Annotated in this window: 58 protein-coding genes and 8 pseudogenes (1 of these 66 cut by a window edge); 13 read left to right on the forward strand and 53 right to left on the reverse strand. The window is 55.9% G+C overall.

Annotated features, from left to right (window positions below; all coding sequences use genetic code 11):
• Positions 1 to 211: 211 nt before the first annotated feature.
• The 21 genes and pseudogenes from ACR3EJ_RS00005 to ACR3EJ_RS00105 form a co-directional block, all read right to left on the reverse strand.
• The gene (locus ACR3EJ_RS00005) at positions 212 to 337 is read right to left on the reverse strand and encodes a hypothetical protein (RefSeq protein WP_480422369.1); all 126 of its coding nucleotides are present in this window, start codon (positions 335 to 337) and stop codon (positions 212 to 214) included.
• 959 nt (positions 338 to 1,296) lie between these two features.
• The gene (locus ACR3EJ_RS00010; RefSeq protein WP_480422371.1) at positions 1,297 to 1,776 is read right to left on the reverse strand and encodes a hypothetical protein; all 480 of its coding nucleotides are present in this window, start codon (positions 1,774 to 1,776) and stop codon (positions 1,297 to 1,299) included.
• A 47-nt stretch (positions 1,777 to 1,823) separates the two neighbouring features.
• Entirely contained in the window at positions 1,824 to 2,255 is a 432-nt protein-coding gene (locus tag ACR3EJ_RS00015; RefSeq protein WP_480422373.1) for an ankyrin repeat domain-containing protein, read from the reverse strand.
• On the reverse strand, positions 2,179 to 2,829 hold the full coding sequence (locus tag ACR3EJ_RS00020; RefSeq protein ID WP_480422375.1) for a hypothetical protein: 651 nt from the start codon (positions 2,827 to 2,829) through the stop codon (positions 2,179 to 2,181). Before ACR3EJ_RS00020 ends, ACR3EJ_RS00015 begins: the two co-directional genes overlap by 77 nt.
• Positions 2,830 to 3,219: 390 nt before the next feature.
• Positions 3,220 to 3,459 (reverse strand): hypothetical protein, encoded by a 240-nt coding sequence (locus ACR3EJ_RS00025; RefSeq protein ID WP_480422377.1) that lies wholly within the window; start codon positions 3,457 to 3,459, stop codon positions 3,220 to 3,222.
• The gene (locus ACR3EJ_RS00030) at positions 3,425 to 4,135 is read right to left on the reverse strand and encodes a haloalkane dehalogenase (protein ID WP_480422379.1); all 711 of its coding nucleotides are present in this window, start codon (positions 4,133 to 4,135) and stop codon (positions 3,425 to 3,427) included. Before ACR3EJ_RS00030 ends, ACR3EJ_RS00025 begins: the two co-directional genes overlap by 35 nt.
• Before the next feature lie 595 nt (positions 4,136 to 4,730).
• Positions 4,731 to 4,829 (reverse strand): annotated as a pseudogene (locus ACR3EJ_RS00035) (hypothetical protein); the annotation flags it as partial.
• Positions 4,799 to 5,170, reverse strand: a complete 372-nt coding sequence (locus ACR3EJ_RS00040; protein ID WP_480422381.1) for a hypothetical protein — start codon at positions 5,168 to 5,170, stop codon at positions 4,799 to 4,801. The pseudogene ACR3EJ_RS00035 and the gene ACR3EJ_RS00040, both read right to left, overlap by 31 nt.
• A gap of 124 nt (positions 5,171 to 5,294) precedes the next feature.
• Complete coding sequence (locus ACR3EJ_RS00045; protein ID WP_480423302.1) at positions 5,295 to 5,696, reverse strand: cytochrome c peroxidase; 402 nt, start codon at positions 5,694 to 5,696, stop codon at positions 5,295 to 5,297.
• A 150-nt stretch (positions 5,697 to 5,846) separates the two neighbouring features.
• Positions 5,847 to 6,020 carry a hypothetical protein gene (locus tag ACR3EJ_RS00050; protein ID WP_480422383.1) on the reverse strand — a complete coding sequence of 58 codons (174 nt, stop codon included), beginning with the start codon at positions 6,018 to 6,020 and terminating at the stop codon, positions 5,847 to 5,849.
• Between the two features lie 196 nt (positions 6,021 to 6,216).
• Positions 6,217 to 7,023 carry an amidohydrolase family protein gene (locus tag ACR3EJ_RS00055; protein ID WP_170542708.1) on the reverse strand — a complete coding sequence of 269 codons (807 nt, stop codon included), beginning with the start codon at positions 7,021 to 7,023 and terminating at the stop codon, positions 6,217 to 6,219.
• Positions 7,024 to 7,044: 21 nt separating this feature from the next.
• Positions 7,045 to 7,236, reverse strand: a complete 192-nt coding sequence (locus ACR3EJ_RS00060) for a hypothetical protein (RefSeq protein WP_480422386.1) — start codon at positions 7,234 to 7,236, stop codon at positions 7,045 to 7,047.
• Entirely contained in the window at positions 7,226 to 7,453 is a 228-nt protein-coding gene (locus ACR3EJ_RS00065; protein ID WP_480422388.1) for a dioxygenase family protein, read from the reverse strand. Before ACR3EJ_RS00065 ends, ACR3EJ_RS00060 begins: the two co-directional genes overlap by 11 nt.
• Positions 7,377 to 7,907 carry a dioxygenase gene (locus ACR3EJ_RS00070; protein WP_480422390.1) on the reverse strand — a complete coding sequence of 177 codons (531 nt, stop codon included), beginning with the start codon at positions 7,905 to 7,907 and terminating at the stop codon, positions 7,377 to 7,379. The genes ACR3EJ_RS00065 and ACR3EJ_RS00070 overlap by 77 nt, the downstream gene beginning before the upstream one ends.
• Before the next feature lie 10 nt (positions 7,908 to 7,917).
• Positions 7,918 to 8,594 (reverse strand): annotated as a pseudogene (locus ACR3EJ_RS00075) (TRAP transporter large permease subunit).
• A pseudogene (locus tag ACR3EJ_RS00080) lies at positions 8,512 to 9,215 on the reverse strand (TRAP transporter large permease subunit). Before ACR3EJ_RS00080 ends, ACR3EJ_RS00075 begins: the two co-directional pseudogenes overlap by 83 nt.
• Positions 9,212 to 9,763, reverse strand: coding sequence for a TRAP transporter small permease subunit (locus tag ACR3EJ_RS00085; RefSeq protein ID WP_170542706.1), 552 nt, complete (start codon positions 9,761 to 9,763; stop codon positions 9,212 to 9,214). Before ACR3EJ_RS00085 ends, ACR3EJ_RS00080 begins: the two are co-directional and overlap by 4 nt.
• A gap of 30 nt (positions 9,764 to 9,793) precedes the next feature.
• A complete protein-coding gene (locus ACR3EJ_RS00090; protein ID WP_170542704.1) occupies positions 9,794 to 10,867 on the reverse strand; it encodes a C4-dicarboxylate TRAP transporter substrate-binding protein in 1,074 nt (357 codons plus the stop codon).
• 33 nt (positions 10,868 to 10,900) lie between these two features.
• Complete coding sequence (locus ACR3EJ_RS00095) at positions 10,901 to 11,356, reverse strand: OsmC family protein (protein ID WP_170542702.1); 456 nt, start codon at positions 11,354 to 11,356, stop codon at positions 10,901 to 10,903.
• Positions 11,292 to 12,038 carry a malonic semialdehyde reductase gene (locus ACR3EJ_RS00100; RefSeq protein WP_480422393.1) on the reverse strand — a complete coding sequence of 249 codons (747 nt, stop codon included), beginning with the start codon at positions 12,036 to 12,038 and terminating at the stop codon, positions 11,292 to 11,294. The genes ACR3EJ_RS00095 and ACR3EJ_RS00100 overlap by 65 nt, the downstream gene beginning before the upstream one ends.
• Before the next feature lie 153 nt (positions 12,039 to 12,191).
• Positions 12,192 to 12,914, reverse strand: coding sequence for a fumarylacetoacetate hydrolase family protein (locus ACR3EJ_RS00105; RefSeq protein ID WP_480422395.1), 723 nt, complete (start codon positions 12,912 to 12,914; stop codon positions 12,192 to 12,194).
• A gap of 263 nt (positions 12,915 to 13,177) precedes the next feature.
• On the opposite strand from ACR3EJ_RS00105, the gene ACR3EJ_RS00110 reads away from it, so the two are divergent.
• From ACR3EJ_RS00110 to yghX, 5 genes and pseudogenes are all read left to right on the forward strand, one after another.
• Complete coding sequence (locus tag ACR3EJ_RS00110; protein ID WP_480422397.1) at positions 13,178 to 13,384, forward strand: YciI family protein; 207 nt, start codon at positions 13,178 to 13,180, stop codon at positions 13,382 to 13,384.
• 51 nt (positions 13,385 to 13,435) lie between these two features.
• Entirely contained in the window at positions 13,436 to 14,092 is a 657-nt protein-coding gene (locus ACR3EJ_RS00115) for a GntR family transcriptional regulator (protein WP_480422399.1), read from the forward strand.
• Position 14,093: 1 nt separating this feature from the next.
• Positions 14,094 to 15,387: pseudogene (locus ACR3EJ_RS00120) on the forward strand (malonyl-CoA decarboxylase domain-containing protein).
• A pseudogene (locus tag ACR3EJ_RS00125) lies at positions 15,384 to 16,900 on the forward strand (malonate--CoA ligase). The pseudogenes ACR3EJ_RS00120 and ACR3EJ_RS00125 overlap by 4 nt, the downstream one beginning before the upstream one ends.
• Before the next feature lie 89 nt (positions 16,901 to 16,989).
• Positions 16,990 to 17,871, forward strand: coding sequence for a YghX family hydrolase (gene yghX / locus ACR3EJ_RS00130; protein WP_480422401.1), 882 nt, complete (start codon positions 16,990 to 16,992; stop codon positions 17,869 to 17,871).
• 620 nt (positions 17,872 to 18,491) lie between these two features.
• Here yghX and ACR3EJ_RS00135 read toward each other — a convergent pair.
• A complete protein-coding gene (locus tag ACR3EJ_RS00135) occupies positions 18,492 to 19,031 on the reverse strand; it encodes a TniQ family protein (protein ID WP_170542690.1) in 540 nt (179 codons plus the stop codon).
• 314 nt (positions 19,032 to 19,345) lie between these two features.
• Entirely contained in the window at positions 19,346 to 19,966 is a 621-nt protein-coding gene (locus tag ACR3EJ_RS00140) for a glutathione S-transferase (RefSeq protein WP_170543304.1), read from the reverse strand.
• Between the two features lie 68 nt (positions 19,967 to 20,034).
• On the opposite strand from ACR3EJ_RS00140, the gene ACR3EJ_RS00145 reads away from it, so the two are divergent.
• The 5 genes and pseudogenes from ACR3EJ_RS00145 (at position 20,035) to ACR3EJ_RS00165 (ending at position 23,582) form a co-directional block, all read left to right on the forward strand.
• A complete protein-coding gene (locus ACR3EJ_RS00145; protein ID WP_170703282.1) occupies positions 20,035 to 20,322 on the forward strand; it encodes a transposase in 288 nt (95 codons plus the stop codon).
• A 26-nt stretch (positions 20,323 to 20,348) separates the two neighbouring features.
• Complete coding sequence (locus ACR3EJ_RS00150) at positions 20,349 to 21,164, forward strand: IS3 family transposase (RefSeq protein ID WP_480423303.1); 816 nt, start codon at positions 20,349 to 20,351, stop codon at positions 21,162 to 21,164.
• A 3-nt stretch (positions 21,165 to 21,167) separates the two neighbouring features.
• Positions 21,168 to 22,254: pseudogene (locus ACR3EJ_RS00155) on the forward strand (IS91 family transposase); the annotation flags it as partial.
• A gap of 435 nt (positions 22,255 to 22,689) precedes the next feature.
• Positions 22,690 to 22,995, forward strand: coding sequence for a LysR family transcriptional regulator (locus ACR3EJ_RS00160; protein ID WP_480422404.1), 306 nt, complete (start codon positions 22,690 to 22,692; stop codon positions 22,993 to 22,995).
• On the forward strand, positions 22,995 to 23,582 hold the full coding sequence (locus ACR3EJ_RS00165) for a LysR substrate-binding domain-containing protein (RefSeq protein ID WP_480422406.1): 588 nt from the start codon (positions 22,995 to 22,997) through the stop codon (positions 23,580 to 23,582). The genes ACR3EJ_RS00160 and ACR3EJ_RS00165 overlap by 1 nt, the downstream gene beginning before the upstream one ends.
• A gap of 23 nt (positions 23,583 to 23,605) precedes the next feature.
• On the opposite strand, the gene ACR3EJ_RS00170 is transcribed toward ACR3EJ_RS00165, so the two are convergent.
• The 13 genes and pseudogenes from ACR3EJ_RS00170 to ACR3EJ_RS00230 form a co-directional block, all read right to left on the reverse strand.
• Positions 23,606 to 23,755, reverse strand: a complete 150-nt coding sequence (locus ACR3EJ_RS00170; protein ID WP_480422408.1) for a DUF2798 domain-containing protein — start codon at positions 23,753 to 23,755, stop codon at positions 23,606 to 23,608.
• Positions 23,730 to 23,921 (reverse strand): annotated as a pseudogene (locus ACR3EJ_RS00175) (DUF2798 domain-containing protein); the annotation flags it as partial. The pseudogene ACR3EJ_RS00175 and the gene ACR3EJ_RS00170, both read right to left, overlap by 26 nt.
• A 9-nt stretch (positions 23,922 to 23,930) precedes the next feature.
• Positions 23,931 to 24,539 carry a short chain dehydrogenase gene (locus ACR3EJ_RS00180; RefSeq protein WP_480422410.1) on the reverse strand — a complete coding sequence of 203 codons (609 nt, stop codon included), beginning with the start codon at positions 24,537 to 24,539 and terminating at the stop codon, positions 23,931 to 23,933.
• 509 nt (positions 24,540 to 25,048) lie between these two features.
• Positions 25,049 to 25,672 carry a hypothetical protein gene (locus ACR3EJ_RS00185; RefSeq protein WP_480422412.1) on the reverse strand — a complete coding sequence of 208 codons (624 nt, stop codon included), beginning with the start codon at positions 25,670 to 25,672 and terminating at the stop codon, positions 25,049 to 25,051.
• A 31-nt stretch (positions 25,673 to 25,703) separates the two neighbouring features.
• Entirely contained in the window at positions 25,704 to 26,120 is a 417-nt protein-coding gene (locus tag ACR3EJ_RS00190; protein WP_480422414.1) for a MarR family transcriptional regulator, read from the reverse strand.
• Positions 26,121 to 26,747: 627 nt separating this feature from the next.
• Positions 26,748 to 26,957, reverse strand: a complete 210-nt coding sequence (locus tag ACR3EJ_RS00195) for a MerR family transcriptional regulator (protein WP_170544215.1) — start codon at positions 26,955 to 26,957, stop codon at positions 26,748 to 26,750.
• Between the two features lie 330 nt (positions 26,958 to 27,287).
• Positions 27,288 to 28,031, reverse strand: coding sequence for a hypothetical protein (locus ACR3EJ_RS00200; RefSeq protein ID WP_480422417.1), 744 nt, complete (start codon positions 28,029 to 28,031; stop codon positions 27,288 to 27,290).
• Positions 28,031 to 29,227, reverse strand: a complete 1,197-nt coding sequence (locus tag ACR3EJ_RS00205; RefSeq protein WP_170544225.1) for a site-specific integrase — start codon at positions 29,225 to 29,227, stop codon at positions 28,031 to 28,033. Before ACR3EJ_RS00205 ends, ACR3EJ_RS00200 begins: the two co-directional genes overlap by 1 nt.
• Positions 29,228 to 29,576: 349 nt before the next feature.
• Positions 29,577 to 30,863, reverse strand: a complete 1,287-nt coding sequence (locus ACR3EJ_RS00210) for a TRAP transporter large permease (RefSeq protein WP_170544226.1) — start codon at positions 30,861 to 30,863, stop codon at positions 29,577 to 29,579.
• Positions 30,860 to 31,390: a TRAP transporter small permease gene (locus ACR3EJ_RS00215; protein WP_037320495.1), complete on the reverse strand. Its 531-nt coding sequence runs from the start codon at positions 31,388 to 31,390 to the stop codon at positions 30,860 to 30,862. Before ACR3EJ_RS00215 ends, ACR3EJ_RS00210 begins: the two co-directional genes overlap by 4 nt.
• Before the next feature lies 1 nt (position 31,391).
• Positions 31,392 to 32,390, reverse strand: coding sequence for a TRAP transporter substrate-binding protein DctP (gene dctP / locus ACR3EJ_RS00220; RefSeq protein WP_170544228.1), 999 nt, complete (start codon positions 32,388 to 32,390; stop codon positions 31,392 to 31,394).
• A 28-nt stretch (positions 32,391 to 32,418) separates the two neighbouring features.
• Positions 32,419 to 33,363, reverse strand: a complete 945-nt coding sequence (locus tag ACR3EJ_RS00225; RefSeq protein WP_170544230.1) for a hydroxymethylglutaryl-CoA lyase — start codon at positions 33,361 to 33,363, stop codon at positions 32,419 to 32,421.
• Positions 33,360 to 34,553, reverse strand: a complete 1,194-nt coding sequence (locus tag ACR3EJ_RS00230; protein WP_170544231.1) for a CaiB/BaiF CoA transferase family protein — start codon at positions 34,551 to 34,553, stop codon at positions 33,360 to 33,362. Before ACR3EJ_RS00230 ends, ACR3EJ_RS00225 begins: the two co-directional genes overlap by 4 nt.
• A gap of 98 nt (positions 34,554 to 34,651) precedes the next feature.
• Here ACR3EJ_RS00230 and ACR3EJ_RS00235 point away from each other — a divergent pair, with 98 nt between their 5' ends.
• A complete protein-coding gene (locus ACR3EJ_RS00235; RefSeq protein ID WP_010437212.1) occupies positions 34,652 to 35,575 on the forward strand; it encodes a LysR family transcriptional regulator in 924 nt (307 codons plus the stop codon).
• 93 nt (positions 35,576 to 35,668) lie between these two features.
• On the opposite strand, the pseudogene ACR3EJ_RS00240 reads toward ACR3EJ_RS00235, so the two are convergent.
• From ACR3EJ_RS00240 to ACR3EJ_RS00260, 5 genes and pseudogenes are all read right to left on the reverse strand, one after another.
• Positions 35,669 to 36,082, reverse strand: a pseudogene (locus ACR3EJ_RS00240) (integrase core domain-containing protein); the annotation flags it as partial.
• A gap of 393 nt (positions 36,083 to 36,475) precedes the next feature.
• Positions 36,476 to 38,581 (reverse strand): acetate--CoA ligase family protein, encoded by a 2,106-nt coding sequence (locus ACR3EJ_RS00245; protein ID WP_170544233.1) that lies wholly within the window; start codon positions 38,579 to 38,581, stop codon positions 36,476 to 36,478.
• A complete protein-coding gene (locus tag ACR3EJ_RS00250) occupies positions 38,578 to 39,720 on the reverse strand; it encodes an aminomethyl transferase family protein (RefSeq protein WP_170544234.1) in 1,143 nt (380 codons plus the stop codon). Before ACR3EJ_RS00250 ends, ACR3EJ_RS00245 begins: the two co-directional genes overlap by 4 nt.
• Before the next feature lie 106 nt (positions 39,721 to 39,826).
• A complete protein-coding gene (locus ACR3EJ_RS00255) occupies positions 39,827 to 40,444 on the reverse strand; it encodes an NAD(P)H-binding protein (protein ID WP_170544236.1) in 618 nt (205 codons plus the stop codon).
• 29 nt (positions 40,445 to 40,473) lie between these two features.
• Positions 40,474 to 42,123 carry an acyl-CoA dehydrogenase family protein gene (locus ACR3EJ_RS00260; RefSeq protein WP_170544238.1) on the reverse strand — a complete coding sequence of 550 codons (1,650 nt, stop codon included), beginning with the start codon at positions 42,121 to 42,123 and terminating at the stop codon, positions 40,474 to 40,476.
• Between the two features lie 93 nt (positions 42,124 to 42,216).
• On the opposite strand from ACR3EJ_RS00260, the gene ACR3EJ_RS00265 reads away from it, so the two are divergent.
• Positions 42,217 to 43,086, forward strand: coding sequence for a LysR family transcriptional regulator (locus tag ACR3EJ_RS00265; protein ID WP_170544240.1), 870 nt, complete (start codon positions 42,217 to 42,219; stop codon positions 43,084 to 43,086).
• A 111-nt stretch (positions 43,087 to 43,197) separates the two neighbouring features.
• On the opposite strand, the gene ACR3EJ_RS00270 is transcribed toward ACR3EJ_RS00265, so the two are convergent.
• From ACR3EJ_RS00270 to ACR3EJ_RS00315, 10 genes are all read right to left on the reverse strand, one after another.
• Positions 43,198 to 43,845, reverse strand: a complete 648-nt coding sequence (locus ACR3EJ_RS00270) for a GntR family transcriptional regulator (RefSeq protein WP_170544242.1) — start codon at positions 43,843 to 43,845, stop codon at positions 43,198 to 43,200.
• A 65-nt stretch (positions 43,846 to 43,910) separates the two neighbouring features.
• Positions 43,911 to 45,014, reverse strand: a complete 1,104-nt coding sequence (locus tag ACR3EJ_RS00275; protein WP_170544244.1) for a glycine cleavage T C-terminal barrel domain-containing protein — start codon at positions 45,012 to 45,014, stop codon at positions 43,911 to 43,913.
• A 22-nt stretch (positions 45,015 to 45,036) separates the two neighbouring features.
• Positions 45,037 to 46,581: an AMP-binding protein gene (locus tag ACR3EJ_RS00280; RefSeq protein WP_170544246.1), complete on the reverse strand. Its 1,545-nt coding sequence runs from the start codon at positions 46,579 to 46,581 to the stop codon at positions 45,037 to 45,039.
• Between the two features lie 21 nt (positions 46,582 to 46,602).
• Positions 46,603 to 47,349 (reverse strand): enoyl-CoA hydratase/isomerase family protein, encoded by a 747-nt coding sequence (locus tag ACR3EJ_RS00285; RefSeq protein WP_170544248.1) that lies wholly within the window; start codon positions 47,347 to 47,349, stop codon positions 46,603 to 46,605.
• Complete coding sequence (locus ACR3EJ_RS00290) at positions 47,349 to 48,089, reverse strand: enoyl-CoA hydratase/isomerase family protein (protein WP_170544250.1); 741 nt, start codon at positions 48,087 to 48,089, stop codon at positions 47,349 to 47,351. The genes ACR3EJ_RS00285 and ACR3EJ_RS00290 overlap by 1 nt, the downstream gene beginning before the upstream one ends.
• A gap of 12 nt (positions 48,090 to 48,101) precedes the next feature.
• Entirely contained in the window at positions 48,102 to 49,667 is a 1,566-nt protein-coding gene (locus ACR3EJ_RS00295; protein ID WP_170544252.1) for a CoA-transferase, read from the reverse strand.
• 7 nt (positions 49,668 to 49,674) lie between these two features.
• Complete coding sequence (locus ACR3EJ_RS00300) at positions 49,675 to 50,988, reverse strand: TRAP transporter large permease subunit (protein WP_170544254.1); 1,314 nt, start codon at positions 50,986 to 50,988, stop codon at positions 49,675 to 49,677.
• Positions 50,989 to 50,992: 4 nt separating this feature from the next.
• Positions 50,993 to 51,496: a TRAP transporter small permease gene (locus tag ACR3EJ_RS00305; RefSeq protein WP_170544256.1), complete on the reverse strand. Its 504-nt coding sequence runs from the start codon at positions 51,494 to 51,496 to the stop codon at positions 50,993 to 50,995.
• 56 nt (positions 51,497 to 51,552) lie between these two features.
• Positions 51,553 to 52,569 carry a TRAP transporter substrate-binding protein gene (locus ACR3EJ_RS00310; RefSeq protein ID WP_170544257.1) on the reverse strand — a complete coding sequence of 339 codons (1,017 nt, stop codon included), beginning with the start codon at positions 52,567 to 52,569 and terminating at the stop codon, positions 51,553 to 51,555.
• Between the two features lie 50 nt (positions 52,570 to 52,619).
• Positions 52,620 to 53,981, reverse strand: a complete 1,362-nt coding sequence (locus tag ACR3EJ_RS00315; RefSeq protein ID WP_170544259.1) for an FAD-dependent oxidoreductase — start codon at positions 53,979 to 53,981, stop codon at positions 52,620 to 52,622.
• 831 nt (positions 53,982 to 54,812) lie between these two features.
• Between ACR3EJ_RS00315 and ACR3EJ_RS00320 the strand changes: the two genes are divergently transcribed.
• Positions 54,813 to 55,070, forward strand: a complete 258-nt coding sequence (locus tag ACR3EJ_RS00320) for a hypothetical protein (protein WP_170544261.1) — start codon at positions 54,813 to 54,815, stop codon at positions 55,068 to 55,070.
• 43 nt (positions 55,071 to 55,113) lie between these two features.
• Here ACR3EJ_RS00320 and ACR3EJ_RS00325 read toward each other — a convergent pair whose 3' ends face one another.
• Together ACR3EJ_RS00325 and ACR3EJ_RS00330 are read right to left on the reverse strand one after the other, a co-directional pair.
• Entirely contained in the window at positions 55,114 to 55,407 is a 294-nt protein-coding gene (locus ACR3EJ_RS00325) for a hypothetical protein (protein ID WP_170544262.1), read from the reverse strand.
• Positions 55,400 to 55,933, reverse strand: partial view of a TniQ family protein gene (locus tag ACR3EJ_RS00330; protein WP_170544264.1) — the final stretch only. The gene runs 1,272 nt beyond the window's last position; only the last 534 of its 1,806 coding nucleotides appear in the window; its start codon lies off the right edge, out of view — the gene reads right to left on this strand; it ends in the stop codon at positions 55,400 to 55,402. The genes ACR3EJ_RS00325 and ACR3EJ_RS00330 overlap by 8 nt, the downstream gene beginning before the upstream one ends.

The following is a 55,933-nucleotide window of genomic DNA, read 5'->3' on the forward strand; positions in this document are numbered from 1 at the left end:
GAAGTGAATTTTGATTTTTCGATGTTAGCTTACCATTGCAACAAAACTGCACTGTTATCTAGTCACCTGATCTCCACCTCTGACACATAGCCGAAGTCGAAATAGATTTGCTGGCTGATAACTTTCTTTCATATTTAGGTGACCGCTTGGTCCGCAATGTGGACATCCGTTGCGATTTGCCGAATGACCACTTCGAGCCCGGAGCAGCGGTTCAATTGCCAGTTTCAGTGGCTGGTGCTTCTACCTCTTCGTCGCCGCTGGTGCCGGAAAGGTAAGATATGCCGACGACCACAACTACCAAGACTACAATTGCGGTTATGATATTTTTCGAGTTCATTTCCATTTCAATACTCCGAGGTTAAGGAGCGGCGGGCAGTCTTCTAGAGCCGCAGGGAAACGCCCTAACGAAACATATCGCAAAATGCCGAATTTGTCAGTGACCCGACACTTCGTAGGGGTGAGCGCGAGAGGCCACTTGCGGGTGGCTGCTGTCGGCTACGGAATGGGCAACTAGGCAGCCAGTCGGCGTCGCGCCCGCATTGGGCGGTTGTGCCCGCGAAATGTGAGTTTGAATAATCCCAAAGATGACGCTTGCAGCGAATGTCCGCAAAGCAGGCTGCTGGCGTAGCATTGAGAATGCAGGGCGAAGTTCGGCTATGGGCCGGAGCAACGCCAAAACAAACCATTGATCCTAAGAAGGGCATATCGCCACGTCCCAAGGGGCCGTCAGATGCTCTTAAACATTCGCCACATGTTTGCTATCTTTTGCCATGCACTAACCGACCGATATGCCTTATGCAAGATGACGTCGGCTGATCTTGCGATGATCTCGCAATTGCAATCGCACCCACATGTTCGCGAATGGTGGGATTCAATGAGCCAAACGAACAAAGAACTGGAAGACGTGCGTCCGAAGATGGATCGCTTCGCTTGCGTAACGCCCGTTTGCATATATCCAGGATTAGACTGTTCACGGTTGGGAGGATCTCCATTTCTAGTCCCTTCCGCAGGGATCTCGGGGCATCGACCAGTTCATTGGTGAGCCAGATATGATCGGGCGCGGGCACGGCCCGCCTTTATCTCTGAGCATCTTAAACGGGTGTTTTCCGCAGGAGGCCCGGTTGTCGCAACAGATCCGCACCCGGAAAATGCGCGGGCGATCGCGGCCTATCACAACGCGGGATTCTCTGCCTTTGGTGAAGCGCGGCAAACGCCCAGGGGCCGATCCTGCCGATGAAGGTCAGCCGTTAAACAATCTGGCTACGGCAGCCTGTATCTGGCACAAGAACTTCAACCTTAGACGACTCCGTGTTCCGAGACTTGCAGGGGATGCGCTTCCGCCCAGTCAGCAAGATAGGCGGACATCTCGGGAACCGTTGCAAATTGCGAGGCCTTTCGCGGAAGCGCCACACCGGTCTCCAGCGCCAGACGCGCGCATTCGATGTGATGGCGATGCGCCTTTTGTGGGCAGTTTTCGGACCCGTGAACAATCGTTGACAGCAGTGTCCCTCCGTAGGCATTTGTGTGGTTCAGGTCCGGGTTTTGGTTCAGGAAATACGACATGACGTCGGGCATTCCTTCCCAACCGGCAAGGTACAGGGGCGGCATTCCCATTTCGTCCGGCAGATTTGGGTCAAAGCCAATTTCGACCAGTCGATGCATGTGAGGCAGGGTTCCTTCGCGCCAGACGAGGCGGCGAAGAAACCTCATCTCTTGCGACAGGCTATTCATGTCGATCTGGTCGTCCTCCTTAGACGTCGCGTCCGCTGCCCGCACGAGTTGCTCTTCGGTCGACGTCAACTGCGTGGATACACCAGCGCGTTCTAGAACCGACGCGACATCCCTGTTTCCGAAGACGCGGGCAAAGGCATAGGAGAGTGACCGCGGCTAATAGCACTGGTTCGCGCCGTGCTCCAACAAAGCCGAGCGATTTCGCCCGAAGCCAAACGCCGGGCCGCCTGATGCAAGGCTGGGATCACCAAGGAAGGTTCACCCGACGGATGAGGATTGATGCCTTCATTGGGATCAGCGTCGTGGTCCAGCAACAGCCGGACTGCATCGGTGCTGTTGAAGTCAATCGCCCTCGGCAACGCATTTGTTCCTTTCGGATTTGCCCCATGTTCCAGCAACAAACGAAGACCTTTGGTATGGCCCAGTTCAGTGGAATGGTAGAGGGATTCATTGTCGTCGGGATTTGCCCTGCTCCAACAGCCACTTGGCCAAAGGCATGTTGTCTGCATGGCCGATGGCGCCATAGAGCGCGGACAGGCGGTGGTCTGTCTCGGAATCGAATGCAAAACTGTCATTTACGTCAGCGCCGTGTTCGACAAGCAATTCCGCCATGGCGAGCATCTCGGGTTCTTTCTCAGGCGCAGTCTTGATGTATTTCGAAAACGCCAGATGGCACATTGGCCGCCGTGACGGGTATTCGCGTGTCGCAACACTGGCATCCTGAACAAGGATCTTGCGCATCGCGGCTACGTCATAGAGAGCGACGAGAAGAGGCACCTGATCGTCTGCAAGATCCGGCTCATCTGCAAGCAGATGCACGATCGTCTCTTTTGAGCCGTTGTAAAGCGCCCAACGCAGCCGTCCCTGCTTTTGTGCGCGATCCATCCCTTGTGTTTCAACCGCGAGTTTCAATGCTGGCCACGAAGCGTATCCGGTCTCTCGCGCTATGACATGCAGACAATCCGCGTGTTTGTAGACCCCGTCTTTGGGCATGGTAACAATGCCATGGATGCGCAGCATTGCACCTTTGTCGCCCTCAGCAAGAGCATTACCCAAGGCCTTTGCGTCACGGCGCAGTTGGTCGAGCGATTTGGTCATCGGTCTTCCCTCCGTTGCCCGAAGGTCCGCTAAACCGGGCAGAGAAACCGATGTGGTTTTCACACATTCGTTGAGAGGTGCCGATGACAGCTTTCCGCGGACCGGGTGGCCGCCTCAAACGGCCTAGAGGTAGATTATCGCGTGCCATCGCGTGTCGCAAGCAGGATGCGATACTCCAGGCGCCCTAGCAGCTATAGCGCAGCGAATGGTTGTAATGTGGCTTGCGACCGCAGCAATTCGGTTAGCTAGTAGACGTCGGCATTGGGCTGTCCTGCGGGCAGTAGCAATGCTCCGAACTGAGTTGCTGCAACCAACCCCAGCGGCGGCAATGAGCCCCGAAGTAACTGATGCTGTGGTCTGCAGGAAGGTCCGATTTCTAAACCATTAAGGCTAACTGGGATGCCCTACATCTTCCCATGCAGACAAGCCCGCGCGAGCAACTTGTTCGCCGTTGGTCTCCTGAACGAAGTGTCCTGCGTCTGGCAACATCAGAGGTGGGCGAACTACGCCCAATATTTCGTGCATGCGTTTCATCAGCCTTGGCGGGATCAGAACATCTGCTTCTCCTATCGCCATGAAGCTGTCGCCAGACCAGTCAGTTTTCCACCATGCCGCTGCGCGTCGACACATCAACGCCCTCCATGTCGGGTTCGGTCATCACCAGCGACGGGAACTTCCGCACCCCGCCCCGATAACGCGCGTCCGGGAAAGGTGCGGCGTAAGCGGCCGCGACTTCATCGCTCATGCCGGGCACGTACTTTTGGAACAATGCAGCCACGTCATAGTCCGGGTGGGTTCGGTGGAAATCCCTCCATGCATCGAACCCTTCGCTGCTACCGCCACCCAAGCCAAGAACCGTGTTCATAACCAATAGCCTATTGAAGCGATCAGGCATGTTTGGTGGAATGGTAAGACCAAGCCCACCCCAATCCTGTACAACGAGTGTAATTCCTTTGAGATCGAGCGTTTCAATCAACTCGATCAAGCTCTGTCTGTGAAATGTGAAAGTGTAGCAATTGTCTTGGATAGGTTTGTCAGACCGGCCGAAACCGAACAGGTCAGGAACGACAACTCGGGCGCCAGTCTCGAGAAAGACCGGGATCATATGCCGATACAAAAAACCCCATGAAGGCTGTCCATGAAGGCACAAGAACACCCGCTCTGCGTCCTGTGGACCTTCGTCTATTCTTGCCATCCGCAGGCCTTCATACCCGGCCAACTGATCTTCGAACAGAGGATGCCATGCGAAATCGGGCAGGTTCAGAAAACGGTCGTCAGGCGTACGTACAGCGTCAATAGGTGACAATCCTGCCCCCTGCATTTCTGTTTCTATTGGCTAAATTTGCATCTTTCAGAGTTTTCTCACAAGCGGACATTCGCAATTCACGACTGAATGGCAACTTCGTCTGCGAACTTCCGGTTCGCAGAGTGCTCTACTTCGCGCTTGCGGCGAATGTCTCCTCTGACGGGCCGCACCACAGCGACAGCTACCGTAGTCGGGAGACCGCTTCGGGCCGAGTTGTCACGACTGAGTTCTAGCTAAAAAGAGGCACAAATTCCTCTTTCAGCAACTGATTTGCAGCTCTGGGTCTACTTCGTGCTCAACGAGTTATTGATTTGGGGGTGCCATCCGATGTCGATCGTTCACCTCGTTTCTGGTCCAACTGTGACGGTTGGGTCAGGTTCGTGTGACGTTCAACAAGTAATGTGGAACTTCACTGATACTTGACTCAATCGACATCCAAAACCTCAACAAATCGGCCGATCACGTCATCCATTTCTGATCTAACGTCAAGCAATTCTGAACCAGAGCGAGCAGAACCCCCTCATCGGCACCGCTAACGATAGTCGCCGAACCAGCTTGCCAAATAGCCCATTCCCGGGCTTTAAACACAAACGCTTTAGTAAGGCGCCTTGGACAGCGTCCTCAAAAACGCAACTAAGTCTGCAATCTCTTGCTCAGACAAATTCAATTGCGAGAAATGGCTTCGCCGTCGGCGTGCAGCCTTTCCGTATTGATTTTGCTGTAATGCCGGATCACAGCGTTCAGATCCCCTAGGCTGCCGTCATGCATGTACGGTGCGGTTTCAGCCACCCCGCGCAGGCTGGGCGTCCGGAAGGTTCCAAAATCAGAGTGGCTCCGGCGTACATTTCGAACGGCCCAAGCACCTTGCTTGTCCGGATCGTCATTCCAGACGCCGTCCAGTGTATAGGGGCTTGAGAGCAAAAAGTTCAATCCACCAAACCGACCTTCGTCAACCTCGGTTTCATTCAGAAAATATGGTACACCGGCATCGTGGAACTCATTGTTGGAAAACCTCGGGCCGTTGTGGCAAAACACGCAATTCCCGCGCCCTAAAAACAGCTGAAAACCTCGCTGGGCTGCTTCGGGGTAGTACGCGGCCGCTGCAAAATCTTGATCCTCAAGGCATCGCGAAAATCGTCGAACTGAGTCCGGTCGGTAACTAAAGTTTCCAAGTAAGCCGAAAGGACTTTGCAGTGTTTACCAGAACATGTTCTGGACCTTGATCCTGGATATCGCCAAATATTGCTTCAAAGTCATCAATGTAAGCACTTTCTGAGATTGCTGTTTTCAGACTTTCGGGACTATGCGCCATCTCATGCTCTTCGATGATCGGATGCAGGCTTGCCGCCCAAAAATTGTCGCTCTTTCCACCCCACCCATACCAACGGAGTCCGGCAAGATTCCGTAGTGATGGTGTGTTTCGATCTAACAGAACACGGCCGAGCGCTCGGGCTTCCGGCGTTGTAAAGGCCTGTTCAGGATCATGACAACTGGCGCACGAATATGCACCGTCGACCGACAACACCGGATCGTTGAAAAAGCCTGTCCGAGCTGGATCGATCGGTGTCTTTGAAACCTATTGCTTGGGTCCGACTGGAAGGATGGCGGCCACGGTCCAAAGTCAGCGTTTGTTCAATTTCGTCAGCAGACAGCAAGACTTCGGCACGCACTGCGCCGGTCAGGACCATTAGCGCCGCTGTCATCCACAGCTTCATTTCAACGCAATTTTTGACGTGTAGAAAATTGATTGATCATTGATGTCGACATCAACCTGCAGCTCCCACAAACCCGGCATGTGAAACAGCATATCATCAACGCGGAACGTTCTACCGTCCAACGCGGTAACATTGGGGGTATAGTTCATACCGTGTTGATGAGCGGGCATGATTGCATCCACACGCAATTGGCCCACGTTTCACTACAAACTGAAACCAGCACGGAAAACGGTTGAGCCAACGGAATTTCATCGATGGACAGATAAACCTCGGGTGCGTTTTGAACTTCCGACTTCATACGTTGCCCAGTTACGTCACAAGCAAAAGCCGCGCTGGACCAAATCAGAAACCAGACAGCGCAGCGGATCATTCTGATGCCAGCAAACGTTCGGCATTGGCATAGGCGATGTTGTCCGCAATCTGGTCCGGCAGCAAATCCAACCATTCACGCGAAAAATCGGCATGAGGTCCTACGTAATACCAACGTTCCGGCGCAAATGTATCCGTACCGACCATGAAACGATCCGGATGGGCTTCGAAAGCCGCCTTCCAATCCGGGTCAATACGGCCTCGTGAGGCCATGTCCGAACGAAATGCCAAGTCGGCCCAAAGCCTTGGATAGGTGTCCAGCGCGTCAACAACACTCGCCGGATCATCAAAGCCAGAGTGCGCCCACAAGACCCGAGCCTCCGGCCAGGTTTCGAAGATCAGGTCAACTGCCTCTCGATCACCATGGTGATGCAGGATGAGGTTCCGCTCTTTGGCTAGTGCGATCATACGTTGGATGACCGGCGTTTTGATATCGTCGCCGTAAGCGTGAAACTCACCGATGGCTTCGTACTTGTTCATTGCCAGATTTGCTTCCAGATACTCGATTACGGTTTCATCGTGCATCCAGGTGTTGATTTCACCGCGACGCCGGTAAGGGCGCAGTGCCGGAACAACAATGTCCGGTGCCGCGGCCAACAACAGCTGAGTACCATTGTCATCAGAGCTGGAGACCAGGGCTTTACGAACGCCCGCATCTCGAAGGATTTTGGCCACCTGTTCGGGAGGAACCAGTTTGACGGCATCGTGGCTGTAATGAATATGCGCGTCAAAGATCGGGCGCTCTTCTGCGATAGCACTACTGCAAATCAGCGCGGCACCTAATATGAAGATATGTTTCAGCACCTCAAGCCTCCTCAATATCGTTCAGACTTTGGCAAGCTTCACATCGAACTTCACGTGCAAGAAAGGTTCAGTGATCTTACCAGAAAGCTCCATGCCATCAGGAAATTCTGAAACTGGCCTTTCAACATAGGTCATCACCAGATCATCCCGAACACCAAACACTGTATCCTGATCCAAATAAGGATCGTCGTCGGGGAATATCTCAGTGACCAAAGAACGATAGCCAGAGCTTTGACGATATAGTGCAGGTGCGAAGGTCGCCAGGATGGCGGCCGCAGGCGCGCAGGATATCCCCGACAGGCCCATCTGACGGCACCGTGTATTCAACTGGCTTGACGGTCGTGAATGCATACTTACCGTCGTCGCCGGTAGTCATCAGGCCGTGAAAAGAATAGGTGTCCTGTTCTTCGTCCCATTGCATACATTCCATTCGGTGCGGTTTGCCAGATATCCAGCTCTGCACCGGAAATCGGATTACCATCTGTATCCCGGATCACGCCTTCAGCAAGCAGCACAGGTCCACCGTAGTGGCGCTTCATATCCCCGCCGAATGGCAAAGGCGGCGCGCCAGAGACATGGAAAGGGCCAAGCACGGATGAGCTTGTTGCATCAGAACTTGAATGCAACATGTCCACCAATGACGAAAGGCCCAGCACATCCGAGGCGAGCACGAATTCATGCCTGTCCTCAGTTTCCACCGCAGCGCAGCCCTCCAGAAACGCAATCCCAGCGCGCCATTCGTCATGCGTCAGGTTGGTTTCTCGGGCGAAATCGTGGAGGTGTTTGACCAAAGACCCCATGATTTCTCTCATCCGCGGATCGGTGTCCTTGGACAGGTATCCCATGAACACGTCGGTGATATTGTCTTTGGTGACAGAGCGCATCTGGGCCTCCTTAAATCAGGGCAAGGCTGAGGATCGGGAATTCGATCAGAATGAACAGAACGATCAGCATCACGAACGCAAATGGAAGTGCGCCCATGAACACATCCTTGAGCGATATGCGGTCATCGTTGATCGTGGATTTGATGACGAAGCAAGATATGCCCAAAGGCGGGGTCAAAAGTCCAATTTCGGCGCCGACAACAGTGATAATGCCAAACCAGATCAACGACATATCCAGTGCTTCGGCCATGGGCAGAAACAGCGGGACAACGATCAGAATGATGGACGCTGTATCGAGTAATGTGCCCAGAAAAAGCATCAAGAGGACGTAGAGCAGCATGATCGACCAAAAGGACGCTGAATTCCCGCAAGCAAGTCCTGCAACTGATTGGGCAGCCCGGCCAGTCCCAGCATGCGGCTGTAAATCGAAGCTGCCGTAATCAGGAACAAAATCGCCGCTGTAATGTGACCGGTTTCCAGCAACGCGTCCCAGAACGCTCTTGGTGTCATGGACTTGCGCACGACTGCTATCACGAGCGCAACCAGTGCCCCGGCGGCACCCGCCTCGACAGCGGTTAGCCATCCTGTGTAAATGCCCCGAGCACTACCGTGATAATGAACAATGTGGGCAGGGTCTTGGATGCGATCTCGCGGACATCCATTCAGTGTCTTCGACGACCCGGCCACCCACAAATGCAGGTGTGAAGCGGCCCATCAACCAGATCGCGCCCACATAAGCTATCGCCAGCATGATACCGGGTATTACTCCCGCCAGAAACATGTCCCCTACGGACTGTTCGGCGACAAAGGAATAGATGATCAGCATCGCCGAGGGCGGAATAATCATCCCAAAACCGACGACCCGGCCACAACCCCAACCGCAAACCGTGGATTATATGCCTGCGCCATCATCTGCGGGACCGAGACCTTGGTGAACACTGATGCGGACGCAATGGACGACCCGGTAACGGCCGCAAACACGGCATTGGCTCCGACGGTCGCCATTCCGATACCGCCTTTGACCTTGCGGAACCGCATGGTCATGACTTCGTAAATGTCCCTGCCTAGTCCCGCTTTTGAAACGATGAGCCCCATAAAGGTAAACAACGGGATGGTCGCGAAACTGTATTCCATCGCGCTGTCGCCCACCGCAACCTTCAGCAGATTGAGCGCAAGCGTGAAGTTATCCCGCATCAGCCAGATCGACACGAAGGAGACCACGCCCAAAGCAATCGGAATGTAGACGCCTGCGTAGATCAAAAAGACGATGGCAACGACCGAGATCAGGCCAATCTCAATCGGCGTCATTCTGCGGCCTCGTCATGTTCAGGGGTGCGGACAAGCTGCGGGCGGTCCTGCGCCGTGATGACCTTAAGCAGGAAGATCACGCAGGCAAGCGCAGTACCGCACGCGATGACCAGTTTGACCGGCCACCATGGCAATGTGAAAAGACCGGGTACTCCGAAGTAGTCCTGTGTCTCCCACATATGAAGAAATTCTGGGAAGGTTACATACGCAATCAAAGCCATAAAGATGGCAGATATGGCGTTGATGATGCGCCTCAGGCTGGCTGTCAGACCCGGGCGGCGATGGTGCAGCAGGTTCAGGAACCCGTCTGAGCGCGTCAGCCGATCCACTCTGACGACGTCGGCCAACTGCAAGAAAACGATCATCACGACCGAAAACTGGACCATCTCGTAGGTCCCGCGCAGAGGGGCTGAAAACAGGCCACGCGCGATGACGTCAATATTCAGAATGACCACCAACGCAAGGACAACGATAGTACCCAAAGCGTTGGCAGCGATTGCAAGCGAATTGGCGACCCGAGACAAGCCAGCAACTGCGGTCTTCAGCATGAAAGGCCCCTTTCGTGGATCGCCAGACAGTTATTCAGCCGTCCAGTCACGCACGCCGGTGAATCCGGCATCCTGAAGCTTGCCGAGATAAGCGGCCAGCATCTCTGTGCCCTGCTCGCCGTTATCGTTCAGCGTCGCGGCCCATTCCTGCGCGACATTCGGCATGGCGTTTGCCCAAGCGGCACGGTCTTCGTCCGAAACCTCAACGATTGTTCCACCCGCTTCTACATACGCATCCCGCGAAGCAGCGGCGCGGTCCATCGCGATGCCGGCGACATGGTCACGGTAGTCGATGGCGACGGCCTTTAACACTTCTTTGACTTCGTCCGGGAGGCTAGCCCAGTAGTCGGCATTGACGGTGATGGTCTTGGAATTCACTGCTCCCAGATCAGCCTTGAGCATGTACGGCGCTACTTCCGCGATCTTAAACGTCTTTGCGGCTTCGGGCCAAAGCATGCCGCAATCGACGAGGCCGGTTTGAAGCATGTTGTAGAAATCGGTTAGTCCCCCGCGTACACCGGCGGCATCCTTGATCCCTTCAAGATAACGCAGGTTCAGGCCTGCTCCCGCGATTTTGCGGCCTTCAAGATCGGCAACCGAAGAAACAGGTTCCGTACAGAAGATTTGATAGGTGTCGAGCACAACGCCGGTAGCAAGATAAACTTGGTTCTGTGCGGCGAACTCGTTTTGCATCGCCGGGTATTCACGAGCGATTTCATCAACAGCCTTGGCGACGGCGCGGGAATCCGATGCCACAAAAGGTGTCGAGCCCGATATTCCTTGGCTGGGGAGCTTCGAAGAATGGAAGATTGTGGTAACGATGCCAATGTCCCCTAAGCCCAGCTGAATACCTTCCAGAACGCCCTTGGGCTTGACGATCGAACCGCCGTAGTTCTCTTGCCAGCTCATCTTGTAGTTGCCGGAATCGGCCAACCGCTTGTCCACTTCTGGAATGAAGAAGTTGGTGAATTCTTTCACCCACAACGCGCGGTCGGGATAGCCATCAATTACGACAGCAGAGATGGTCTCTTCTGCCGCGAGGGGCATCGCCATGGCGCCCGCCAGAGCAGCGCCCACTAGGCTGCGTTTGGTCCAGTTTTTCATTTCTCTCCTCCCAGAAAGTTAGGTCTTTTGTCTTTATTTGTTTGTTTTGACCCAGTTGACGGTCAGGTCAGTGCCTGCCGCTTCGAACAGTTTTGCAATGGCGCAATACTTGGCTGTCTCCTCGCCCACGAGTGTCAACTCCTCCTGACTGGCGGGTGTCTCACAATTCACGGTGAGTTCGATTTCCGGAAACGGAACATCAATCTCCTCTTCCATCAGGACACCGCGCCGATCCAGCCTGCATTTCGCGTCGATTGTCACAGTGCCGAGGTCAACCCCCAACCGATGTGCGTTCTTGTGCCCGATGACATTCGTACAGGCGATCAGGGCTGCCATTGCGGTTTCGGTCGGAGACGGACCAAGATTTGTCCCGCCGCGTTCGACGGGTTCATCGACAACAATATCAAGATCGCGAATTGGTATCTCAGTCCGCGCATGAGTGGGGCATTGAGCTGTCGTGCGGTAAGTCACGACGGGTTTCACTTTCATAGCCACAGCGCCACCTTCTCATGCATAAGAGCAAACCTTTCGAATGGAAAACGTGGAAGCTTCTGGAACAATCCGGTCTCGTCCGCGTAGCCCAGATTGCAAAGAAAATTGGACTTGAGCGTCGTGCCGGCGAAGAACTCCTCATCGACGATCTTGTTCGAAAACCTGACATGGCGCCGACGTCCAACCCGACAGCCCGGGCCGCAATCATGAAGTAAGCGCCCTGAAGCGTGCCATTTCGAAAGGCCGTGTCTGCCACGTAGTCGGGCTTGTTTTCGAACAATGGCCGACGGTCTTCGTGCGGGAAAAGAAAGGGCAGTTCCTTCCAGAAGTCCATGTCATAGGCAATGATCGCCGTGACCGGCGCATCCATCATCTTTGGCACATTCTTCGGCTTCAAAGACTTTGCAAGCCGCTCTTTCCCTTCGGGACTTTTCACGAAAATGAAGCGCGCGGGCAACGTATTCATGCTGGTCGCGCCGTTGATCGTGATGTCATAGATCTCTTCAAGTATGTCGTCAGAAACAGGCTTGTTGGTCCACGCGTAGTGCGATCTGGATTCGCGCAGGATCAAGGCGATCGCGTCATCCGACAAGCGTGGAATGCGCTTGCGCAGATCGCGGTGATCTTGCTGCGCCTTGGCGCGAAGTGCCTCCAGCTCTACTCCGGTTGGTGCGCTCATGCTGCAGCCACCTTGGACTTGGCGTCTTTTCGTCAATGATTGGGCTGGCGCAGATCCGATGCCTTCAATCTCGACCTCAACGGTTTCGCCGGGCTTCAACCAACGGGGATTGGGCTTTTGGCGTGTCCGACACCGGCGGCGTACCTAGCGCAATCAGATCCCCGGCTCCAGAGTGGTATATTCCGAAATCGTCGCGATGACCTGACGGACACCCCAGATCATATTGGCCGTGTTCGAGCTTTGCAGGATTTCGTCACCCACACGGCTTTCGATCTTCAGACCTGATGCCCCTTCGGGCAACTCATCCGGCGTTACGGTAAATGGACCAATCGCGCCCGTATCATCAAAGTTTTTGCCGGGCGTCCACTGAACGGTTTTACGCTGATAGTCCCGCAGCGAACCATCGTTGAATACAGTGTAGCCAAAGACATAGCCCAGTGCGTCCTGCTCCGAGATATGGCGGCCGCGTTTTCCAACGATCAGCATAAGTTCGGCTTCGTAGTCGAGCTTCTGGGAACAGGCAGGCCGTACCATAGGTTGCCCTGCCGCCATGATCGAATTCTTCCCGCGCATGAACAGCGTCGGATATTCCGGGATGTCATACCCGCCTTCCTTGATGTGGTCCGTGTAGTTCAACCCCATGCAAATGATCGTTCCGGGAGCAGCAACGGGCAATGCCGGAGTGATGGAAGACACGGGCACACTGTCTGCCGCGTCAATTTTGCTGGCAAGTGAGTCGGCCAGTTCAGGCTTGGCTATCAAACCCATCAAATCCGAACCGACGGCAGGGTCCAAAGCCGTTAGATTCACTGCGTTTTCACCGTCTACAGCAAAAACCGCTGTGCCTTCCGAAGTCTCTCCCACCAGGTATTTCATTTTCACCATCCATGTCAGTTCGCTTGATTTTTGCCGACTATTTTGCCATATGTCAAATAATATCGATATTTTAGGAGGCAGCAAATGGTTGCTTGGGCAGACTACAAATCAGAAGCAAAAAGCCGCGGTGCGCTTGCTTTGGAGCTTTACGTCGCGCTGAGCACGCCAGCCAAAGCGCCGGGTGATGTAAAGGCGTCACTGCCTGATCACTTGGCGTATCAGACGCAGCTGGAACGTTTGGGGCAGCTGGCTTTGCAGGCCCCATGTCGGATGAAACCGGCGAGCATATGCAGGGGATGGGACTGATCATCTATCGCGCCGACAGCCTTGAATCCGCCCGGAAGCTGGCCGAAGACGATCCGATGCACAAAAGTGGGGCACGTAGTTTTGTACTTCGGCGCTGGTTGATCAACGAAGGCTCGCTGAACCTTTCAGTTGGTCTATCGACTGGAACGAGTGCCTTCAGTTAAGTGCACTCAAGAGTATTTGCCGCGAAATAGGAACAGTCGGATATGGACGCCATGCTTGATACTGAGGGCAAAGAGACATCAGCCACTCATGGAGCGTATCGAAAGCTGCGCGAATTAATCCTGACCGGCGAATTACCCCCGGGTCAAAAACTCAAGATCGAACAGCTTCGCGGGCTTTTGGACACTGGCGCTAGTCCAGTTCGAGAAGCGCTTAGCCTTTTGACTTCGGACATGTTGGTCGAGCGGATTGATCAGCGCGGATTTCGGGCAGCGCCAGTCAGCAAGTGTAACTTTGAGGAAATACTTCTGTTGCGCTGCAACCTTGAGGAAACCGCATTGCGCGCTTCCATCGCCAATGCGGATGCGGCCTGGGAAGACCGGCTTGTCTTGCGTCACCATCATATGAAAAAGGCCAGCCAGAACGGGGCACAAGACTTTGAGGACGCTCACAAGGCGTTTCATATGGCCTTGTTGGACAATTCGAAACTGCCGTTGCTACTGCGGTATTGCTCGCAGCTTTACGACCTGAACATTCGCTACCGCTATCTGGCGGCCGGCGGAGCGAGTTACAAAAAACGAGACATCGCCGCCGAACATCAGCAAATCTTGGACGCCGCATTAAATCACGACGCAGACGGCGCAACTCGGCACCTAATCGATCACTACCGCCGAACAGGTGAGTACCTTAGCAGCCAGATGGAGCCCTGAAATGCAGCAGAATTGGTTTCTGGGTGATCTACTAAACCAATTGCTGGACCGTCCCGACAAAAGGCGTGGCAAGGATGACAAACGGTCCATTTCTGAACTATGTGAGGCGCTTTTATCTGCGGAAGGTGAAGTTTCAGGATTCACGCTCGCGTCTACGATCCTTGAGCGCTACCACACTCTGAATGATGCGGAGAAACTAGACTTTTTTGTCTATTTGAATGACCAACTTGAGTTGGACCCAAATCAGCTTTCTGAAGCAGCCCGCCTCTACGCCAGCGACCAAAGTGTCAAACTTTATCAAAGGCTTAGTGAAGTTTCAGAGCCACGGCGGCAAGAGTTATTGCGACGGCTGAACCAGCCGTCTGGTGCGACACAGGAACTTGTAGCCATGCGCGTTGATCTGCTGCGCTTTCTCAAATCCAAACCGGAACTCAAGCGAACGGATATCGATTTCGTCCATTTATTGCGCAGCTGGTTCAACCGAGGCTTTCTTGTCCTCAAGCAAATCAGCTGGGACACCTGCCCGCGTTCTGGATAAGATCGTCGCCTATGAAGCGGTGCACCAGATCAACGATCTGGACGACTTACGGCGACGGCTCTTCCCACCGGACCGTCGATGTTTTGCGTTCTTCCACCCCTCGATGCCAGATGAGCCACTGATTTTTGTTGAGGTCGCTCTGACCGCTGAAATCCCGAATGCAATAGATACGCTTCTATCCGAAGCACGAGAACCGATCGAAACCGAGCAGGCAAAGGTCGCGGCGTTCTATTCCATTTCAAACTGCCAAAAGGGTTTGGCGGGCATCAGCTTTGGGAATCTATTGATAAAGCAGGTTGTGACCGAGCTTTCGCGGGAGCTTGGGCTTGATACCTTTGTGACATTGTCGCCGATACCTGGGTTAAACCGGTGGCTGTCTGGTGAAACAAACAACCCGGAACACGGGCATGCCGCCGAGGCCGTGCTTGCAGAAACAGCAACACCGCAGGACGTGCGCGCGATGGCCGCCCGGTACTTGATGTTCGCCAAGCGCGAAGATGGAATGCCGCTTGACCCTGTGGCGCGCTTTCACTTGGGAAATGGTGCCGAGCTTCATGAACTGCATGCCCAGGCAGATCAGTCGCCAAACGGACGCGCCCAGTCCGGAGGTGCGATGGCCAACTACCTTTACGATTTGAACAAAACAGAACGTTACCACGAAGAATTCGCGACACGTGCCACGATCCAAGCCTCGCGTTCAATTCGCGCGGCTTCAACTGCGACGCTTGCGGTAAAGCCTAGGGAAAATACAGCGTGACTAATACACTTTACGACAGTTTGTTTGCCCGCCACGAGGGCAACACGGCTCCATTCCTGCAACTCGATAATGGCCAGGTGGTCGCTTATGATGCGTTTCTGCAGCGCACCGCGCAAATCGCGCATGTCTTGCAGAACAGCGGAGTTTCCCCCGGCGGTCGCATCGTTGTGCAAGCGCCCAAGCAGGCCGACACGATTGCGCTGTATGCCGCTTCGGTTCAGGCAGGTGCTGTCTACCTGCCACTAAACACTGCCTATACCAGGGCAGAGTTGGACTATTTCATCTCTGATGCGCAACCTGCGTTAATCGTTTGCGACAGCCACGACAAAGTTGAATTCGAACAATTGGCGACCCGGTCTGGTGCAAAGCTGCTGACCTTGGGTGGCGAAAATCCAAGCTTGAGCCGCGAAGCGGACGCACAGCCTTGTGTATTCGAAACCGTAGATCGCGCGCCGGACGACCTCGCGGCGCTTCTTTACACATCAGGTACCACGGGCCGGTCCAAGGGCGCGATGCTCAGCCACCGAAACCTGCTGTCCAATGCCCAAGCGCTTGTGGATTTGTGGGGTATCACTGACGCTGATCGCTTGATTCACGCGTTGCCCATATTTCACACGCACGGGCTTTTCGTGGCGATGAACACATCACTACTCGCCGGTTCCAAAGTGCGGCTGATGAAAAAATTCGACACTGGTATGATCTTGGAGGAATTGCCCCACTCGACCCTTCTAATGGGGTCCCCACTTTCTATACCCGATTGCTGGCGGATGACGGTTTCACCGATGAGATCACAGAGAACATGCGTCTGTTTGTTTCCGGCTCAGCCCCGTTGCTGGCAGAAACCCATGTGGCGTTCGAAACGCGCACCGGCCACCGCATCCTTGAGCGCTACGGTATGACCGAGACGAACATGAACACCTCTAACCCTTATAGCGGTGAGCGGCGCGCGGGAACTGTTGGTATGCCTCTACCCGGCACCGAGGTGATCGTAACCAACCCTGAAACTGGAGAACCTCTGCCCCAGGCGAGGTCGGAATGATCGAAGTGCGTGGCCCCAATGTTTTTCAGGGCTATTGGCAAATGCCCAAAAAACGGCTGAAGAGCTTCGAGAAAATGGATTTTCATCACCGGAGATCTGGGCCAATACAGCGAGGATGGCTACCTGTCGATTGTAGGTCGGTCAAAGACCTGATCATCACTGGTGGTTACAACGTCTACCCCAAAGAAATTGAAGACGTTTTGAACGATGTCGATGGCGTTCAGGAATCGGCGGTCTTCGGGGTTCCCGACAACGAATTTGGAGAAGCAATTATTGCTGCTTTGGTTGCCGAGCCTGGCACAGCTTCAGGTGGAACAGATCGAGTCGATCATCAGAAACAAACTGTCGCGATTCAAACATCCTCGCCGCTACGAACTCGTCCAGGAGTTGCCGCGCAACACTATGGGAAAAGTTCAAAAGAACGTGCTGCGCGAACGGTACGCGAACAAGGAACTTTCACCGGCGGTATCTTAGGAAGCCCATCCAGACGCTCAATCAAATCAAGACCTTCAGATCGGATACTACCCACCCTTCAGACTGCCAAACTCATCAGGAGATCCACAATGACTCGCATGACGGCAAAAGACTTCGATAGGAACTTCTGGACCTGTATGACTTTACGCGCACGGCAAGATCACCAAGCGCCAATTCTGGACCGCGCAGGCAAGTTCACGGTCGGCGGCGTGACAGCGGTCGCGCTGCTAAACATGCTCAGCCCGAACTACGCGATGGCTCAGCAAGTGTCGTTCAACGATCCCGATATCCACGCGGACTACATCACCTACCCTTCACCGAATGGAACCGGTGATGTTCGCGGCTACCTTGTCCGACCCGCCGGCGTTGAAGAGCCCCTGCCCGCGGTATTGGTAATCCACGAAAACCGCGGCCTTAACCCCTACATCGAAGATGTGGCGCGCCGATTGGCGAAGGCCGGGTTTATGGCACTGGCCCCCGACGGTCTGACGTCAGTGGGAGGGTACCCAGGCAACGACGCGGATGGGCGCGAGCTGCAAAAGACAGTGGACCGGGTCGAATTGATGAACGATTTCTTCAATGGATTTGAATATCTATTGAACCGAGATGATTGCACTGGAAAGGTCGGCGCTGTTGGTTTCTGCTACGGCGGCGGTGTGGTCAGCGCAATTGCTGTGGCCTATCCCGAACTGGCCGCTGGTGTCCCGTTCTACGGGCGCCAGCCAGCAGTTGAGGATGTGGCCAAAATTCAGGCGCCGTTGCTTGTTCAGATGGGTGAGCTTGACGATCGCATCAACGCGGGCTGGCCAGATTTTGAGGCCGCCCTGCAGGCCAACGACAAGGTTTACGAGGCCTACATCTACGAAAACGCCAACCACGGTTTTCATAATGACAGCACGCCACGCTATGACGAGGAGATGGCAAACCTACGGGACCGCACAATTGAATGGTTCAAAACCTATCTCGAGTAATTGGGGTGTGCTGCGAAGCTATTCTTGCGTTGATATCGCTTTGCCGACGCACACAATGCTCCGAGTATTTCCAGGAAGTCCAAGCATTCTAACTTACTTATTAAGATAGACCGCTATGAGCCCTTGGCCCTTAGAAGGCGCAGCGCCAATGAAGGCATCCAGTACCCATAGATGCATTCTTTGGCAGTTTCACAACCATTGAGTGTTTGTCGGCGTCGCAAAAAAACCGCGAACGTCGCAGTAAGGGTTTTATATTAGCGCTCGAGAATGAAGCTGCGCAATATTGTTCGAAACACTTCCAAGCCTTCACAATAGTCAAGATTGCGATGAAGTAGATCCTGAAGTTCTCCGAAATGCGGCCACAACACGTAAGCGCTTCTGCGAGCAGGTGTCTGGACTGCCTGAGCCAATGCTTCGAATATTGCGTCTTCGCCAATCTGTAGTAGTTCAAATCCTTTCAGAACCGCTTTACGCTTTTCTATGAAGCTAAGATTAGATCGCCTTTGCGACCTCCCATAGACTGCAGTAATACCGAGCGCCTCAGATATTCTCCAAAGCAATGGAATACTGAACTGATCACTCAAGGAATTCACTTTGCTTCCAAGAAATCTATTGGAAAGTTAGTTGTCGAAACTATCAGCTGTTAGTGGACTGTCTGCATTTCTGATTTCATTCCAAGCACTTCTAATTGCCGAACTCGAATCAAAGCGCAGGATGTGATGGCTTTTGGCTGTTATCGTTAGCAGTTTTTCGTTGTGTAGATAGCAAGAATGGATCTGGGGAACTTGCCAGTGCATTTTATGGACTTTAGCCCATAGATCCGACGACAACTGATGCTGCTCCAACTGACACTTTGGACAGACTCGAATTTCTACACGATTCAGCGTTAGGTTCTCGAAAAGCTCTTGGCCAACGCGGCAACTCATCTTCGTCGTTTTGATTACAGCCGTTTTGGCAAACGCATCGTTCGGCAGACCCGCGAAGTGACAAAGGTCCTCTATGGCACTCCGTTCTCCATTTGAGATTGCGATGAGATCCAACCCGAGATCGTAACAAAAGGAAACCTTATCCGGACATCCGTTGCGCGCGGCCAATCGTGACAGAAAGGATGTGGGAGTTTCCAGCGCGGCCGGGCGCAAAGTGAGTGCCAGCCTGTTCATTTGCCATCTCCTGCGCCTGTAATCAGTGGCGGATTTGGAATGCCAATTTCCATCCGGCAATACGGCCTCCCTGTCATAGACACGCACCAGACTGCCATCACAAAAAATGGGCGAAACCTCCGCGCGATCGAGTTGCCGTGCCAAGTGGATCGGGGCGACATTGCGATGCACCGCTATCTGGCCCAACGTGGCATACTGAGCCTGGAATGCGCGAATGCTTGCTTAAGCGCTGAATGTCCGCTTTGCGTGCCGCAACCGCAGCATCAAGAAGTAAGGCCGAGTGTCTGCAATGGGCCGCACGCGCCATGCTGGGCTCAGCTGTTGAACCAAGTCGGAGCATCGCCTTCTGACCACGGTGAGTACTTGTTCATAACCTGCAAAAAGGCTTCGCATTCTAAAAAGCGATTTAGCCACGATGTTAAATTCAGCCACTCCTGCCCGTCAAACCACATCCGATCTATATGGGCAAATTGCCGAACAAATGGCAGAAGCGCCAGATCGGCAATGGTGGGACGACTTCCGAACAGCCATGACCGTCCGGCTAACCGTTCGTCGAGGTTGTGTAAGTAGCTTGCAGCTTTATTTCGCTCCACTTTGGGGTCCAGATCTGGGTATCTCGTAGCGTATTTTGTGTGATCCAATGCTGCCTTGAATGGTCCATCATTTACCTCGATCAGGTGCCAACCTGCCTGAGGCATTTCCAATAGCCGCTGCGGATCATTTTGTTGGAGCGCCCAGATCATGATTTCCAGGCTTTCGTCTAAAACTCGGTCTGGCAGGCGAAGCGCCGGCACTGTTCCGGAAGGGGAAGTCTGCAAGAAAGTCGCTGGTTTGTCCCGTAAGAGAATTTCACGCAATTCGACTCTGACACCTGAACTCAACAGCGCAAGGCGAGCCCTTATCGCATAAGGGCAGCGGCGGAACGTCCAAAAAATCGGGTGGTGAGCCTGTCTTTGCCCCCTAAACTTGGGCCACTACTTTGGCCGAGAAGGGGGAACAAGGGATGGCTCGGAAGCGATACTCGGACGAAGATATTCTGAAGCTGCTGCGTGAGATTGAACTGAAGCTGGCAGATGGCGACGATGTTCGGACAGCCTGTCGTGGTGTCGGTGTCAGCGATGCGACCTACTACAATTGGCGGCGTCGGTTCGGTGGCATGGGCAAGTCGCAACTGTCGGAGTTGCGCAGCCTGGAGAAAGAAAATACCCGGCTGAAGAAGATCGTGGCCGAACTGGAACTGGACAAGCTGATCCTCAAAGAAAGTCTGAACTACCTAAAACCGAGGGCCTGACGACGAGCCAACTTCGTCAGGCCGTCATTCATGCTCGCCAGAAGCTCGGCACATCAGAGCGTCGCACCTGCAAGGTGGTCGGCCTTGCACGCAGCTCCATGCAATACTGGGCCGTAGAGAAGAACGATGATGCTCTTCGACTGGCCATGATCCGTCTGGCCAAGAGCTATGGCCGGTATGGCTACCGTAAGGTGGCGCAGCTACTTCGGGTCGAGGGCTGGCGTGTCAATCACAAGAAGGTAGAACGGCTGTGGCGGGAGGAAGGTCTGCAACTCCCGCAGCGGCACAAGAAGAAGCGTCGCCTGTACCACAAGGACAGCTCGATCATTCGACTCCGACCGACGCATCCTAACCATGTCTGGAGCGTCGATTTCGTTCACGACAAGCTGAGCAATGGGCGGAGCTACAAGATGCTCACGGTTTTGGATGAATACACCCGCCAGGCGCTCGCAGTGGAAGTTCGGACCCGCATGGGTTCTGAAGATGTGCTGGAGGTTCTCTACGGGCTGTTCCTGCGCCACAGAAAGCCTGATTTCGTTCGAAGCGATAACGGCCCAGAGTTCTCTTCACGGGCAACCCAGAGTTGGCTCGAGAAGGTCGGTGTGAACCCGATCCGGATCTACCCGGGCTCTCCCTGGGAGAACGGATACAACGAGAGGTTCAATGGAACGCTCCGCCGCGAGGTTCTCAATTCCGAATGGTTCACAACGACCAAGCAGGCACAGATCGTGATCAATTGCTGGCTCAGGCAATACAACCACACCCGACCGCATCAGGCCCTCAACATGCGCCCACCAGTCCCCGAAACTCTAGTCCGAGATGGCCCAGAACACGGGGGCTAGACAATGTCTGCCATCGAGAATTGCCGGACCGCCGCGCTCGGCGGGCACGTTGCGGCCTGCACAAAGTGTGATCATCACCACATCGCCTATAACTCCTGTCGCAATCGACACTGTCCGAAGTGTCAGGGCAACGCAGCACAGGACTGGATGCAGGCACGGATGGAAGATCTGCTACCGGCCGAGTACTTCCACGTGGTCTTCACCCTGCCATCCCAGATCGCCGACATCGCATATCAGAACAAGGCAGCGGTCTACGGTCTGCTGTTCAAGACATCCGCGCAGACGCTCCTGACCATCGCTGCTGACACCAAACATCTGGGCGCTCGGATCGGCATGACATCGGTGCTGCACACATGGGGATCAGCGATGACCCATCATCCGCACGTGCATGTCATCGTGCCGGGGCGGGCTGTCGCCGGATGGCACCTCCTGGATCGGTTGCCGTCCGGGGTTCTTTCTGCCGGTGAATGTCCTGTCGAGGCTGTTTCGGCGCTTGTTCCTCGATGGGCTGGTCAGATTGCATAAGGCAGGTAAGCTGCGCTTCTTCGGTAATCTGGTGGGATTGGCAGACCCGGATACCTTCGCTGCCCATCTCGCGCCGCTGCGCAAACCGATTGGGTCGTCGCCCTTCGGCGGGCCGGAAGCGGTGCTGGCCTATCTAAGCCGTTATACCCACCGCGTGGCGATCTCCAACCATCGTCTGGTCAGTGCCGACGCGGGCACCGTGGTCTTCCGGTGGAACGACTATCGCATCAAACGCGGAGACAGGATGAAGGTCATGCGCTTGCCAACGGACGAGTTCATCCGCCGCTTCCTGATCCACGTTCTGCCATTCGGCTTCCACCGCATCAGAAACTCGGGCTTTCTGGCTAACGGCATTCGTCGCAACAGGATCGCGAAGATCAGGCGTTTGCTGAATGCAGAGCCAAAGCCCGATCAAACACCGGATGAGGTAACCAGCGCCGAATGCGATGATCGACCCGCGCACCAGTCTTGCCCAAAATGCGGCAGTACCATGATCGTTATCGAGGTCTTCCTGCGCGGCCAAGCACCCAAATCCCGGGCACCACCATGGGAGGATGCCGCATGAACAGCCCAACCCAATCGGCCTCGCAACGAAAAGGCACCGGACCATTCAGTGCGGCCACCTCTCCAAATCATGCGCGCCATCAGGCCCGCAACCTCATGGCGAGAGGCCATCCAATCAGGCAGTATCGGGAAAAAAGGCTCTCATACACCGCCCGTCGTCAAGCAGCCGTTCACTCTAAACATTCGGCATCCCAGCTGTAGCCCACAATCCCCATAGCTCCAAAACAGCCCGCGCTTTCCTCCTTGTCGGATTTGTCGCCGCTGCAGCTCGCGCTGACAGCAGCCACAAACCATAGACTAAGCGGTCGTTATCAGAGTCCATTGCAATGTCGGCTTTCGTTCTGCCTGTTAACGAGGACGAGTTGATTTGTGGTATGCCGTGTGATGGCCTTTCCTAGCACATGCAAATAGTATCATCGGAGTTAGGGAGTTCGCCTTGCGTAGCCAAGACCTCAGTCTTCTCGTAATTTTTGATGCCATAATGACTGAGGGCTCCATTACGCGCGCGGCGGATAGGCTGAACATTACCCAACCGGCAGTCTCAAATGCCGTAGGGCGGATGCGCACGATCTGGAAGGACGATCTCTTCATCAAGGATGGCCGAAACATCAGGCCCACTCTTTGCCCAGAACCTCTGGGCAAGGTGCAACAGCCATTGGAAGAGATCGACGACGCCATCAATCCAAAGGATTTGATCCTGCCACATCACATCGGGTGTTCCGCATCGCTGCGACAGACCTGATGGTAGATATGGCTTGGGCTGACCTGCGCCAGCGTCTCGAACAAGATGCGCCGGGGGTCGCTGTGCAAACAGTGCCGTACACTATTGCCAATGGCGAAAGCGTACTTGCCAGTGCGACGGTGGACGTCCTGATTGGCGCGAACGATCTTATGCCGCCGATGGACACAAGTGAGTTCTTGCTTGAGCTCGACTATGTTTGCGTCATGCACCCCGACCATGTTCTTGCGAAAGGCGCGCTCACGCTTGAGCGTTTTGTAGGGGCAGATCACTTGCTGGTATCGCTTTCAGGAGACGCACTTGGCTATACCGATATGGTCCTTGCCGAGCATGGTTTGCAACGCAAGGTCGCCATGACAATCAACAATTTCGCGAGTGCCACGAAAGTGCTGTCGCAAAGCAATCTCGTAGGTGTTCTGCCTTCGGTAAACGTGAAGTCTTTGGTTGAGTCAGGCGCGCTCGTGGCGCGCCCGACTCCAATTCCTGTCCCGGGTCCGATACTCAGCATGTTCTGGCACAAACGGGTTGACCGGGATCAAGGAAACATTTGGCTGCGGAGCGTTCTCAAGAGCCTGATGGCACCGTCGTGAACGGCTGAACTTGGTGAGGTTGTTTAATCGCTCTCCAAAACAAGCTGGCCCACGATCTTCTTTACGGCTGGCGTAACGATCATGATCGCGGGAAGGGCCGCCACAAAGCCAACAATCCAGGCATTCAGGTATGGGCAGCCCGGGAACCAAGCCAAGGTTGATGGTTGTGACAATCAGCGACATCAAACCTGACATGAGCAGCGCCATGAAGAAGTAGAAGGTGTATTGGGTGTATTTGACGGGTATGAAATGCATGGGGAATACTCCATCATTTGGTTTGGATCCGAGCCCGATAGAGGCCCGGATTTGGCAGTCTGGTTTCGATTGGGATATGCGCATGACCAGACCTCAGGTCCGTCCTTGCACATAAAGGGTTTCACCGTTCTTTGCGCCTTCCACGCTTTTGCGGAATGCTTTGGCCGCAACGGCTGCGGGAACAGGTTCGAAACCGGCGAAGGCGGCACCGAATAGATGGACCGATTCTTCGAGGATTGTTGGGCTTACGACGTTGACGCGAATGCCGCGCGGCAACTCCAACGCCGCCGAAGCTGCAAATCCTTCCAGCGCACTGCACACAGTCGTGGCCGCTGCGCCATAACGGATCGGATCCTTGCTGATGATACCTGCGGTGAGGGTGAATGACCCACCATCACTGATGTGTTTAGCGCCCTCCATCACCGGGTTGATTTGGCCCATGAGCTTGTTGTTGAGCCCAAGCTGCCATTCATCCTGCGTGATATCTCCTAGCGGGCCGAAATGAACTGCGCCGGTGGCTGAAACCAAAGCGTCGAACGGGCCAATCTGTTCGAACATCGCCCTGATCGATGCGATATCGGCGATGTCCACCTGAACGTCGCCTTCCGAGAAGCCCACTTTCACGACCTCATGATCTTTCTCGAGATCATCGGTGACGGCGGTGCCAAGTGTTCCGGTTGAACCTACGACGATGATTTTCATGATCTGTCTCCGATGTGTTGTTTCGTGCGAACCGATTTGGTCCGGCTGAGACAGATATGACGGCCCACAATCAATAAAAAAAATAATGAATATATATAAATAACATTTCAAAAAATGATGTATTTGCGTAAGCAGTAGTTCGGATGATCTACGGGACAGCCCGCTTTGGGCTCGAAGCGGCCATCCAAACACTTTGCTCGAACGACTCCTTTGCCTGATGCGGATCGGTGCCGTGTCAGAGGACCACTTTCTGCAATTCCCTATTGGCGCGGATAAGTTCATTGATCGTCTTGCGCATTTCCTCGGTTTCTCTCGACCGCCCCCCATGCTTCCAAGACGGATGGCTTGATCCCGCAGCATGCCCACCTCTAGCCCCATGCATGCGGCACACACTCCAACCTTGAACTGCAGGCGCGTTGCAGCGTTGGCCGGTAGACTTCGCCGTGGCGGTGCATCTGGGCGCATTCCTGAGCCGTTCGGTGGGGTCCATGAGGTTGTCGTCACTTTTATCATTGGACCGCCCCCGTTTTGAACGTTGCCGACAATGGCCTACCACCTTCTTTGACCTCGACGCGTTCGACGCGGACGGTCTGATCTGCCTTGGAGCGATACCGTTTCAGGGTTTCAACCTGGCTCGTGAAAGTCCGCGCAAGTTTGTTGAGCGCCCGCTCCGCTGAATCTTGCTGTGGAAGAGATTTTACGTGATTGAGCCTACGCGCCATCGTCATCGTCGCCTGATGAATTGCACCCATTTGGATCGCAAGCATGGCTTCGATCTCGTCTTGCGGCCCAACCCCGGCAACAACCGACATCACGAAGTTCGATGCGGTCTCGGAAACAGAGCTATCCTGTTTCCCGAGGGTTGCGACTTGATCCATGACGCCTTCGAAGAACCGGTAGTCTGCTGTGCCTAGCTCATGCATTGCCAAAGCACAGGCTGCGTTTGGGTCTTTCTCTTTGTGGCCGACTGTGAGCCTTCGCGTTTCCTCCTCGAGGTCCAGCTTGATATCCGGCGCTCGGACACGTGATCTCTTTCGTGCCCTTAGGTCAGCAATCGCATTGACTTCTGCCTCAGTAAGTTCGGAGTTCTTTGTCTGCAGATCGTTGCCACTGTCATTCTGTGTCTTGCTCATGCCCGCCTCGCGTAACAGGGAGTGGTTAGTATTAGTGTTCCGTTTCAGAACCGAAGGACCGACGCGAAATCGGCCTGACGGGTTCTGATTTGGAACCATGGGAGGTCTTTGGGTTTTCAAACGGAACCACTGAGGATGCTGACGGGTCCGTCTCAGAACCGCGTTTTGTTTTTTGGGGCTGCCGGAACCGCCAGTCGTTGGTGGCGGTTTTCATGCCGGACCGGGTCTGCGTCGCCTTGGTCGTCAACCGCCATTCGTGGGCACGACGGTGATACCAGTTGCCTTCCCGCTCCAGCACAAGGAAGCCTTTGTCCTGCAGATCCTCGAAAGCCCGCTGAACCGTGGCCTTGCCTAATCCCAGTATCTCTGCCGCTTCGTTCATCGACAAAAACACCTTGCCGTTGTTGCTGCCATTGAAGCGGGTGTGAAGCTCCAGCCAGAGCTTCACTGCAGGTCCGACAACGCACGCCATGCCGGGGATTTGATCATTGCGTAGGGCATAGGGACATATTGGCCCTCATCCGACCGTTTGCCCTTGGGAGACCGCCGCCTACTCATCGCAACACCTCCGCTGGAAATGCTCGGGCAAACAATCCAGTTCATATATATCACAGCCAATATGCGCCCGGACGAGCCGGGTTAGGCCAGATTTGGACACACAGTACCCGAGCGTGTCCCAGGCCGCTCCCCCGGCCTGAAATTGGGGCCTCTGACGCTGAAACAGCCATTGGATGCCATCCCGACATTCGGCGACGCGGTAGATATCATGGCGAAAGAGTTCGCCGCTGTAGTTCTCAGCAGTTTCCCGATAATCAGTTTGGGAAAGAGGGCCAGTGTCTGGCCCCCTGTCGTGACTCGTACTGTTCGGCTCGGAAAAGCACATATCAGCCATGCTCGATCCGTCCTTTCCGCACGATCACCCGTTCAACCGAATGGCTCAGGGGCGACCAGTAGTACCGGCGCTCGTTTTGTCTTGTCGGCGCGGGGCATCCTGTGGCATCAACTGGACTTGCTAGGGTGGCAGTTGATGTCACTGGAAAAGCCCCATCTCCGCGCTTGGAGTTGGGGTTTTTCATTATGCAGCCTCGTTGTTGGGGTCGGTGCGCCGAGCCGCAAGCCAAGTGTTCAGATCGGCACCATGATAGGCGATCCGCCGACCGATGCGGATAAAGGCCGGACCGCACATGCGGTGACGCCATTGAGCCAGCTTTTCCCGGTTTCCCAGCAATTGCATTTCAGGGTCTTCTGGGAAATAGACCCGGTCGTCATTGAAGACGTTTGCCATCGTTGAAATCCTCTTGGATCAGTTGCGATGGCATCTGTTTGAATTATGCCGCAGTAGTTAAATAGGCGTCACGAATTATTTGCTGTATCGAAACGGCGTTGAGATTTTGATCGGCGCCCGGGTCGCGATAACTCTGGATATGTCTGACGCAGCCTATCCCATACCCTCTCAAATGCTCGCTCACCTAGCTTGATCGGGCAAACTTGCCTTAACTCAGATTTTGTTTCAGATTTTTCTTTATCGTCCAAATACTCAATCAAAATTTGTATGCTTTGGTTTCATCGGCGACAGTAGACTTAATCCCGGAAAGGACTTGAGCGTCCTTTATTCCTAAAAACTTCTGCCATTTTTCGGGTTGGTTCTCGAAAATTTCGTTGACTGCTTCCTCGCCAAAAGCTGCATCGCAGATAATTCGCGCAGCCTTTTCCTAAATGCAATCGACAGTGTCTCCACTGGTTCCGTTGGATCCTTAAAGGCCAATGCCCAGCCCTCGAATGGTACTAGTTCGGTAACACTGAATGGATAGCCATGGCTCTCCAGCTCAAACTCGAATTGCAAAGTCGATTGGAGCAATTGGAGCTCCGATAAGTCAATGACATAAGTATGCGGATTATAAAACAGATCGGGCGACGTTCTCGAGAGCGTACAAAATGTTCCCGCCCATGGATCTTGTCCATCCTCAACGCAATTCGAAATTTGCGTTACGTAGGAAGGCCAGTCTAGACCACGCTCAAAAAAGTCACCCAAGAATTCGCCGTAATTGGCCAAGTGCCAATACGTTACAAACCTATCGAAAAAATTTGGAAAATCGAACTTCCACACTCCGGCCGACGGGTGACATGCATATAGGCTTCGTTCTTGGATGACTTCACCTAGGGCCATCCTTTTGACTTCTTCGAAGGAGTAAACTCTTGCCCTGAAAGCCCGATGCTCAATTAAATCTGGATCGCAATCTGCAACTTCAGACCACGAACCTTCGACCAGGTTCTTCAACCAATTTTTGGTGTCTTGAATCTCTTCGAACAGCGAATCCACTACCTGAGATACTGGGGTATAGCCTTCGGGTGAAAACATTATCTTTCCTCGTCAATCTCTGTTCCGCAATCGAGCAAAAAGTAAGACCAACCCAACATCAATTCTCGCCGCCGCTCCAACAAATCCGTGCGCGCATAAGCCCGCTCCACATCAGACCCAACCTGATGGGCCAGTGCCGCCTCTGCCAGTTCGCGCGGTGCGTTTGCAGCTTCCGCCGCCCAATCCCGAAACGAACTGCGGAAACCGTGCACGGTGACGCCATCCTGCCGCATCCGACGTAGCAGCATCAGCATGGACATGTTTGACAAAGGCTGATGCCGCTTTTGCCCCTCGAACACATAGTCAGAGGCCAGCGCACGCAGCGGCTTCAGAATGGCCAACATTCCGTCGGTGAGAGGAACACGATGGACCTGCCCGCCCTTCATGCGCTCCGCAGGTATCGTCCACAGGCGCGCATCGACATCGACCTCGGGCCATTTCATCTCTAGCACTTCAGAGGTTCGGCAGGCGGTCAGAATGGTGAACTGCAACGCCTTGGCGGCCATGGCTGAGCGGGTCTTCAACTCGGCATAGAACGCTGGCACCTCCTGCCAAGGCATCGCGTCATGGTGCTGGACCTTGGCTTTGACGGTGGGCAGCACCTTTCCTTCGCGGATCGCAATCACCGGATTCTCGCCCGAGCGGAAGCCCTTGGACTTCGCCACATCAAGCACCGTCTTGATCCGCTGAGACAGTCGCTTTGCGGTTTCGTGTTTCTCGGTCCAGATGGGAGACAAGCACATCAGCACTTCGGGCTGATCGATGCTGTCCACTGGCATACGGCCGATCTTGGGGAACGCATAGTCGCGCAAGGTGTTAAGCCATTGCTGGCCATGCTTTGCATTCTTCCATGTGGGCAGGCGGTCAATGTGAACCTGTCGGCTGAGCTCTTCGAAGGTTGGGATTTCGCGCTGGGCGTTGAAGCGAGGGTTCAGTCCGGACTTTGCCATGCGTCGATATTCGAGAGCTCTTTCGCGGGCTTGGTTCAGAGTGACGACATCAACGCCACCCAACCCAAAATCCGTGCGCAGCGGAGCACCCTTGCGGTTCTTCTGACCTTTGACCGTTACGCGCACAATCCAGCGCCGTGCGCCCGAGGGATCGACAACGAGATACAGGCCAGAACCGTCGCCATGCCGACCCGGGCCGAGATTCTCTACCAGCTTCTTTGTCAGCTTCCCGCTGAGCGCAGCCATGAAAAATACCACAAAATATACCACTCAATGAAAGTATAGTAATGTAATCGGATAAAATCCAATGAAACACACTAGTGAGACTACAGCCATAAAACACAAAGGTTTTAGCAGCCTAGTGTGGTTCATCAAAATTCGAGGAAATTACTGTGGAACGTCACTGATCTTTGACTCAATCGACGGCCAAAACCTCAATAAATCGGTGAATCGCGTCATTCAATTCCGACCCAAACATCAAGCATTTCTGACCCAGAACGTATACGGTTAGTGTCTCAAATAAGCCCTAGCCACAGGGTCCTATTCTGTTGAGTCGTGGGAGGGTAGTGCCCAAGGGGTTTCCAAAACGCGTTTCTTAGCCGCCGAACCCCGCCGCCTCGGGAAGCCACGTGGACAAAGGTGGGATTGCAAAGACGAGGATCAGGCCCAGTAGCATTAGCGCAGCATAGGGCAAGGCTCCGCGAATGACCTCCGACAAAGGGGCTTTCGCAATACCTTTGATAACGAAGAGGTTCATCCCGACAGGAGGTGTGATCAGCGCGAGTTCGAGGTTGATCATTAGCAGGATGCCGTACCATATCGGGTCGATCCCCAGTGCCAGCATGACAGGAAAAACGATTGGCGTCGTGATCAGGATGATCGAGATGGTCTCCAAGAACATGCCCAGCACCAGAATGAGCAGCATTACGGCTACGACAAACATGGCGGGGCTGAGACCGATTGCCGTTACTTGTTCAACGATCTCGATGGGCAGGCGAATGATGGTTACGGCGTGACCAAACAGCGCCGCAGCAGCGAGGATCATGAACAGCATCGCCGTTGTGCGCACTGTCTCAAACGCGGTCACCCAAAGGTCGTGCAGGCCAAAATTGTGGTAAACCACTACGCTGATGAACAGAGCATATAGGCAGCCAATAGAAGCGGCTTCAGTGGCCGTAAATATTCCGAGGTAGATCCCGCCCAATACCACCGGTGGCATCAACAAGGCCCAGATCGATTGCCTCATACGTGCCCAGATGACGCCCATGCCTGCAAATGGTTGGGAAACTACTGCGCCCCCAAACCCGGCGCTGACCATCGCCCAAATCGCGAAAATGATAGCCATCATGATACCGGGCACCAAGCCGGCCAGGAAAAGAGCTCCGATCGAGGCCTCGGTTACGATGGCATAGAGAATAAGAGGTCCAGAGGGAGGGATTAAAATCCCGAGCGTACCGCCCGCTGCAATCACACCGTAGGAATAACTCGAGCTGTAGTTGAAGCGCTTCATCTGCGGGATGGCCGTCGAACCAATAGTAAGCGCCGTGGCAACAGACGAACCGGAAATGGCTGCGAAAATGGTGCAGGAGAGGATCGTGGCGACCCCAAGACCACCACGCAAATGGCCGACTATCGCATTTGCTGCATCGTAAAGATCCTTAACCACGCCAGCACGGATCATCACGTGCGCCATGAAGGCAAACATCGGTATGGCCGTCAAAAGGCCGTTGTTCAGTTTGGCAAAAACCGTATCGGCCGCGCTGTTCACGTTGCCTTCTGTCAGCATCATTATGATCAGCGACGTCAGCCCTAGCCCGGCAAAGATTGGCATCCCGGTGAGCAAGAGGACAATCAGCCCGGCCAAAATCAAAAACGTCATCATAGTCGGCGAACCGTCAGAAGCGTAAAAATGCGAGCCAGCGCCGCAAGGATCAGAATGATCATGCCGATAAGTAGAAAGCCTTGCGGAATCCACATCTGGACGCTCAGATATCCATCTGAATAGATGCCGAAATCGTATGAGAACTGCACCATAATCACCGCGCTGTAGAGAATAGCCGCAGCGACCAGGATCACACCTATCATCCCCCAAATCTCGACCAACCATTGAGTTCGAGGACCAGCACGCTCAGTTAGCAGGTCGACACCGAAATGTTCGCCGCGCAAAAGGACCTCTCCCGCTCCGAGGGCAACCATTGCCACGACGATAAAGCCGTTGAGCTCATCGGAAAAAGTGATTGGTGTGCCAAGGATATAGCGCATGAAGACGCTGTAGCTCACGACCCCGAATACGACGAGCACCAGCAATGCGGCTATACCTGCCCCAGATAGCGTAACCAGACGCACCGCGCGCTCCACCCCTGAGACCGGCAAGGCCTCAGAGGTGTCAATTTCATGATCCTGCTTCATGTCAGTTCGAAATTTGACCGACCAGCTCAAGCAGTTTGACGCCGTCCTCACCGGTTGCATCGCCAAACGATTTGTCGAAAGCCGGTACCATTAACTCTTTCCAGGCAGCTTCTTCCTCAGGCGTCTGGAAATGCACCTTCATGCCATTGTCAGCCAGCTGCTCGGGTGCAGCGGCAGATGCTTCTTCGGACGCGGCAACTGCCCATTCTGCCGCTTTGGCTCCCGCCTCGGCTATTGCGGCCTTCTGTGCATCCGTCAGACTATCATACCAAGCCGGGTTAAGGTAGCCGTGGAAGAACACACTAAACAGCGGGACCACCGTCACGTGGTCCTGGACTTCAAAATATTTGCGCGAATAGGCGGCGGCGATATCGGTCATGCCCGCATCGATCACTCCAGTTGAGAGCGCTTCGTACACTTTCGAGCCAGACATCGCTGAAGGCGCGGCCCCCATTGCGACAAGCCCCTCATCCGCCACCGGGTTCAGGCCCCTTATCTTCACACCTTCGAAATCTTCCGGATTGACCAGCGGCGATCCCTTCGACGTCAAAGCTGTCATCCGTGTTGTGAACAGCCAGACCGCGTTCTGCACACCTTTTTCAAGCAGCTTCTGATCCAGAAACGCAGCCGCTTCGCTATCCGGCCAAGCGGCAAGCGTCTCCGGATCAGTGACGGCATAAGGCTTCAGTGTCACGTTCATGATCGGCAGGGTTTTACCCCATTGCGGGTTGATCGAGAACGCGCATTCAATGTTGCCTTTGGCCACCGATGCAATGTTCTCACGCGCGCCTACAAGGCTGTTGGCACCAAAGATTTGAACGTCGATTTCTCCGTTCGACAGGGTCTCAATCTCTTCGGCCCATTGGTCGATGACCTTTGCGATATGGTGCGCAGGTGGCAACTGGTGGCTGCAGCGCATCTCGGTTGCTTCGGCATAGGCCGCGCTGCTTAGGGTCGTTGCGGCCAGTAGCGCTGCCGCGGCAGTTCTGAAAATGTTCATGTTCTCCTCCACTCTGTCATCTTGTTGTTTATCGGGCGCGCCAGTTGATGTGACGCGGTGCTCCGGCTCGTGACAACGCACCGAAGAGCTGTTCGTCAGGCATTTCAAACGCGGCGACCTTTCGCACAGACATCAGCTTTTCCAAGTCGATGCCGGTTGCAAAACCTTTGCGTTCACAGAGATATACAAGGTCCTCGAATACCACGTTCCCTGTTGCGCCTGGGGCAAAGGGGCAGCCCCCGAGCCCCGCCAGCGAGCCATCGATCACCCGGATGCCAGCGTCGAGGGCGGCAGACGCATTGGCGATCCCCATTCCCCTTGTGTCGTGCAGGTGAATGCTCAGCGCAACGTCGCCCAGTTCGTTTTTCACACGTTCAACAAGGTCCTGCACCTGATCTGGACCCGCAAATCCGACTGTGTCTGCAAGACCGATCATGTCCACACCCGCCTCCGAGCATGCGGCCGCGATGCGCACCACATCGTCCGGGTCGACTTTGCCAGCAATCGAGCAACCGAACGCCATGGCGATGCCGACCTGTACCAAAGGTGATGTTTCTGAGCCTCTTGCCAGTTCAACGGTTTTACCAACCAGAGCAATTGCTTCCTCACGTGTACGACGTGCGTTTGCCTGGCTATGTTCCTCGGTCGCCGAGACCACTGTGACGATTTCGCCGACCGGAGTTTGAACCGCGTCCGTCGCGCCGCGATCATTCAAGGCAAGCGCTGCCGAATGGACGTTAAGGCTGCGGCAAATGTCGCTGATGTCCCGAACATCAGCGAATTGCGGCATAGCTTTTGCCGGAAGGAAAGAGCCAATCTCAAAGTGCCGAACACCCGCGGCACTTTCACGGCGCAACCATTCGGCCTTCGCTGCCGTTGAGGGATATCGTTGGACCATCTGCAGACCGTCGCGCAATCCGACTTCCCGCAATACGACCCTGTCGGGTGGGTATATTTCTGACAGGCGAGTCACGTTGAATTCCTATCCGCCGCGCCACTTGCAGCCGATATTTCCGAAGGTGACAGGCCAAGCTCTGAAAGCACGGTGTCAGTGTCATCGCCGACATCTGCGACATCGAGTGAAACCGGATGTGGAATCCCGCCATCAACTTCGATGGGCAAACCCGGAGCCCGGAACACCTGCCCACCAGCGTCGTGTGAGAGTTGCAGACCGCCGGGGCGCAGGACATGTGGATCCTGATACATATCGGCGGGACGATTGATAGGCGAAAAGGGAATGCCCGAAGCTTCAAAAATCTCGATCAGTTCAGGAAAATCGCGTTTGCCGATTGCTTCTGCAAAAAGGGGAAGTGTCCAGTTCCGCGCTTCGATCTGGCCCATCTTTGTCTGAAGCCGGTTATCCTCCAGCAAATGCTCTAAGCTGATTGCTTTGCACAATATTTGCCAATGGCCCTCAGTGACAGCACCCACAAAGATCTGACGATTGTCCCGCGTGTCGAAGATGTCGTAGACCGGCCAGGAAAATTCCCGCTCGGGCATAGGGGCCGGTTCGTGTCCGTCCAGATCGAATTGCACCATGTGTTGCATGACAAGCATCAGGCAATTCTCGAACAGGCCAATGCGTATCGTCCGACCCTCTCCGGATTCTTGCCGCTCCAACAACGCGCCGAGAACTGCAAGAGCGCCGAAGACCCCACCCATGATGTCATTTGCAGAAGAGCCAATGCGCAAGGGACGACCCGTTGGGCCAGTCATATAGGCCATTCCGGTCATCATCTGAACGACCTCGTCCATTGCCGTTCGGTCCTGATAGGGGCCATGCAGGAAGCCCTTGCAGGATGCGATGATCAAATTGGGGTACTTACCTCGCAACGCGGAGGGCGCAAATCCCATCTTGGCAAGTGACTGGTCGCGGAAGTTCTCAACGAAAATATCGGCGGTTGCCAGAAGCTGATCCAGCGCCGACGTTCCGGCCTCGGACTTTAAATCTAAGGTAATTGAACGCTTGCCGCGATTGAAACTTGGGAAGAACCCCCGCCCCATTCCGGTCAGGTGCCGGGTTTTGTCCCCCGCAGGGGGCTCAACCTTGATCACGTCAGCACCAAGATAGGCAAGGATCTGGCCGCAACTTGGCCCCATAATCATGTGGGTCATTTCAACGACGCGGATGCCCCGCAAAGGCCTGAAATCGTCTGACACCATGTATGCTCCGGTTGGACTTGCGTTAACCAAAGCTACCCGATCGGAATGCTTTGCAATATTTCAATGTTAATAAGGCTGCTTTCTGATATTGAGAAAGCATGGACAGCAGGCAACTCCGATACTTTGCTGCGATCTTTGAGGAAGGCGCGTTGGCTCGTGCTGCTGATCGGGAAAGGGTCGCTGTGTCTGCATTAAGCAGGCATCTGTCCAATCTCGAAGCCGAACTTGGTACGCAGCTATTTGAGAGATTGCCAAGGGGCGTGCGGCCGACAGCATCTGGTGCTCGATTATATGAACACGCGCGTGCGATCCTGCGATCCATGCAAGCCGCCAGCACCGATATCCGAGAAACTGAGAATGAGGTCGCGGGTGAGATTTCGGTTGGCTTTGCGCATTCGGCTGTCAAAGCTATTGGCGTGCCCCTGGTACAGCGTGTTTCACAAGACTATCCGAACCTACGCCTGCATCTTTCTGAGATCTTTTCCGGGTCTACCGCCCAACAGCTTGCGTCTTCGGAGGTCGATTTGACCCTAACCTACAACCAACTTCCTGACGCGCGTTTCAGGTTCCAACCGGTCTTGGAAGAGGAGTTGGTTCTGGTGGGTCGGCCAGATGTTATCGGTGGAACCGATGCAATCAGTTTTGAGGCACTGCTGGACTTACCGTTGATAATTCTTCGCCAAGGCCTGTACACCCGAGCTGTGATGGACGACCCTTCCCTACTCAGGCGGATCGAAGAGAACGCGCAGTTCCAAATAAACTCGATCTCCGCAATCAGCGGATCCCTTCTGTCTGGCATCGGTTGCATCGTGGGTACCGAGTTTATCCTGAAAGAACACATTGACGCGGGCACATTGACGACGCGTCCGATTATCAAGCCAAAACTCAATCGCACGCTCTTTATTGGAGAATTAAGTGATCGTCCGGCGACTTTTGCCTTTGAAGCCGTGCGTCAGCTTTGTATTGAGCTGACGATTGAAGCGGTGGAAGCGCCGCAATGGAAAGCGACGCTAACGAGTTAGTCGCATGAAATCGTGATGGGTTCCAAGCAGCCCTTCGCGACGTCCTATCCCGATGATCGTGAGCAGCCTCAACTGACTGGTCCAAGTTGATTGTTAGTGCATCATCGGCCTGTGATCCATCGGGATGATGGTTTCGGGCGCTGGCGGGCGGTAACCCAGAGCACTGTGGGGTCGTTTTGTGTTGTAGTGTTTTCTCCATTGTTCGATCAGGATTTGTGCTTCGCGCAAGCTGTAGAAGATTTCGCCGTTGAGTAGCTCGTCCCTGAACCGGCCATTGAAGCTTTCACAATATCCGTTCTCCCATGGGCTGCCGGGTTCGATGTAAGCCGTCTTGGCGTCGACGGCAGCAATCCAGTCTCGGACAGCCTGGGCGACAAATTCCGGCCCATTGTCAGAACGTATGAAACTCGGCGCGCCGCGAAGTATGAACAGATCCGTCAGAACGTCGATTACATCGGTCGAGTTCAGTTTCCACTCGACCCTGATTGCCAAGCATTCCCTACTGTAACGAGCGCCAGATTTGGATACCGTTGATGTTTGATACTTCGATAACAAACTGCAAACATCGCTGAACGGGTGTTATCTGAAGCGATCTCTGGTTGAGCGCGAGCCCTATCTGCGGACCAAACGAACCATCATTTCAACCCCTCAGATAGCTGTCATTGATCCTACGTGCAGAGAACGCCTGCGATGAGCCCATCCTGTGAAATCAGTTCTCCTGCTGCGTGCGCACGCAACACCTGAAATGCTGCATGCGCGTCAAATTCGATGCCGCCGGGCAGCGGAAGGACCGGTCATTCATGCTAACCGCAGCGCGTATCAGACGCCGAATTCACAGGATGCGGGTCGCAGTGGGCATGAGCTGCGCACACGCCAAGTCGGCTTAGTGAAACTGAGTGATTACCCTCGGGTAAGCCGGAGCAACGCGTCCACAGCAGTTGCACGCCCCTCAGTGTCAAGGATGATCGGATTCACGTCGAGCTCGACCAGACAGCTTCTGTGCGCTTTCGCGAACGCAGCGATTGCCTGGATCTGCGTCACAAGCACAGTCCGCTCAGCATCGGAAAGCTTTAGCTTACCGCTGATCCTCAGGCTGGCAAGCGCGTCCTCGATTTGTGCCCGACTCGCTGGAAGCAGCAACGTGGCATAGTCATTCAGCTCTTCAACCGCCGTCCCGCCGCGACCAATGACCAAAGCATGCCCCAATCCCGGCTTGTAGCTGACTCCGACGATGAATTCTCCACGGGGTGACGCCACCATGCGTTCGATCAGAAAACAGTCGGTTGTCAGGGCCGGATCGTAGGCCCTGACGGACGTTTTGATCGCTTCAATCGCCTCTTCCAGCGCGGGTTTGCTTCCCACGTTCAGATGCACCGCACCCGCGTGGTTCTTGTGGGCCAGGTCGGCGCTGAGAAGCTTGACCGCGAGCGGATAGCCGAGTGTCTCGGCCTGAGCAATCACATCCTCACTCGACCCTGTCACGCCCATAGGGGTCGTCAGCCCGCAGCTTGCCAATGCTGCCTTGCCCTCTGCCTCGTCAAGTTGGATGACACACTTGGGCTCGGGTGGGGGAGCAGACAATACCCGGTTTTCAGGGTCCGCCAGAACCGAGCGGCGCAAGCTGTGGTATTTGCCTGCCGCCGCGATCGCCGCCAATGCGTCGTCCAGCCCCTGAAGACAGATCAGGCCTGCGTCGGTCAGTTGGCGGCGCAAATCCGGGGGCAGCCCGTCGGGGAGGACGCTGGCGACCAAGACCGGTTGGGCGATCCGCGCGTTCAGCCGGGTCAGGCCTTCGAGCGTTGGCCACCAAACGTTCGCGACGTCCTTCTGGCGCGGCCAGTCTATGAAATAGACCAAGAGGTCGACCTCATCGGTCACTAGATGCCCAAGGCCGACATCCGAGGTCTCGGACCGCGCCATGCTGGCCCAGGGCAGGTTCCAGTCGAGCGGATTCAGGAGCGACACCAGATCGGGCACATCATGGCGCAGGGCTTGCTGCGCTGCGTCGTCAGGCGCGGGAAACTTCAGCCCTGCGGCGCGGCCCTTTTCGCCGATCATCGCGGCGTAGCCGCCTGAATTTGCCGCGGCAACCACGCGGTTGCCGGTCAGAGGCTTGCCGGACCCCAATAGCTTTAGCGTCTCGATCAGGGCCTTGGGAGAGGCGGCCTCAACGATACCGAGGCGGCGAAAAAGCGTACTCCACAGCTCGTTTGCAACCGCAAGCGTGCCCGAATGGCTGCGGGTCAGCTCGGAACTCTCCTCCGTCCCGCCTGCCTTCAGCGCCACGACCGGAATGCCCTTGTCGATAGCGCGCAAGGCGGCACGGCTCAGAGCTGCGACATCGACGATACCTTCCAGATAGAGGCCGATGGCCCGGACCCGAGGATCATCCAGCAGGGCTTCGATGAAATCGGCGACGTTCAGCACCGCCTGATTGCCCATGCTGATGGCGTAGCCCAGCGGCAAAGCCTCTTCGACATTGGTGATCGAATAGGCGACATAGCCCGACTGGCTGATCAGCGCGACGCCGTCACCATTGACTGGTTCGAACACGTTGTCGCCGCCCCAGACAGCTGCGCGATCGAACATGTTCATCAGCCCAAGGCAATTCGGGCCGACAAGCGCGAGGTCTCCGGCCGCCTCGATCAGCCGGGCCTGTAACGCGGCCCCGTCCTCTCCCGTTTCGGCAAACTCGCCGACAATGGACACCGCCCCACCCGCACCCATTGCGGACAAATCCGCAACGACGTCTATTGTGCGTTCCCGCGATACGGCAATCAGGGCGGCATCCGGGGGTTCGGGCAGATCGGCAAGGCTTGGAACGCATGGGATGCCTGCCAGTTCATCGTATTTCGGATGCACGACCCAGATGTCCCCGGCAAAGCCGGATTTGCGGGTGGCGTTGATACAGTCTTCGACCGCCTTGCCGCCCACAAAGGCGATGTGGCGCGGCTTCAGAAGGCGCTTGAGGTTTTCGCGGCGGCGCTTGGTAGAGAGGTCATTCATCCGGTGAACTCCATCTCCTCAAGACCCCGGGGAACCCGTTTTTCAGGATCGAAGAATGGCAAGCTATGCAGAGCCAAAGGATGCTCATTTCCGCTTCTGTCTCGCACTGTAAGAGCGTCGGCCGCCATAGCTTCGGGCGTGTCAAAGAGGACGTAGCCGATCCCGGTGCCAAGGGTCGGCGAGGGCTCGAACGCCTTTACACGGCCAACGGTCTTGCCGCTTGCGAAAACCGGCGCGCCCCACTTGACGTCCTTCGCCTCGGTCACGAAACCGGAAAAGCGTGGAGCACGATCGGCGGTCTGCAAAGCGTCCCGTCCCACGAAATCATGGTCGAAATCGACAAAGCCCCCCAACCCCAGATCAAACGGCGTTGTGTCCCATCCCATGTCGGTGCCGTAATTCATGATCCCCGCCTCGATCCGGCGCGGATTCATGGCGTAGGTAGACAGGATCTCCATCCCATATGGCTTGCCTGCCGCCATCAGGTGGGACCAAAGCGCCATGCCATCGACATTTGGGTCCATGTTGTAGACCTCAAAGCCCAGCTCGGCGGTCCATCCCGTCCGGCTGATCAGAACCGGCTGACCGCCCATGGTGACCTGCCGCGCGTGGTAGTATTTGAACCCGTCCGGAGCCCCGCCATCAACGCAGGCATCCAGTATCTCAAGGCTGGTCGGCCCCTGGATCTGGATCGCCCATGCGCCCGGATCGCGGATGTCCACATCGTGGCCGGATTTCAAGGCCTGAAGCCATGTGAACACGTCGCGGTCCGCATGGACATACCAGAACCAGTCTTCCGCCAGCCGGAACACCACGCCATCACAGGCAATGCCGCCTCCATCGTGGCACATCAGGCCATAACGGCCCCGGTCAACGGCCATGGTGCTGACAGGCCGCGTGAACACATAGTCAAGGAACGCCGCCGCATCCGGCCCCCGAATTTCCAGCGGGACCTCAGGTACATCGAAAATACCTGCCTTGGTGCGCAACACCCGGTACTCTTCGACGATGGGTCGCTCAAATGTTACGGGCGTCAGCCGCCCTTCGTGGTCGCCGTAAGCAGTGGTCAGGTCGCGCGTCGCCTTGAACCAAGGTGAGCGCACAGCACTTGAGATTATGGGCAATACCATTCCGGCCATATCCATGGCTCCTTTTGTTGTTGGTGTTCGTGGGTCAGCCGGGCAAAAGCGGGCTATAATTGGCAATTTTGAAAGACGGGCGAGGTCGATGCCGACTGAATGACAGCTACTTCACCCCCGCCAATTGAATACCACGTTGGCCATCCCACCGATTGCTTGAGATGGCATCGAGCAGAAACGCGGCTACATCTTCTTTCGTAATGGGCCGTGCGAATGTGCCATCGCCACGAAAAGCACGGTATTTCCCGTTTCCGGGTTTTTCCTTCAGGGCGGCTGGCCGGACCAACACATATGGGACTTCTTCCTCACGCGATATGCGGGCATCCGCACGTTCATAATCCGCGAAACTCGAACGACCACCGATCATTTGCAGCATCTGTTTGACGACCCAAGACGTACCGCCACACCCGATGCTGCTGACAAACTGACATTTTGGTGCGTTTGATTGTTCAGCGGCGGCTTGCAGAATTGCCTCGGCCGCTTTTTCCATGATCAACACACCTTTGACATTGCCAAGGCAACTGACAACGACATCGGCGCCGCTAATAAGTTTCGCGACATCGCTAGGGCTTGTGACGTCGCCCTTGAGCGCAGAGAGACTTGTATATTCTCTGAGTTTTTCGGGCGTTCTAACCAGGGCTGTGACCTCATGATCGGCGGCAAGCGCCTTGTTCAGAAAATGGCCGCCAACCGCACCAGTCGCGCCAAAAAGTGCAATTCTCATGTCTCGCCTCCTGTCTGGATGTTTGCCTTTTAACCCGGCAGGGCGCGGCTGATGATGGCGTCGAGGTCGAGCCCCTTGGGCAGGGTCCCGAATGCGCCGCGATAGCGTGGGGCGAGACGCGAGGCGCAGAAAGCATCGGCAACGGCGCTGTCTCCGTGGCAGGTCAGCAGCGCCCCTTGCAAGGCCAGCGCCATCATCTCGGTCACCATGCGCATGCGGGTTTCCAGCCCGTCCAGATCCGCCAGTTCGTCCCGCAGATCGTCAATGGCGCGGTCCAGATTGGGATGATTGCCACGCGCCTTTTCAACCTCGGCCATGAAGGCCGGGATCGCCTCGGGTTCACGCCCAATTGCGCGCAGCACGTCCAGCCCCATGACATTGCCGGACCCTTCCCAGATCGAGTTCAGCGGCGCTTCGCGGTAGAGCCGGGGCATGATGCTTTCCTCGACATAGCCCGGACCGCCATGGCATTCGAGCGCCTCAGCCACGAGGCTCGGGCAGCGTTTGGTAATCCAGTATTTCGCCACCGCCGTGCCGATGCGTGCCAGAGCTGCCTCAGCCGGATCATCCAGCTGATCCATGGCGCGCGCAATCCGCAACCCAAGGGCCAATGCCGCCTCAACCTCGACCGCCATATCGGCCAGAACATTCTGCATAAGCGGCTGCTGGATCAACCGTTTCTGGAAGGCCGAGCGGTGCGACGTGTGATGCAGCGCCTGCACCAAAGCCTGCCGCATGATCCCCGCCGAGGACATGGCACAGTAAAGCCGGTTGCCCGTGACCATCTCAATGATCGTGCGAATGCCGCGGCCTTCGTCGCCCACCATCACACCGTAGGTGTCCTGAAACTCCATTTCGGTCGACGCGTTGGATTTGTTGCCCAGCTTGTCCTTCATTCGCTGAATAAACAGGTTGTTACGGGTGCCATCGGGCCGCCAGCGGGGCACGAGGAAGCAGGAAATTCCCATACCCTCGGTATTGGCCAGCACCAGAAACGCGTCACACATGGGGGCCGAGCAGAAGAATTTGTGCCCGGTCAGCAGGTAGCCGTCACCTTCCGGCACAGCTACGGTTGAATTGGCCCGCACATCCGATCCGCCCTGTTTCTCGGTCATGAACATTCCGATCATTGCGCCGGTTTTTTCGTTCGCGGGGATGTCGCGCCGGTCATACTCGGTGGACAGGATGCGCGGCATCCATTCCTCTGCAACTGCGGGCGCCATGCGCAGGGACGGCACGACGGAATAGGCCATCGCCATCGGGCACATCACGCCGCCTTCGGGTTGGCTGAACATATAGGTCAGAACCGACTGGCCCAGATGACCGGCATTGCCCTCATGATGCCACGCGAAATTGTGGACCTGGTTGGAAATCGCCAGGTCCATCAGGTCGTGGTAGGCCGGGTGAAACGCGACTGCGTTGATGCGCATGCCGTAGCGGTCAAAGGCCTGCAGTTCGGGCCCATGACGATTGGCCTGATTGGCTTTCTGGAAGGTCTCGTCCAGCCCGGTCAGATGGCCGACATGCGTGAAATGCCCGGTATGACCCGCCCCGCCCATATGCGAAGCCCAGTGTCTCAGTGCGCGGTCATCTGCCCACAGGTTCTGATCGCCCATGTGGGGCGGCATGTTGATGACCTCATGGGTCGGCAAATGCGCTATCGGATCGCGTGGTGTCATGATGTCTCTCCCTGCAGTGAGACTAGATGCCCAAACCATCCTGCGGCAAACCCAATTTCTTGATCTCTGTGTTCAGCTCAATTAAACAGAACTATGCGATTTCGATCCTTTGACAGCCTCAACGTCTTCCGTACCGTTTCCGAGCAAATGAGCTTCACAGCGGCGGGCGAAGCCTTGAACATGTCCAAGGGCGCGGTGAGCTATCAGATCGCGAAGCTTGAGGACGAATTGGGCGTGCGCCTGTTCGAGCGCCGCCACACCCATATCCGCCTGACAGTGGAAGGCGAACGTCTGCGCGAGGCAGCGGGGCATCACCTGGGGCGGATCGAAGCCGTAATACGAGAGATCAAGACCACCGCTGAACAACCACTTTGCGTAGGGGCCCATAGCTGGTTCATCTCCCGGTGGCTCGGCCCAAGGCTGTCCAACTTCACCCGCGCCAACCCTGATATTTCGCTTCAGGTTGAGCCGATCAATACGAAGGCCGATCTGCAAAACCCCGCCCTCGATCTGTCGATCTTCTGGTGCGACCCCTCGGTCGAGGACATGGACGTTGAGGTTCTGTTCAACTCCAACACCCGACCTTTGGCCAGCCCGGAAACCGCAGCCCGGGTCGAAGCACTCGGGCTAGAGACCGCCGTTCGGGAAATCCCGCTCTTACCGGATGCATCCGGCATGGCAGCCTGGCGGGACTGGCATGATCTCGCGGGCCTGACGTTCGCACCGAGAAAGAACTCCCTGTCCCTACCGGACGCCAACAGCCGCCTTCAGGCGGTCATTGCTGGAAATGGATTGGGGATGCAGGATGCGTTTGCAGAACCAGAGATCGAAAGCGGTCATCTCGTCTGGATCTCGGAACTTGAGCTGACAAACTTCTCTTACTGTATCTCGCTGCCGACAAAGGGAAACATTTCGGCAGCCGCAGAAATCTTCCGAGACTGGATACGGGCGCAGGACTTCTGAAACCTGAACGAATGCTTCCGGCTGTGAAACCTCCGAGCGTTTAGTCCGTGTCGAACGAGGTTTGGTGCTTTGACCACAGTCGTCGGATCACTGCGCAGAAAGAAAGGCCGGTCATTTCCAGTCTTTGCTTTCTCGTGCGAAAGCCTCGAGATAATCAACCAGCGCATTTGAAGCGGCGACAGCGGCCACGGCCTCGCCATTTGCCACGTCGAGCAATAGCCGCGCGTGCAATTCGGCGGCGATGTTAAAATCCTCGCGCTTCATGTGAAATATCCAGAAACGGCGCGACAAGCCCTGGACAATACGCATGGTTTTTTGGGCAAATTCGTTGTGGCATGCGTTGACCACAAGGTCATGGGCAGTTCTTACTGCCGACAGAGCCTGGGAGCGTGATGCCGGTGGGGCCTTGCTGGCCTCGAGCAACTCTTCGCCGAATGTCTGCATGATGCGCCGGTCTTCGTCTGTGCCACGGATAGCCGCATATTCTGCGGCAAAATTCTGGAGTGGTCGCCGAATTTCCAGCAGACGCAATTGCACATCTGCATCGACTTCCGTGATCTGAATGCCTCGGCGCTGCTTTATGGCCACCAGCCCTTCGATTTCGAGGCGCTGCAAAGCCTCGCGAACGGGTGTTCGGCCAAATCCAACAACCTCGGCAAGTTCCTTTTCCGAATACATTACACCCGGCTTCAACTCGGTCAGAACAATCATTTCCTCGAGTATCTGAAAGGTGGCCTCGGCGTCTGAAAGGGTTTTCACGGTCTTGTCCATATCTCTACATTTGCCTGCATTCCCCATGCCTTGTCCACTTCATCCGACCCAAATCAGGTAAATGGCAGCTCGCACAGGGTGCCGACAAGCCTACGCCCCTCTTTTTGCACCTCGACGTGGTCGCCCGGGCGATACACCCGGGAAACCAGAGCGAAGCCGATGTTTCGGCCAAGCTTGCGCGACCAGGTGCCGTTGGTCATGTCACCGACCTTGATCCCGCCAACCCGGATGTCGTACCACCGCGCATGGTTCGCAGACGGCGTCTCGCCCTCAAGAACCACGCCCAGCTGGTGACGCCGTGGACCCTCTTCCTTGATCCGGCGAAGTGCCTTGATGCCGATTACCTCGTCATCCACGTCCAGATCAACATATTTGCCAAGCCGAACCTCGAAAGGGTTGGTCGCGTCATCGGAATCCCCGCCGCAGGACAGAAGGCCGCTTTCGATCCGTTCGCAAGGGTTGGGGTACCCTGGACCGATTCCGAACGGTCTGCCCGCTTCACGCACGATGTTCCAAAGCTCGGTTCCGCGGGATCCGTCCATCAGGTAAATCTCAAAGCCGCCTTGTTTCGAAAATCCGGATCGAGCGATCTTGACCGGAATGCCGCCGATCTCGGCATCACCGAACCAGAAGTATTTCAGGTTCCGCACCCAGTTCCCGAAGATCGACGCCACGACATCTTCTGCCATCGGGCCCTGAACGGCCATCGGCGAAACGTCGAGTTCGGTGATTTCCACCTCAAGTCCGCGCTCGGCCGCAATGCTACGCGCCCAGAGTTTCACGTCACTGTCCGCGATCGAGAACCAGAACAGATCGTCGTCCAGCTTGTTGACGACCGGGTCATTTATAAGAGTTCCAGCGTGATTGCACATCGGTACATACTTGCCTTGGCCAACCACCTGTCCGGAAAGATCCCGCGGAGAAAGGATCTGTGCGAGACGCGCAGCGTCGCGACCCTTGATTTGAACCTGCCTCTGGCCGCCCACGTCCCACATGCTGACACCGTTCATCAACCGGTCATATTCCGCATCGGCATCGCCGTATCCAAGTGGGATCAGCATCTGGTTATAGGGCGTGAATGAGGTGACGCCTTCTGCAAGGGTTGCCTCATAAAAGGGCGATGGGCGCAGGCGGGTATGAGGGGCGATTTCTGGCATTTTGGGGCCTTTTGCTTTCCGGTCAATCCGGGTTTGGTTGAAAGTGGTTTTTGAAGGTCTGGCGCAACGCCTGACGGTCGAGCTTGCCCAACACCGTTCGAGGCAACGCTTTGAGAGAGACGACATCATCAGGAAGCTGCCATTTCGCGAACCGGCCCGTTGCCATCAGCTCCCGAGAAATTCGCTCGATCTCAATCGCTTCACTGGCCACGGCCACGCACAGAGGCCGTTCTCCCCATTTCGGATGAGGCACACCGACGACGATGCATTCTTCCACTCCGGCGATCTGCGAGATGTGTGCTTCCAGCGCGGTTGGGGAAATCCACTCGCCACCGGACTTGATCAGGTCCTTCTTGCGATCCTGCAGATGCAGGATGCCGTTGTGGCCAATCTCGGCCGTATCACCGGTTGCGAACCAACCGGCCTGTCGCGCCGAGCCCTTTTGGCCGTGATACCTATCAAGAACACACGGGCCACGAACGAGCAGTTCCTGCGATCCATCTTCACATTCTGCCAGCGAAAGCTCGGTCAGCGGTAACGGCTGTCCTTGTGTAAGTTGGACCTCGCCTGCTTCGGGCGGCAAATGCTGCATCGTCGCGGCACTCAGCGTTTCCGTCATGCCCCAGCACAGCATTGAGGTGACACCTGCCGCCCTGAGAAACGACAAGGTTTCAGAACGCGGTGCCGTGCCGCCCATCAGGATACGCAGCCCGGTGTGGTTTGCCTTTCGCAAGGCGATTTGCGGGGCAATGCGAGCAATCACCTCGGGAACGGCGCCGGTGAAGGTGATCTTCTGTTGGGTCAGGATATCCAGAACTTGATCTGCCCGGATTGGCCCTGAAAGTACCGAGATGTCCGCCCCGCACATGAATGCCGAATAGGGAACGCCCCAGCCCGCACCGTGGCAGAAAGGAACCATCAGCAGCACATTGTCGGAATGATTGATGCCGTAGCCATCGACCATTGCCTCGGTCAGGGCGTGCAGCGTCAGCGCGCGGTGAGAATAGCTGACACCTTTGGGCCGCCCCGTGGTGCCACTGGTATAACAGAGCACGGCCGGGGCATTCTCGTCGGTTACCGCAGCCTCGATGGCGTCAGGGTTCGACGCGCCAGCCCCCAGAAGGAAATCGAAACTGGCGACGTCTCCGCCCGCACCTTCATTCAGAGCAAAGGTATCAAGATCAGGGCAGGCCTTGCGCAATTCGGCAAGCAATTCGGCGAATTCGGGATCAATGAACAATATGCGGGCGTCAGCGTCTTCAAGGATATAGGCGATTTCGTCGGCCGGCAGACGCGTGTTGATGGCGTGGAACACGCCGCCCGCCAGCGGCACGGCCCACATCAGCTGCAAATGCCGAATACCGTTTGCGGCGAGCGTCGCGACCCGTTGGCCGGGTTCGAGACCCCGCGCCTGCAACGCATTTGCCAAGGCAAGGACATCTTGCGCGAACTGATCATAGCTTTGTTCGACAACCGATCGGTCCGAGCCAAAGCACCGTATGCGGCGCCCGGTACCGATGGTACGGCCGCGCTTGAAAAGTCGATGGAGTGTCAGTGGATCGGTCATTCCGTTCTTTCTGCAATTCCCTCAGACCATGCCGAACTTCCGAAGCGTGGTCTGTGCCGTTCTGGTTGCGAGGCAACGCTCGAATGACGCCATCGCGCGCTCGTCCATCTCAACCGCATCCCGGTCAATCGGCCCTGCACACAACTGTTTGGTTGCGGCGACCGCGTGGGGAGGAAGTGCTGCCAGCCGGTTGGCATAGTCGAGTGCGGCTTTGGCCGCGTTGCCTTCGGCCAGGAAGTCCGCTAGCCCGATCTCATATGCGGTTTCACCAGAAAACCCTTCTGCACCCCATAGGATATGCCGCGCCGTATAGGCCCCCAGCCGCGCTTGCATCGCGGCAATGCCATAGGCGGCGTTCCAGCCGATGGGAACCTCGGGAAGGGCCCATTTTGCATCCGCGCTGGAAAAAACCACGTCGCAGGATGCAGCATAGACCGCGCCGCCGCCGATGGCGTAACCATCTACGGCAGCGATTATTGGCTTTGGGTGACGGTTGAAGCTGCGCGCCAGGGCGGCCATCTCTCGCTCGTCAGAGATCATTTCTCCGACACTCTGACCCGCCAGCGCTTTCAGGTCGCTACCGGCCCCAAACCCGTGTGAATGGCCCTGAAGCACGATGACGTGGACATCATCGGTCACGGCGGTGCGCTCCAGAGCCTCGGCCAGCGCTCGCGTTACCGCGAGGTCCATTGAATTGCGCCGCTCCGGGCGGTCCAGCGCCAGGATCAAAACAGCCCCGTGATCAATTTCGCGCAAGCCTTCGGTCATTAGATCTTCACTCCAAACCGGGCATAAGATGCTTTGGCGACCTCGTGCTTGCAGCTTTCGTGAAACATCTGGTTGGCCATTAGGTCGAGCACCTGGCTGTTTTCACCAGCAGCGGGGGCACAAAGCCGCTTGGTCGCCGTAACGGCATGTTCTGGCAGAGCCGCAAGCTTGGTCGCGTAGTCATGTGCTGCCTCTGCCGCGCTACCCTCGGCAAGGAAATCCGCAAGCCCCAAGCGAACGGCTTCTTCGCCATCAAACGGGTCGACGCCCCAGCAGACATGGCGGGTCACATAGGGACCACAGCGCGCCAGAAAAGCCTGTACGCCCCAGCCGGGATTCCAGCCCAACGCTACTTCGGGCAAATGCCACCGGGCGTTTTTTGCAGTGAACACCACGTCGCAGGACACGGTGAACACCATGCCACCACCCATGGTGAAACCGTCCACCGCCGCAATCACTGGCGTGTCCATGAAACAGAACGAGCGGGCTACGGCGGCTTTTTCACGTTCTGCCGCGGAGATCTGGTCGAGGTTGAACGTGGCGAGTTCCTTCAGATCACTGCCGGCACAGAAGCCATGTTCCTTGCCGCACAGGATGATCGCCTTGACCTCGGGATCGCGGTCGAGGTCCGCCGTGACTTCGGCGATCCTGTGGGCAAGGCCGAGGCTCATGGCGTTGCGGACCTCGGGGCGGTCGATGGACAGTGTGGCGACAGCGCCATCACGGGTTATTTCGAGCATGAAGGTTTTCCTTTACGTGAAGAGTTTCGGATCCATCAGGGGGATTTGATCGGGGACGCGCACCGGCGCAAAGCCCATCAGGTCGAGCACCTGGGCTTTCGGATCGATCCCAGGGGCGACTTCCAAGAGCTCAAGTCCATCCGGCGTCACCGCAAAGACGGCACGTTCGGTGACGATATGGGCGGTCTGACCACGTTCGCGCACACCGGTCAGCAGCGGGTAGGTGACCTGTTCGACGCTTGAGACGAATTTCGACACTTTACCTTCCTGCAGGATCGTCAGTTTGCCACCTGTTGCATCGACTTTCAGCCCACCTGTGGTGAAGGTGCCGTTGAAGATCAGGTTGGTGGCGTTATGGGCGATGTCGATAAACCCGCCCGATCCGGGATTGGCGCTCCCGAATTTCGAGACGTTGATATTGCCCTGTGCATCAAACTGGGCAAAAGCCAGCGCGCAGGTTTTGCACAGGCCCGCATGGATCGCGTCAAACTGGGTTACGCCATCAAGCAGGGCATCGGGGTTGTAATTGGCCGAGAACTGCCAGCCCGAGGTGACGATGCCGCCGTATGAGCCGTGCTCGGTGGTGGAGGGGTAGTCATAGATGCCATCGCCATCAAACCGGCCTTCGGTGGCAAAGATCGTCGGGATCGAGGACGAGGCGCCGAACCCGTAGATCGTCAATTCGTTTTCATTGATCATGCTGGCAGAACGGCGGGCAATCACCGTCGGCGCACCGGGTTTCAGCGGTTGCAGCTCGCGCGGGTCCATGCGGTTTTGGCCCAGAAAACGGGCGTCATCCTGAATGCCGGTGACCAGTTGTTGGTCAGGGTCGACCACCACGTGATCGACCAGGACACCAGGCACCTTGACCATATGCGCATGGCGTTCACCGGGTTCATAGGTGCGTTTTACCTGGGCGATCACCTTGCCGCCGCAGGCCTTGACGGCAAGCGCGATTGCCAGATTGGAAGACACCAGGGGATCGTCCTCAAAACATAGGTTGCCGTGTTTGTCGGCCGATGTCGCCCGGATGATGCCGTAGTCGAGATGCTGACTCGGAAAGAAAAGGTGCGGTTTGCCGCGGAAGTCGATCTTTTCGACAATATCCTCGGTCGCACATGGCGTGACCTTGCCGCCATCCAGATCGGGGTCGACAAAGGTGCCGATGCCCACCTCGGTCAGATAGCCGGGACTGCGCCGCGCAATCTCGCGCAGCCAATGCATCATGACGCCGATATGAAACGTGTAGGCCTCGATCTTGTCGGCCCGAACCTGACCCATCGACCGGGGGCGTTCGCCGGTTTTCGGATCGGGCGGGTTGATGAACGACCCGGTAATCAACCGCTTGGTCATGCCGTCGTGCATCAGGTTGTCGATGCCCTTGATCGCGCCGTTGTCGCCCCCGAAGCAGGGGACATAAAGCGTCAGATCGCCCGGCGCACCGGTATCAAGGTAACGCTGCCCCAAGCTGCACAGCAGCTTTTCCGGGACGATCCAGCCGATGACGCCAACGATGGCCAGGGTGGCACCGGACGGAATGTCGGCAACGGCGGTTTCGAAATCGGTGATCTTGCTCATGGGATCCTCACATCAAAACAGAAGGCAGCCAAAGGGCGATTTGCGGAAAGGCGATCAGGAGCGCGATGGCCAGCGCCTGCAGGAAGATGAACGGCCAGAATGAGTTGTAGATGTCGCCCATGGTGATGTCGTCGGGCGCGACACCTTTCAGGTAGAATGCGGCCGGGCCGAAAGGCGGTGTCAGATAAGACATCTGCATGTTCATCGTGAACAACACGCCGAACCAGATCGGGTCATAGCCGAAGCCGATGATGATCGGCACGAAGATCGGCATGGTCAGAAGCAGGATGCCGATCCAGTCCATAAACATGCCAAGCACGAACAGGATCAGCATCATCACGATCAGGACCGCCAGTGGCGACCAATCGAGCGCGGTGATGGCCGAGGTGACATAGGCCGCACCGCCAAAGAAGTTGTAGACGCCGATGAGGGCGGTTGCGCCAAACACGATCCACATGATCATGCCACAGATGCGCAGGGTCTGATTGCAGACGTCGCGGACGAGGCCGAGCGAGAAAGTGCCTTTGATTGCTGCGGAGATCAGCGCGCCGATGACGCCCATGGCGGCGGCTTCGATAAAGGACGTAATGCCGGTATAGATACAGGTCAGCACCCAGGCGGCAACAGCAACAGGCAAGATAGCACCACGCATCACCGCCATCTTCTCGGCACGTGGCATGTCGCGTTCCTCATGCGGAAGCGGCGGTGCCTTGTCCGGCCAGATCGTGGCCGTCACCATGACATAGACCACATAGAGGCTGGCCAGCATCAAGCCGGGCAGAAGCACGGCGAGGAACAGCTCACCCACACCAGTATCCGTGGTCAGCCCATAAACGATCAGCACGATCGAGGGCGGGATCATGGTGCCGAGTGAACCTCCTGCGCAGACGACACCCACTGCCAGTTTCTTGTCGTAACCGCGCTTTAGCATTTCCGGCAGGGCAATCAGGCCCAAGAGGACGATTTCACCGCCGATGATGCCGGACATCGATGCCAGAAGAACCGAAACCGCCAGTGTCTGAACAGCAAGGCCGCCGCGTATCTTGCCGCCCAGCATCGACATAGCCCGAAACAGATCGTTGGTGACCCCTGATTTCTCCAGAACCAGCCCCATCATCACGAATAGCGGCACGGCCACGAAGGAAAAATCCGCCATCAGATCGTAGATGCGGGTTGCGATGAGGCTGAGCCCGACCGGGCCAAACTCCATCAGGATCAGGGTTGCGGCCATGATCCCCGTGGAAAAGGCCAAAGGCACGCCCGCGAACAGCAAAAACAGGATGCCGATGACAAGGATCAGCGTGATCAGTCCGATGCCCATGACCCTAGCCCACCAAGCGTTTCATCGAACGGAAGATCTGCGTCATGGCGATCACGCACATGATGCCCGCGCTTACCAGCAGCACGGTTTTCAGGATCATCGGCAAGGGCGAGTCCCAACTGGTGCCGGTGGTCTCATGAAGTTTGATCGACAGGCGCGCATTGACCCAGGCGCCATAGCCAATCAGTGCCAGATAGGCAGCGGCAACGATGGCCGCCAGCAAGTCCAGCCACCGCTGCACCCGCTCAGGCACGTTGTCGTAGATTGCGGTGATCCGGATATGGCTGCCTTCGTAAAGCACCACGATGCCGCCAATCGCGAAACAGCCGCCGACCAGCATGACAACCATGTCCTGCACCCAGATCCTTGGCGCATTGAAACCGTAACGCATCACGACCTCAAAGCCGATGATCGCAACACAGATGGCAAAGCCATAGCCGGCAAGTTCGGCCGGTTTCAGCACCCAAGGGAGAGACGGGGCGCGCGCATCAGGTTCTGGCAGTTCCATGGTAGTCCTCAAGGATAAAAAAGCCGGGCCAATCACGGCCCGGCAGTCGGAAGAGATCAGTCGATTTGACCAATGGATTTCAGCCAGGCGATCTGGCTGTCATAGACTTCCTGGGCGAGCGGGCTTTTTGCCGCCGTTGCTGCCCAGATTTCCTGTGCTGCTGCGCGGAACTTGGCGCGTTCTTCCGGCGCCCAATCGATCAGGGTGATGCCCTTTTCTTCTGCTGCGGCCAGCACTTCTGCATCGGCATTCTCAAAGGTCTGCAACATGTCCAGCGCCAGCGTACGGACGCCCAGTTCCAGCAGGGTCTGTGTTTTCGCGTCCAGACTGTTCCAGGTCTCGAGATTCATCGACACATCGCCCATCGGGATCGAATGGATGCCCGGATAGATCGCGTAGGGTGCAACATTGTGCAGGCCTGCGCCGTCATTGATCGAGATTGTCGACCAGTCGGTGGCCGCGATCACACCCTTTTCGAGCGAGGTGTAAACCTCGGACCCATGCACTGAAACCGGCGCCGCACCGATTGAGGCAAAGAGCTCCGAAGATGGACCCTCCGGCATACGGATCTTTACACCCTCGAAGTCCGCGACAGTGCGGATCGGCTCCTTGGTCGGGATAGATTCCACGCCCCACGGCACCGGGCCGATATAATGCAGCCCGTGCTCGGCATAGACCTTCTGAGCAATCTCCATACCGCCGCCCTGATAGTACCAGGTGATGAACTGATAGGCGTTGGAATAGCCCGCGTTCATTTCGCACAGCAGACCGAAGGCCGCATCGACACCGGCATAGTAGCATGGCGTGCTCTTGTGCATGTCCAGAATGCCGGAACCAACGGCCTGCAGCGTTTGGTTGTGAGCCACAATGGCCTTGTTGGGCAGGACAGTGATGTTGATGTCGCCACCCGAAGCCGCATTCATGTTTGCCGCGAATTTCTCAATGACGAGTTGCGGCGCGGATCCGCCGCCCCAGAACGACTGGAGCTTCCAGTTGTAACTTTCGGCCAGCGATGCTGTCGCTGACAGGGCCAGCGCCGCGGCGCAAGCCATCAGGGATTTTGCAAGTTTCATTGGGTTCCTCCTAGGGTTGGACATTGATTGCTTGTGGAAAGTCCGGAAAATCAGTCCAGCGCGGCACCTTCGCGGTTCAGGATGTCGCGAACGTCTTCGCCTCGGATGTCGCGCAGGGCGACGCCGTCTCGCAGAGCGATGTCCGCTGCCACAGCCGCCGCGTGGCCATATCCAAAGCACTGGGCTGTGACCCTGGCAGAGGCCAGCGCTTCGTGTTCGGCGGCAAGACAGCGCCCGGCGACGATGATGTTCTCGCCCGTTTCGGGAATGAGGGTGCTGAAAGGAATTTCGTAATAGTCGTCCAAGAGCCATTCGACCTTGGGTTTCTGGCCGGAATGCAATTCAATCGGCCAGGGGCAGCGCACGACACCATCAGCGTGTTTGTGGCGTCCCACCACGTCCTGGTTGGTCAGACGTTTGACCCCGACGATTGAGCGGGTCTGGCGAATACCAACCTCGACTCCGGTATCGACGACATAACTGTCAGCACAGCCCGGCACCTTGTCCTTAAGGAATCGCGCGTATTCACGAACCTGGTGCCGCGCGACCAGTTCGGCCTCGGTATGATCAACCGGGTCGGTCACATCCAGATCGCGCCCGTCACGGCCCAGGATACGGGTGGCGTTGACCATAATCTCGTTCGGGCGCGAGGTTGGGAAGATCCAGATCTTCTTGCGCGGCAGGTGGTAATTGCCGCTGTTTTCGGCCTCGATAAGCGCCTCGATGACGTGTTCCGGGCTGATCGTGTTTTCACCCCAGTACTCCAGATATGTGTCCACATCGACATTGCCCAACCGGAAGATCATCGTCGGGTTCTGGATGGTGCCGTCCTGCCCCTTGGTGGTAGCCCACCCGGCACGGTGTACGACATCGGCGTCGCCACTGGCATCAACCACTAGCTTGGCTTCAATCTTGGCCAGGCCGGATTTCGTGTCGACGATCACGCCACGCACGGTATCGCCATCTCGCAACACGCCAACGACGCGGGAATGGTAGAGAATGTTCACGCCTGTATCGGACAAAAAGTCGTCCGCGTTTTCGCGCCACATGTGCGGGTCATGCGTGACCGTCCAGGTCTTGCCATAGCGCTGCGGTTCCGTGAGACCGCCACGCGCGATCAATCGCTTGCGGAATTCATCGGCAAAACCGAACACCACTTGCTCGGCTCGATTGGCGTTCCGATCGCTGGATAGGTAGAGACCGCAAATCGTGCCCGACATGCCGGCAACCGCTCCGCCGCCGCAGAACCCGTAGCGCTCGATCATGAGAACCCGATGCCCTTTTCGGGCGATGTTCGTTGCCGCTGAGACACCCGCAGCGCCGCCACCGGCAACGATTACATCGAATTGTCCCAGGCTTGGGATCGCCGCTTCATTCAGCACTCCTTGAATCGCGTAGTCGTCGGAAAGCATGGCATCGCCCTGTTCGATTTATTGATACTTCATCTGATATATTAGGTGGTATAATATTGGTCAATAGACCCGATACTTCTTTCTCGCATCGGCGCACGCCAGCTTTTATTGCGTTGAAAACATAAGGAATACTCGCCCAAGAACCCGCTGGAGGGCACGGCCCTTCAGCATCTTTCAAAGTTCACGGCGCCTACTTTCAGGTGCCAGCGCCGGAAAGTGACCGGATGATTCCCTCGATTCCAGAATCGAAGCTTTTGGCGCTCTGAACTCTCCTCTGCAGCAGAACACTCTATGAATCTCCAGACAGAATGAGATTGCGCATCGAGATATCGAATGGCCGCTCAGTCCCGCTGCTTGATGGTCGATCCTGATCGCGGCGAAAGCGCGAATTGGATCCTGCCGGATCTTGCGCCGATGAATGACCGCATTCGGGAAATCCTCTGCGATGCAACAAAAAAGCGTGCCGCGCCCGCGAGTGGTTTCTGCGTCAGCGAAGGCGGCGTGAGCAAAAGGCCGCTTCGTCCGCACTGCGGTCGACTTCGAACCGCGTCTCGAATGGCAGTTTTCTGCAACCAATGCACGAATTGCAGCGTCATAACAAACCGCGAACATCATTGAACGGGTGTTATGTGAACCGCCTTCTAGTTGAGTGTACTACTAATCACTGCTTGTCGTGATCCGCCTCAAAAGTCACCTCTCCCTTGCTTTCACAGACGCAATCCAATATCCAAGTCGGCTGCGTTTTCGGCCGACCAAGCCGAGTGCGGCTTGAAACGAACGAACCAAAGGAGGGTGCCATGTAGCAACGAAACTACATGAAAGGCCGCTACAATGGCCCACTACAAACGCAAACGGGCACGCACTGTATCTCGGATTGGCTACTCAGCACGGGGGCTCGAGCATCGACTGTCGGAAGGTCCGGACACCATACATTGGCTGGAGAACTGGCCGCGATGGCATGACAAGCTGTTTCATACGAGACCCGCGCGGCGAAAGACCAAGTCTTTGGAAAGACACATTGTCAAAGGTGCTGATCCCGACAACATCAATTGGCCTGATGGGCGCAAACCACACAAGTATTACTGGTAAACAGTTTGGGCGGCACAAATGCGCCGCCCAGCTTCAACCCGCCTCAATCGGGAGCAGACAGCCGGTCATACTCTTCTATCCGCATGATCACATAGGCACGTTCATTCTCAGCTCTTATGTAAACAGGACCGCGAGCAACCGCATCCAAGACCGTATCAACGTTTTGACGCAGAAACTCGACTGATACCTCCGGTTTCTGAACTCGTTTCCGGGCTTCGAAATGTGCTTCTATGATATACGCGGCTCGCTCCTCGACACTCATGCTGGCCTGATGTGCTAGCTCGCGGAGCTCATCAAATTCGGCCTCGGATAGCTCAATCGTCAGAGTTTCAGACATTCTTACCAAACCATCCGTTTATTCCATCTTTTAAATAGACCCTGACATACCCAGCAATACAGGTGATAGGCTCAAGGTTCTCACGTTCAAACTTACGCGCAAGATGGATAGGTCTCACATTTTGATCCTGCGCCAACTGACCGAGCGTTACGTACTGGCGTTCAAATTCCAGGATGCTCTGTTTGCTGACGTATTGCTTCAGGTGATTGGTGTCAGGATTTCTGCGTGAAATTACCTCCAGGTATCCTGCATCCCTCAAACGCCTGATAGATATCACACTGATCTGGAGATAGCTGGCCGTTTCCGTCAGTTCTAGATCGCGATCAAGCCGAATTGTTGTCTTTCCGCAGAGCGCATTCCAGTCCAACTCCAGCGCTTGCAACCCAGCACCGTCGCCCCGGCAGACCTTACCTTCCAATCTACCTCGGTCCCAAAGTTCTATCACGCGTGCCAGATGCACACCTTTGGCGCGGCAGAACTCCTTCAGTGGCACGGTGGATTTTCCTGGCAAGCTATGGGGCAGAGT

The sequence above is a fragment of the Ruegeria sp. AB11 genome, from assembly GCF_056536325.1.

Excerpts from the sequence above, each read along its gene's own strand:
- ACR3EJ_RS00005 (WP_480422369.1), bottom strand. The coding sequence starts at position 337 with ATGAACTCGAAAAATATCATAACCGCAATTGTAGTCTTGGTAGTTGTG.
- ACR3EJ_RS00015 (WP_480422373.1), bottom strand. The coding sequence starts at position 2,255 with ATGGCGCCATCGGCCATGCAGACAACATGCCTTTGGCCAAGTGGCTGT.
- ACR3EJ_RS00020 (WP_480422375.1), bottom strand. The coding sequence starts at position 2,829 with ATGACCAAATCGCTCGACCAACTGCGCCGTGACGCAAAGGCCTTGGGT.
- ACR3EJ_RS00025 (WP_480422377.1), bottom strand. The coding sequence starts at position 3,459 with ATGTGTCGACGCGCAGCGGCATGGTGGAAAACTGACTGGTCTGGCGAC.
- ACR3EJ_RS00050 (WP_480422383.1), bottom strand. The coding sequence starts at position 6,020 with ATGCCCGCTCATCAACACGGTATGAACTATACCCCCAATGTTACCGCG.
- ACR3EJ_RS00065 (WP_480422388.1), bottom strand. The coding sequence starts at position 7,453 with ATGGAATGTATGCAATGGGACGAAGAACAGGACACCTATTCTTTTCAC.
- ACR3EJ_RS00070 (WP_480422390.1), bottom strand. The coding sequence starts at position 7,907 with ATGCGCTCTGTCACCAAAGACAATATCACCGACGTGTTCATGGGATAC.
- ACR3EJ_RS00085 (WP_170542706.1), bottom strand. The coding sequence starts at position 9,763 with ATGCTGAAGACCGCAGTTGCTGGCTTGTCTCGGGTCGCCAATTCGCTT.
- ACR3EJ_RS00090 (WP_170542704.1), bottom strand. The coding sequence starts at position 10,867 with ATGAAAAACTGGACCAAACGCAGCCTAGTGGGCGCTGCTCTGGCGGGC.
- ACR3EJ_RS00095 (WP_170542702.1), bottom strand. The coding sequence starts at position 11,356 with ATGAAAGTGAAACCCGTCGTGACTTACCGCACGACAGCTCAATGCCCC.
- ACR3EJ_RS00100 (WP_480422393.1), bottom strand. The coding sequence starts at position 12,038 with ATGAGCGCACCAACCGGAGTAGAGCTGGAGGCACTTCGCGCCAAGGCG.
- ACR3EJ_RS00105 (WP_480422395.1), bottom strand. The coding sequence starts at position 12,914 with ATGAAATACCTGGTGGGAGAGACTTCGGAAGGCACAGCGGTTTTTGCT.
- ACR3EJ_RS00110 (WP_480422397.1), top strand. The coding sequence starts at position 13,178 with ATGTCGGATGAAACCGGCGAGCATATGCAGGGGATGGGACTGATCATC.
- ACR3EJ_RS00115 (WP_480422399.1), top strand. The coding sequence starts at position 13,436 with ATGCTTGATACTGAGGGCAAAGAGACATCAGCCACTCATGGAGCGTAT.
- yghX (WP_480422401.1), top strand. The coding sequence starts at position 16,990 with ATGACTCGCATGACGGCAAAAGACTTCGATAGGAACTTCTGGACCTGT.
- ACR3EJ_RS00135 (WP_170542690.1), bottom strand. The coding sequence starts at position 19,031 with ATGAACAGGCTGGCACTCACTTTGCGCCCGGCCGCGCTGGAAACTCCC.
- ACR3EJ_RS00145 (WP_170703282.1), top strand. The coding sequence starts at position 20,035 with ATGGCTCGGAAGCGATACTCGGACGAAGATATTCTGAAGCTGCTGCGT.
- ACR3EJ_RS00165 (WP_480422406.1), top strand. The coding sequence starts at position 22,995 with ATGGTAGATATGGCTTGGGCTGACCTGCGCCAGCGTCTCGAACAAGAT.
- ACR3EJ_RS00180 (WP_480422410.1), bottom strand. The coding sequence starts at position 24,539 with ATGAAAATCATCGTCGTAGGTTCAACCGGAACACTTGGCACCGCCGTC.
- ACR3EJ_RS00185 (WP_480422412.1), bottom strand. The coding sequence starts at position 25,672 with ATGAGCAAGACACAGAATGACAGTGGCAACGATCTGCAGACAAAGAAC.
- ACR3EJ_RS00195 (WP_170544215.1), bottom strand. The coding sequence starts at position 26,957 with ATGGCAAACGTCTTCAATGACGACCGGGTCTATTTCCCAGAAGACCCT.
- ACR3EJ_RS00200 (WP_480422417.1), bottom strand. The coding sequence starts at position 28,031 with ATGTTTTCACCCGAAGGCTATACCCCAGTATCTCAGGTAGTGGATTCG.
- ACR3EJ_RS00205 (WP_170544225.1), bottom strand. The coding sequence starts at position 29,227 with ATGGCTGCGCTCAGCGGGAAGCTGACAAAGAAGCTGGTAGAGAATCTC.
- ACR3EJ_RS00210 (WP_170544226.1), bottom strand. The coding sequence starts at position 30,863 with ATGATGACGTTTTTGATTTTGGCCGGGCTGATTGTCCTCTTGCTCACC.
- ACR3EJ_RS00215 (WP_037320495.1), bottom strand. The coding sequence starts at position 31,390 with ATGAAGCAGGATCATGAAATTGACACCTCTGAGGCCTTGCCGGTCTCA.
- dctP (WP_170544228.1), bottom strand. The coding sequence starts at position 32,390 with ATGAACATTTTCAGAACTGCCGCGGCAGCGCTACTGGCCGCAACGACC.
- ACR3EJ_RS00230 (WP_170544231.1), bottom strand. The coding sequence starts at position 34,553 with ATGGTGTCAGACGATTTCAGGCCTTTGCGGGGCATCCGCGTCGTTGAA.
- ACR3EJ_RS00235 (WP_010437212.1), top strand. The coding sequence starts at position 34,652 with ATGGACAGCAGGCAACTCCGATACTTTGCTGCGATCTTTGAGGAAGGC.
- ACR3EJ_RS00245 (WP_170544233.1), bottom strand. The coding sequence starts at position 38,581 with ATGAATGACCTCTCTACCAAGCGCCGCCGCGAAAACCTCAAGCGCCTT.
- ACR3EJ_RS00250 (WP_170544234.1), bottom strand. The coding sequence starts at position 39,720 with ATGGCCGGAATGGTATTGCCCATAATCTCAAGTGCTGTGCGCTCACCT.
- ACR3EJ_RS00255 (WP_170544236.1), bottom strand. The coding sequence starts at position 40,444 with ATGAGAATTGCACTTTTTGGCGCGACTGGTGCGGTTGGCGGCCATTTT.
- ACR3EJ_RS00260 (WP_170544238.1), bottom strand. The coding sequence starts at position 42,123 with ATGACACCACGCGATCCGATAGCGCATTTGCCGACCCATGAGGTCATC.
- ACR3EJ_RS00265 (WP_170544240.1), top strand. The coding sequence starts at position 42,217 with ATGCGATTTCGATCCTTTGACAGCCTCAACGTCTTCCGTACCGTTTCC.
- ACR3EJ_RS00275 (WP_170544244.1), bottom strand. The coding sequence starts at position 45,014 with ATGCCAGAAATCGCCCCTCATACCCGCCTGCGCCCATCGCCCTTTTAT.
- ACR3EJ_RS00280 (WP_170544246.1), bottom strand. The coding sequence starts at position 46,581 with ATGACCGATCCACTGACACTCCATCGACTTTTCAAGCGCGGCCGTACC.
- ACR3EJ_RS00285 (WP_170544248.1), bottom strand. The coding sequence starts at position 47,349 with ATGACCGAAGGCTTGCGCGAAATTGATCACGGGGCTGTTTTGATCCTG.
- ACR3EJ_RS00290 (WP_170544250.1), bottom strand. The coding sequence starts at position 48,089 with ATGCTCGAAATAACCCGTGATGGCGCTGTCGCCACACTGTCCATCGAC.
- ACR3EJ_RS00295 (WP_170544252.1), bottom strand. The coding sequence starts at position 49,667 with ATGAGCAAGATCACCGATTTCGAAACCGCCGTTGCCGACATTCCGTCC.
- ACR3EJ_RS00300 (WP_170544254.1), bottom strand. The coding sequence starts at position 50,988 with ATGGGCATCGGACTGATCACGCTGATCCTTGTCATCGGCATCCTGTTT.
- ACR3EJ_RS00305 (WP_170544256.1), bottom strand. The coding sequence starts at position 51,496 with ATGGAACTGCCAGAACCTGATGCGCGCGCCCCGTCTCTCCCTTGGGTG.
- ACR3EJ_RS00310 (WP_170544257.1), bottom strand. The coding sequence starts at position 52,569 with ATGAAACTTGCAAAATCCCTGATGGCTTGCGCCGCGGCGCTGGCCCTG.
- ACR3EJ_RS00315 (WP_170544259.1), bottom strand. The coding sequence starts at position 53,981 with ATGCTTTCCGACGACTACGCGATTCAAGGAGTGCTGAATGAAGCGGCG.
- ACR3EJ_RS00320 (WP_170544261.1), top strand. The coding sequence starts at position 54,813 with ATGGCCCACTACAAACGCAAACGGGCACGCACTGTATCTCGGATTGGC.
- ACR3EJ_RS00325 (WP_170544262.1), bottom strand. The coding sequence starts at position 55,407 with ATGTCTGAAACTCTGACGATTGAGCTATCCGAGGCCGAATTTGATGAG.